Origin of the sequence: Prevotella sp. ne3005 (assembly GCF_900110085.1) — a bacterium.
In the GTDB taxonomy this organism is placed as follows: domain Bacteria; phylum Bacteroidota; class Bacteroidia; order Bacteroidales; family Bacteroidaceae; genus Prevotella.
Genome location: NZ_FOCK01000005.1, coordinates 229,266 through 286,936 on the forward strand (window position 1 = coordinate 229,266; position 57,671 = coordinate 286,936).

At 48.8% G+C, this 57,671-nt stretch carries 41 protein-coding genes and 1 pseudogene (2 of these 42 cut by a window edge); 25 read left to right on the top strand and 17 right to left on the bottom strand.

From position 1 onward, the window contains the following. The 6 genes from uvrA to BMY16_RS09150 all read right to left on the bottom strand — a co-directional run. Nucleotides 1-1,314, bottom strand: partial view of an excinuclease ABC subunit UvrA gene (gene uvrA / locus BMY16_RS09125; protein ID WP_091841830.1) — the 5' end (the start) only. Its footprint begins 1,515 nt before the window's first position; the window shows 1,314 of its 2,829 coding nt (coding positions 1-1,314); the start codon lies at nucleotides 1,312-1,314; the stop codon falls past the left edge of the window. A gap of 112 nt (nucleotides 1,315-1,426) precedes the next feature. Further along, nucleotides 1,427-2,866: a tagaturonate reductase gene (locus BMY16_RS09130; protein WP_091841832.1), complete on the bottom strand. Its 1,440-nt coding sequence runs from the start codon at nucleotides 2,864-2,866 to the stop codon at nucleotides 1,427-1,429. A gap of 130 nt (nucleotides 2,867-2,996) precedes the next feature. Continuing rightward, nucleotides 2,997-5,009, bottom strand: coding sequence for a M13 family metallopeptidase (locus tag BMY16_RS09135; protein ID WP_091841834.1), 2,013 nt, complete (start codon nucleotides 5,007-5,009; stop codon nucleotides 2,997-2,999). A gap of 743 nt (nucleotides 5,010-5,752) precedes the next feature. Further along, on the bottom strand, nucleotides 5,753-7,339 hold the full coding sequence (locus tag BMY16_RS09140) for a mannitol dehydrogenase family protein (protein WP_091841997.1): 1,587 nt from the start codon (nucleotides 7,337-7,339) through the stop codon (nucleotides 5,753-5,755). An 80-nt stretch (nucleotides 7,340-7,419) separates the two neighbouring features. Next, nucleotides 7,420-8,673, bottom strand: coding sequence for a mannonate dehydratase (gene uxuA, locus BMY16_RS09145; protein WP_091841835.1), 1,254 nt, complete (start codon nucleotides 8,671-8,673; stop codon nucleotides 7,420-7,422). 87 nt (nucleotides 8,674-8,760) lie between these two features. After that, nucleotides 8,761-10,179 carry a glycoside hydrolase family 10-like protein gene (locus tag BMY16_RS09150; protein ID WP_091841837.1) on the bottom strand — a complete coding sequence of 473 codons (1,419 nt, stop codon included), beginning with the start codon at nucleotides 10,177-10,179 and terminating at the stop codon, nucleotides 8,761-8,763. A 146-nt stretch (nucleotides 10,180-10,325) separates the two neighbouring features. On the opposite strand from BMY16_RS09150, the gene BMY16_RS09155 reads away from it, so the two are divergent. The 20 genes and pseudogenes from BMY16_RS09155 (at nucleotide 10,326) to BMY16_RS09250 (ending at nucleotide 30,911) form a co-directional block, all read left to right on the top strand. Further along, complete coding sequence (locus tag BMY16_RS09155) at nucleotides 10,326-11,792, top strand: carbon starvation CstA family protein (protein ID WP_091841839.1); 1,467 nt, start codon at nucleotides 10,326-10,328, stop codon at nucleotides 11,790-11,792. Nucleotides 11,793-11,794: 2 nt separating this feature from the next. Further along, on the top strand, nucleotides 11,795-12,295 hold the full coding sequence (locus BMY16_RS09160) for an outer membrane beta-barrel protein (protein WP_091841840.1): 501 nt from the start codon (nucleotides 11,795-11,797) through the stop codon (nucleotides 12,293-12,295). 12 nt (nucleotides 12,296-12,307) lie between these two features. Beyond that, entirely contained in the window at nucleotides 12,308-13,159 is an 852-nt protein-coding gene (nadC, locus tag BMY16_RS09165; protein WP_091841842.1) for a carboxylating nicotinate-nucleotide diphosphorylase, read from the top strand. Nucleotides 13,160-13,198: 39 nt separating this feature from the next. After that, entirely contained in the window at nucleotides 13,199-14,929 is a 1,731-nt protein-coding gene (locus BMY16_RS09170; protein ID WP_091841844.1) for a C69 family dipeptidase, read from the top strand. Between the two features lie 113 nt (nucleotides 14,930-15,042). Continuing rightward, the gene (locus BMY16_RS09175; protein ID WP_091841845.1) at nucleotides 15,043-16,626 is read left to right on the top strand and encodes an ATP-binding protein; all 1,584 of its coding nucleotides are present in this window, start codon (nucleotides 15,043-15,045) and stop codon (nucleotides 16,624-16,626) included. A 9-nt stretch (nucleotides 16,627-16,635) separates the two neighbouring features. Continuing rightward, nucleotides 16,636-18,030, top strand: a complete 1,395-nt coding sequence (locus BMY16_RS09180; RefSeq protein WP_091841847.1) for an SLC13 family permease — start codon at nucleotides 16,636-16,638, stop codon at nucleotides 18,028-18,030. A 16-nt stretch (nucleotides 18,031-18,046) separates the two neighbouring features. Beyond that, entirely contained in the window at nucleotides 18,047-19,024 is a 978-nt protein-coding gene (gene pfkA / locus BMY16_RS09185; RefSeq protein WP_091841849.1) for a 6-phosphofructokinase, read from the top strand. Nucleotides 19,025-19,028: 4 nt separating this feature from the next. Continuing rightward, nucleotides 19,029-20,129, top strand: a complete 1,101-nt coding sequence (locus tag BMY16_RS09190) for an AAA family ATPase (RefSeq protein ID WP_091841850.1) — start codon at nucleotides 19,029-19,031, stop codon at nucleotides 20,127-20,129. A gap of 130 nt (nucleotides 20,130-20,259) precedes the next feature. Beyond that, nucleotides 20,260-21,786, top strand: coding sequence for a F0F1 ATP synthase subunit beta (gene atpD, locus BMY16_RS09195; protein WP_091841852.1), 1,527 nt, complete (start codon nucleotides 20,260-20,262; stop codon nucleotides 21,784-21,786). 31 nt (nucleotides 21,787-21,817) lie between these two features. Next, nucleotides 21,818-22,060, top strand: a complete 243-nt coding sequence (gene atpC, locus BMY16_RS09200) for an ATP synthase F1 subunit epsilon (protein WP_091841854.1) — start codon at nucleotides 21,818-21,820, stop codon at nucleotides 22,058-22,060. Nucleotides 22,061-22,086: 26 nt separating this feature from the next. Beyond that, on the top strand, nucleotides 22,087-22,482 hold the full coding sequence (locus BMY16_RS09205) for a hypothetical protein (protein WP_091841856.1): 396 nt from the start codon (nucleotides 22,087-22,089) through the stop codon (nucleotides 22,480-22,482). Between the two features lie 37 nt (nucleotides 22,483-22,519). After that, nucleotides 22,520-23,572: a F0F1 ATP synthase subunit A gene (gene atpB / locus BMY16_RS09210; protein WP_091841858.1), complete on the top strand. Its 1,053-nt coding sequence runs from the start codon at nucleotides 22,520-22,522 to the stop codon at nucleotides 23,570-23,572. A gap of 70 nt (nucleotides 23,573-23,642) precedes the next feature. Continuing rightward, nucleotides 23,643-23,885 carry an ATP synthase F0 subunit C gene (atpE, locus tag BMY16_RS09215; RefSeq protein WP_091841860.1) on the top strand — a complete coding sequence of 81 codons (243 nt, stop codon included), beginning with the start codon at nucleotides 23,643-23,645 and terminating at the stop codon, nucleotides 23,883-23,885. 42 nt (nucleotides 23,886-23,927) lie between these two features. Then, nucleotides 23,928-24,443: a F0F1 ATP synthase subunit B gene (atpF, locus tag BMY16_RS09220; protein ID WP_091841862.1), complete on the top strand. Its 516-nt coding sequence runs from the start codon at nucleotides 23,928-23,930 to the stop codon at nucleotides 24,441-24,443. 12 nt (nucleotides 24,444-24,455) lie between these two features. After that, nucleotides 24,456-24,992 carry a F0F1 ATP synthase subunit delta gene (locus BMY16_RS09225; protein ID WP_091841864.1) on the top strand — a complete coding sequence of 179 codons (537 nt, stop codon included), beginning with the start codon at nucleotides 24,456-24,458 and terminating at the stop codon, nucleotides 24,990-24,992. 17 nt (nucleotides 24,993-25,009) lie between these two features. Next, complete coding sequence (atpA, locus tag BMY16_RS09230) at nucleotides 25,010-26,596, top strand: F0F1 ATP synthase subunit alpha (RefSeq protein ID WP_091841866.1); 1,587 nt, start codon at nucleotides 25,010-25,012, stop codon at nucleotides 26,594-26,596. 6 nt (nucleotides 26,597-26,602) lie between these two features. After that, nucleotides 26,603-27,574, top strand: a complete 972-nt coding sequence (locus BMY16_RS09235) for a F0F1 ATP synthase subunit gamma (RefSeq protein ID WP_091841868.1) — start codon at nucleotides 26,603-26,605, stop codon at nucleotides 27,572-27,574. A gap of 6 nt (nucleotides 27,575-27,580) precedes the next feature. Next, nucleotides 27,581-28,087: a hypothetical protein gene (locus tag BMY16_RS09240; RefSeq protein ID WP_139207185.1), complete on the top strand. Its 507-nt coding sequence runs from the start codon at nucleotides 27,581-27,583 to the stop codon at nucleotides 28,085-28,087. Between the two features lie 185 nt (nucleotides 28,088-28,272). Continuing rightward, nucleotides 28,273-28,956 (top strand): annotated as a pseudogene (locus BMY16_RS09245) (DUF2027 domain-containing protein); the annotation flags it as partial. Nucleotides 28,957-28,973: 17 nt separating this feature from the next. Next, a complete protein-coding gene (locus BMY16_RS09250) occupies nucleotides 28,974-30,911 on the top strand; it encodes an NAD(+) synthase (protein ID WP_091841873.1) in 1,938 nt (645 codons plus the stop codon). 26 nt (nucleotides 30,912-30,937) lie between these two features. On the opposite strand, the gene BMY16_RS09255 is transcribed toward BMY16_RS09250, so the two are convergent. Then, entirely contained in the window at nucleotides 30,938-33,469 is a 2,532-nt protein-coding gene (locus tag BMY16_RS09255; RefSeq protein ID WP_091841874.1) for an ATP-dependent Clp protease ATP-binding subunit, read from the bottom strand. Nucleotides 33,470-33,698: 229 nt separating this feature from the next. Between BMY16_RS09255 and gyrA the strand changes: the two genes are divergently transcribed. From gyrA to BMY16_RS09275, 4 genes are all read left to right on the top strand, one after another. Further along, on the top strand, nucleotides 33,699-36,248 hold the full coding sequence (gene gyrA, locus BMY16_RS09260) for a DNA gyrase subunit A (RefSeq protein WP_091841876.1): 2,550 nt from the start codon (nucleotides 33,699-33,701) through the stop codon (nucleotides 36,246-36,248). A 72-nt stretch (nucleotides 36,249-36,320) separates the two neighbouring features. Continuing rightward, complete coding sequence (locus BMY16_RS09265) at nucleotides 36,321-37,535, top strand: tetratricopeptide repeat protein (RefSeq protein WP_091841877.1); 1,215 nt, start codon at nucleotides 36,321-36,323, stop codon at nucleotides 37,533-37,535. Between the two features lie 964 nt (nucleotides 37,536-38,499). Then, nucleotides 38,500-39,666 (top strand): tetratricopeptide repeat protein, encoded by a 1,167-nt coding sequence (locus tag BMY16_RS09270; RefSeq protein WP_139207186.1) that lies wholly within the window; start codon nucleotides 38,500-38,502, stop codon nucleotides 39,664-39,666. 99 nt (nucleotides 39,667-39,765) lie between these two features. Beyond that, on the top strand, nucleotides 39,766-41,508 hold the full coding sequence (locus BMY16_RS09275) for a phospho-sugar mutase (protein ID WP_091841880.1): 1,743 nt from the start codon (nucleotides 39,766-39,768) through the stop codon (nucleotides 41,506-41,508). Nucleotides 41,509-41,651: 143 nt separating this feature from the next. Here the strand turns inward: BMY16_RS09275 and BMY16_RS09280 are convergent, their stop codons facing one another. The 3 genes from BMY16_RS09280 to BMY16_RS09290 all read right to left on the bottom strand — a co-directional run bounded on the left by BMY16_RS09280 (nucleotide 41,652) and on the right by BMY16_RS09290 (nucleotide 46,836). Then, a complete protein-coding gene (locus BMY16_RS09280) occupies nucleotides 41,652-41,936 on the bottom strand; it encodes a PaaI family thioesterase (protein ID WP_170836062.1) in 285 nt (94 codons plus the stop codon). A 72-nt stretch (nucleotides 41,937-42,008) separates the two neighbouring features. Beyond that, nucleotides 42,009-45,575 (bottom strand): pyruvate:ferredoxin (flavodoxin) oxidoreductase, encoded by a 3,567-nt coding sequence (nifJ, locus tag BMY16_RS09285; RefSeq protein ID WP_091841883.1) that lies wholly within the window; start codon nucleotides 45,573-45,575, stop codon nucleotides 42,009-42,011. Nucleotides 45,576-45,645: 70 nt separating this feature from the next. Beyond that, nucleotides 45,646-46,836 (bottom strand): ATP-binding protein, encoded by a 1,191-nt coding sequence (locus BMY16_RS09290; RefSeq protein ID WP_091841885.1) that lies wholly within the window; start codon nucleotides 46,834-46,836, stop codon nucleotides 45,646-45,648. A gap of 283 nt (nucleotides 46,837-47,119) precedes the next feature. Between BMY16_RS09290 and BMY16_RS09295 the strand changes: the two genes are divergently transcribed. After that, a complete protein-coding gene (locus BMY16_RS09295; RefSeq protein WP_170836063.1) occupies nucleotides 47,120-48,010 on the top strand; it encodes an ATP-grasp domain-containing protein in 891 nt (296 codons plus the stop codon). A 115-nt stretch (nucleotides 48,011-48,125) separates the two neighbouring features. On the opposite strand, the gene BMY16_RS09300 is transcribed toward BMY16_RS09295, so the two are convergent. The 7 genes from BMY16_RS09300 to BMY16_RS09325 form a co-directional block, all read right to left on the bottom strand. Beyond that, nucleotides 48,126-50,795, bottom strand: a complete 2,670-nt coding sequence (locus tag BMY16_RS09300) for a glycosyl hydrolase (RefSeq protein ID WP_091841888.1) — start codon at nucleotides 50,793-50,795, stop codon at nucleotides 48,126-48,128. An 85-nt stretch (nucleotides 50,796-50,880) separates the two neighbouring features. Continuing rightward, complete coding sequence (locus BMY16_RS09305) at nucleotides 50,881-51,309, bottom strand: biotin/lipoyl-containing protein (protein WP_091841889.1); 429 nt, start codon at nucleotides 51,307-51,309, stop codon at nucleotides 50,881-50,883. Between the two features lie 12 nt (nucleotides 51,310-51,321). Continuing rightward, a complete protein-coding gene (locus BMY16_RS15520) occupies nucleotides 51,322-51,474 on the bottom strand; it encodes a hypothetical protein (protein ID WP_170836064.1) in 153 nt (50 codons plus the stop codon). Between the two features lie 11 nt (nucleotides 51,475-51,485). After that, nucleotides 51,486-53,051 (bottom strand): acyl-CoA carboxylase subunit beta, encoded by a 1,566-nt coding sequence (locus BMY16_RS09310; protein WP_091841891.1) that lies wholly within the window; start codon nucleotides 53,049-53,051, stop codon nucleotides 51,486-51,488. A gap of 48 nt (nucleotides 53,052-53,099) precedes the next feature. Beyond that, a complete protein-coding gene (gene mce, locus BMY16_RS09315; RefSeq protein WP_013064811.1) occupies nucleotides 53,100-53,510 on the bottom strand; it encodes a methylmalonyl-CoA epimerase in 411 nt (136 codons plus the stop codon). 152 nt (nucleotides 53,511-53,662) lie between these two features. Continuing rightward, complete coding sequence (locus tag BMY16_RS09320; protein ID WP_091841892.1) at nucleotides 53,663-56,125, bottom strand: DUF4842 domain-containing protein; 2,463 nt, start codon at nucleotides 56,123-56,125, stop codon at nucleotides 53,663-53,665. 116 nt (nucleotides 56,126-56,241) lie between these two features. After that, nucleotides 56,242-57,671: the 3' portion of a TonB-dependent receptor gene (locus tag BMY16_RS09325; RefSeq protein ID WP_091841894.1), read on the bottom strand. The gene runs 931 nt beyond the window's last position; 1,430 of the gene's 2,361 nt are visible here — the last part of the coding sequence; its start codon lies beyond the right edge, outside the window; it ends in the stop codon at nucleotides 56,242-56,244.

Genomic DNA, 57,671 nt, shown 5'->3' on the forward strand with positions numbered 1-57,671 from the left:
GGCATCGTGGGGCTCCAGCTCCAGACGGTCGAACCACTCCTTCAGTCTCACGACGGGCATCTGTACCAGGTCACTGATGCTTCTGCCTCCAATCTTCACGTAATCGGCTTCAGGCTTCAGGCGCGTACCATGACACTTCGGACATGTGGTCTTGCCCCTGTAGCGGGCCAGCATCACGCGGTATTGTATCTTGTACTGATTCTCCTTCACCATCTCGAAGAACTGGTCGATACAGGGCTTTTCCTTCTTGCCCTTATCCGAGGGCAGTCCGTGCCACAGCCAGTCCTTCTGCCTCTGCGTCAGGTTCATGTAGGGCTCGAAGATGGGGAAGTCATCGTTAGCGGCATTCCTGCAGAACCAGTTTTTCCATTCTCCCATCTTCTCTCCGTGCCAGCACACCACGCAACCGTCATAGACGCTCAGCGTCGTGTTGGGGATCACCAGCTTCTCGTCAATACCCATAATCTTTCCAAAGCCCTGACACTCAGGACAGGCTCCTGCTGGCGAGTTAAACGAGAACATCTGGTCTGAAGGTTCCTCAAAGGTCATGCCGTCGGCCTCGAACTTCATCGAGAAATCGTAGAAGATGGTAGGCGGGAACAGCAGGCGCAGCTCACCGTGCCCCTCAAAGAAGGCTGTCTCTGCAGAGTCCACCAGACGGGCAATCACATCCTTCGAATCATCCACGCTCAAGCGGTCGATAACGAGGAATATCTCCTCATGCTCGTCCACGCCTGCTGCCAGATAATCGTCGATGCGCTGGAAGTCGCCACGAACGTAGATTCTAGCATAGCCCTCCAATTGATAGGTCTTCAATTGTTGCTCCATCGTGCGCCCCTCTTGTGGATGGATGGGCGACATGACGACGAAGCGCGTACCCTTCGAGTACTCCAGCGTCTTTTGAACCACGTCCTCCGTAGAATGTTTCTTCACTTCCTCACCGCTTACGGGCGAGTATGTGCGCCCTATGCGCGCGTAAAGCAAACGGAGATACTCGTATATCTCCGTCGAGGTGCCCACCGTACTGCGTGGATTCCTCGATATCACCTTCTGTTCGATGGCGATGGCTGGCGGTATGCCTCGGATAAAGTCACACTCAGGTTTGTTCATCCTTCCAAGGAATTGTCGGGCATAGCTCGACAACGACTCTACATAACGCCGTTGGCCCTCGGCATACAAAGTGTCGAAGGCCAAAGATGATTTGCCGGAGCCACTGACTCCGGCAATCACTACGAATTGGTTTCGGGGTATCTTGATATCAACATTCTTCAGATTATTGACCCTCGCCCCCTTAATCTCTATTGCGTCGCTCAATCTTCAATTTTGATGTTTCACATCGAGTTCGCTCACGTTCGACATAGCTCAAGCAAGCTTAGCTCTGTTCTCACTTAATCGCGACCTTCAATTTTCAATTTTCAATTTTCAATCAAAGAATAGACTTTACTGCTTCCAGCATACCTACGCTCTGGATGAGGTCGAGATCCTGCTTCACCATAGCGGCCAGTCCAGGAATCTTGTTCAGGTCCTCGCCCCAGATAGCCTCGGCACCCAGCACACCTACAGTTACAATCTGAGTGTCGCCGGTAGCCCACAGCTGCTTCAGCAGATCCATGATCTTCGGATCGTCGTTGGGCACGATCTCCACGCCGTCCTCGCGCTTACCACCCTTATAATAGGTGATGATGGCAGCCAGACCGAATACCAAGCCCTTAGGCAGCTCGCCCTTGCGCTCCAGATAGGTCTTCACGCCAGGCAGGTCGCGCGCCTGGAACTTCGGGAATGAGTTGAGCATGATGCTCGTCACCTGGTGGTCTACGTATGGGTTGTCGAAGCGCTCCAGCACGTCACCTGCAAACTTCTCCAGCTCAGCCATAGGCAGGTCGAGGGTCTGCATCAGCTCGTCGAACTGTACCTTATGGATATACTCCTTGATCACTTCATGATTGCAGGCGTCGCGCACGATATTCACGCCACTCAGGAAAGCCACAGGCGAGAGTACGGTGTGCGGGCCATTCAGCAGTGTCACCTTACGCTTGTGGTAGGGCTCCTCAGAAGGCACGAACAAGACGTGCAATCCAGCCTTGTCAGCAGGGAACTCCTTAGCCACTTCCTTCGGAGCCTCAATCACCCAGAGATGGAAGGTCTCTGCCTGAACCACGAGGTTGTCGCGGTAGGAGATCTTCTCCTGAATCTCGGCAATCTCCTTGCGGGGGAAGCCCGGTACGATACGGTCTACGAGGGTAGCGTAAACGCCACAAGCCTCCTCAAACCACTTCCTGAAGTCGGCACCCAGGTTCCAGAGGTCGATATACTTATAGATGCACTCCTTCAGCACATGGCCGTTGAGGAAGATCAGCTCACAAGGGAAGATGATCAGACCCTTTGTGGGGTCGCCGTTGAATGTCTGATAACGACGATACAGCAACTGCACCAGCTTACCGGGATAGCTGCTGGCAGGGGCATCCTCGAACTTACAGTTGGGATCGAAGGCGATACCGGCCTCCGTGGTGTTGGAGATCACGAAGCGGATCTCGGGCTGGTCAGCCAGAGCCATGAAGGCGGCATTCTGAGTATAGGGGTTCAGCGCACGGCTGATCACGTCGATTCTCTCAAGTGTGTTTACAGGCTTACCGTTCTCACGACCCTGCAGGTTCACGTGGTACAGACAGTCCTGGGCGTTCAGCCAGTCAACCATACCTTTTTCAATAGGCTGCACAACGACTACCGAGCCGTTGAAGTCAGTCTTCTGGTCCATGTTCCAGATAATCCAATCTACAAATGCACGGAGGAAGTTACCTTCACCGAACTGAATCACCTTTTCAGGCATCACGCTCTTAGGAGCAAATTGTTTGTTTAGTGGTTTCATTTTTAAATATGTTTTAAATTAATCAATCTTCAATTGAGTTAAGCGACTGCAAAGATAGCAATAATTCTCGACACTTCCAAATCTTTTTCAACATATAAATGAAAAATCCACGAAAACCTTTGCGCAAGGGCTACCATATCGTCACACGGTCGGCGGGATCCAGGTAAAGCACACCGTTGGTCACATTGAACAGCTCGTACCATTCGTCCATCATGCGGAGAATGCCGTCCACACGGTTGCGGTTTGAAGAGTGAGTGTCGTTAAGCAACAAGTCCTTCAGGTCTTCCACGTTCGCATCTTCCTGCCAGACAAGGGCATAGTGAAGGAAGAATTCACGCAACTGGTAATCGATAACATCTTGCTGGTAACCTGCAGCTTCCATATTCATGCGATACAATTCGAAGGCGATTCTCACACCGCCCAGGTCGGCCATATTCTCGTCGAGTGTTTGCTCTCCATTGGCATGTACGCCATCATACTGCCACAACTCGTTGAAGCGCTCTTTCATAAGATCCTGAAGAGCCTCGAACATGGATTTGTCGTTGGGAGTCCACCAGTTATTAATCGACCCTTGATAATCGTATTGAGATCCGCTGGCATCAAATCCGTGGCTCATCTCATGACCGAAGACGGTTGCTGTAGCATAGCGCATGTACTCATCGTCAGTCGGGAACAGGGTGCTGCTGATGAAGGCAGGCAGGATAAATAGCTGATTCAGACTGGGCATATAGTAGGCATTGAAGACACCGATGGTGGAATCCAGAAGGAAGTAGTCCCAGCCGAGGGTAGTGTTTTCATTTCCTACCAGACTCTTACTTACATCCTCACGCTGCTTATACAACTGCAGCACATCCTGCATAAGCGTCGTTCCTGTAAGCGTCAACGATTCACCGGGCCTTGTGCTAGGTACGCCAATGTTAAAGATCATTCCCGCCAGTTTATTGCGAGCCGCAGTTTTTGTAGCATCGCTCATCCATTCGAGATTGGCTATGCGCATGTCCATCACCTGTCGCATCTGCTCCATCATATATGAACAGCCTTCGACGTCGCCCTTGCCTTTCAACTCATCATAATGAACGCGATTTATAATCTGAGGAGCCGCAGTCGACAGTTTCGTGTAAAGATTGTTCTTTAAGTTGAATTTCGGGTCATTAGGATTGGGTATGATGGGTTCAAGCTCCGCTATGACTTTGTAGCAAATGAAATAAGCCAGTGTCTTCGCATTCTGACTGAGAATTAGGTTGACGATTCCTACTGCTTTCGGGTCTACTGAGGCGGAAGTCACATCGAACGCAACGTAGACATCTGCTGCTGTCGGGGCATCGCTACGTGTGCGTGAGCGTAAATTGGATACCTTCAGCGGAGCTACGGGCATGGCGTGCTGCCTTTCTCGCAAGTCGCTGGAATACTGAGGGCTGTTGGCATTTTGCAATTGTATTTCAATGTTGAATATGGCATTGATGATGTCGTCACTAATAACTTCTGTTGCAGGATTGGGCTGCAACAATTGTAGAATTTCCTTAATCCAGGCTTTAGCTGACGCTTCACCGGATGTTTTGTATTTGTTCATCATATCTTTGCAGGGTTCCGCAGCAGCCAACACTTTGACGAATTTGCCTTCATTGGTACCCACGTTGCGTTTCAGCAATGGACTGAAACCTGCATTCTGAAGTTTGCCAAGAATTGTCAGAATTTGTCCTGTTGTCAGCGCGCCTAAGTCAGTGTCCTTGATTCCAGCCCCATCACTGATGCCATTATCCTTAAGGAAATTCAGCACATCGGCCAACGCCTGCGCCTCGGTATAGCTGTCGTTGACATATTGCGTGAGATGACTTACCACGCCGTCTGTACTGCTGTAGAAAGCATTGAAGAGTTCTTCATTCTGACTGTTGGCTAAGTTATCTGCCAAGCCTTCGTCATTATTATCATGGTTAGCGAGCCAGTTTCCGAGGGCAAAGTCGTAGAACGAGTCGCCAGGATTCACGGAAAAATCCATCAGCATGTAGTTCTTATAGTTGTAGAAGGGCTCGTTATTCGATACAGGAGTAGGTTTCTCCCAATGGCCGAGGATATCTTCACATGATGTTAGAAATAAACTGCTGGAAAGTAAAGCAATACTCCAGGAAATAGATTTGATTTTCATATTTGAATTAATAGCTTGTTATATTATAATCGGTGCAAATGTATACAATATTTCTCAAACAACCAAATCTTTCCTATATAAATTTTAGTAAATCATGTTTGTTTCGAAAAATCATCCCTGGATTCTCCTGATAGGTTCGCTCCTTGCCATCGGAAGTCAACATTATTTACCAACATCTGGGGCACCCGTAAAGTGCCCTGAATTCAAGCCTTTCAGCACGCTCGGACTTTACTCGGAGTAAACCTCCACTTTATGACGGGTAAACCCGGACTTTACTCGGAGTAAACCTCCACTTTATGACGGGTAAACCCGGACTTTACTCGGAGTAAAGTGTGACTTTACCCCGCACCCTAAAATATTCAAATAATCATTTATTCAATTATGACAAGAATATTTCTAACCCTCAGAATATCCTACTATTAAAATTATATATATTATAATATATATAATTTATATATACTTATTATTATTTTTTCCTCTTCTTCCTAAAAAACCTTTATGTGATAAATGAATAAATGAATAATTGAATAAACTTGTCATGGGCGGAGAAGGGGGTATAAAACAAAAAGGAGCTCCGCTGAGCTCCAAACCTTTGTTAACCTTAAATCTAATACTATGAAAAACACGATGCAAAGGTACAACATGTTTTTGAAACCACCAAATATTCCATGCGTTTCTTAACCTTTTTTAATCATCAATAAAAAAAGAACCCCAGCCATGTGACGGCTGGGGATTCTTTTTTGTTAGCGGGCCTGAACGTATTTGTGGAGCGTGGCGCGGACGGCACCAGGGGCTGCGTAGAGCTCCTTGACCATGCCCTCGATCTGCTCTCCGAGACCTGCCTCGTAGAGATCGAGGCCAAACACATCCTTGCGACTGTAGAGCTTCTTCAGACAGCTCCAGTCCTGGTCGGGCTTGCCAATCTCCAGCGGAGCGACGATGGCCTGCAACTCAGCCAGCATGGGGTCGGGCGATGGCTCGAAGGGACGGCAGTTGTCGTCGAGACCCTTCAGGTAACGGGCGTAACCTGCCAGCGTGAGGGGGATGAGGATGAGGTTCGACTTATCGAGTCCGCGGGCGATGTACTTCTTCAGTGTCTCACCGAAACGGATGGGCAGCTTCTGGCTGGTATCCATGGCGATACGCTGAGGTGCATCAGGCATGAACGGGTTGGGCAGACGGCGATTGATAACGGCGCCGATAAACTCGTAGGGGTTCAGCACGCCTGGATCAACGACTACAGGCATGGCCTCGATATAACCCAGCTTCTGAACGAACGGACGCAGGTCCTCATCGGCCATCTCGGCAGAGATGAGCGTGTAGCCCAGCATGCAGCCATAGATCGACATGGCGGTGTGGAGCGGGTTCAGACAGGTGGTAACCTTCATGGTCTCCACCTTATCCACAGTCTCGCGCGTGGTGTAGAAGGCGCCACCTAGATCGAGTGGGGGACGACCGTTGGTATAGTTGTCCTCGATGACGAGATACTGCACCTCCTCTGCATTCACGAACGGAGCGGTGAAGGTGTGCTTCTCTGTTTCGATGTAGTCGTTGTCGTCGAAGCCGTCCTTAGCGAGCATCTCCTTGACTTTCTCATGGGGACGCGGGGTGATCTTGTCAATCATCGACCAAGGGAAGGTAATCTTGGTTTCGTCCTTCAAATAGTCGAGGAAGGCAGCGGGAACGAGTCCGTCCTTCACCCAGCGCTCGGCATAGGCGAAGACACCAGCCTTGACCTTGTCGCCATTGTGGGAGCAGTTGTCCATCGACTGTACGGTGAGGGGCAGCTGGCCGGCGTTGAAACGCTCGAGCAGCAGGGCGCAGACCTTACCCATGGCGAAGACGGGTTTCAGACCACGAGCCAAATCGGCTTCGTTGTAGGTGTAGCCCTTCTCGGTGATGGTGAATGAGATCATCTGCAATGAGGGGTTCTTGAAGATTTCCACCAGACGGTTCCAGTCGGGGAACTGAGGATCGGCCTTGAGGGCCTCGGTAACGCTGGCGATGACCTTCTTCTCGATAGAACCATCAGAGCAGAGGTTCACGCAGAGCGAGAGGTTGTTGTAAGGGGCGTAGGCCTTATCGATGACCTCGAAGTCGAAGGTCTCGGCTACGATCACACCGCGATCGTACTTACCCGTGTTGAGGGCGTCGTTAAGGATGGCGGCAGGGAAGGCGCGGAAGATGTTACCACCACCGAAGTGTACCCATGTGGGCTCTTTGGCGGTCTTTTCGCGCAGGGCCTTGATGTCGAATTTGGGGAGTTGGTAGCCTTTGGCTTCCCACTCTGCGGCGTCGAAATTGCCGCTTATTATATCATTCAGTTTCATCATTTTCAAATCTTCAATTTTCAATTTTCAATTTTCAATCTTCAATTTTCAATCTTCAATTTTCAATCTTCAATTTTCAATTAATCAAAGAATCCTGGTTGTTTGTATTCTATTCCAAGTTCACGATCGACGGTGGCGAGGATGCCCTGTACCTGTCCGAGGGCGAACATTCTGCCCAGAAGGGTGTAGCCTGCATTGTGGCCGTGGCTCGACTCATCCATGATACCACCAGGCTCGTCGGTGAAGGTCATACCATGGTCTACGCGCATCGGCAGAGCGGGATTTTCCTTCTCGAAGATACGGCAGAGTTCGATGAGGTCGGCACGTCCGCCCAGATGGCTGGCCTCGGTGAAGTCGCCGTTGGGGAAGATGTGGCACGAACGCAGGTGAACGAAGTGGGTGCGAGAGGCGAATTTCTTGGCCAGATCGACCACGTTGTTGTAGGCACCAGCAGAAAGCGAGCCTGCACAGAAGGTAAGACCGTTGTGCTTGTTGGGTACAGCATCGAGGAACCACTGGATATCTTCCTCAGTACGGACGATGCGTGGCAGGCCGAGAATCTCGATAGGGGGATCGTCGGGATGGACGCACATGTTCATGCCGTACTCCTCGCAGGTGGGCATGATGGCTTCGAGGAAGTATTTCATGTTGGCACGCAACTGGGCCTTGTCGATGCCTTTATAGAGGTCGAGGAACTCACGGAACTTCTGGACGGGCGCCTCGTCGTTCTCGCTGAAGTTACCCGATACGAAGCCCTGGGTCTTGATGATGATGGTCTCAACCAACTGGTGATCCTTCTCAGGTGTCATGGTCTTGGCCAGTTCGTCGCATTCGGCAATGACACTGCGGCCCTGACCCCAACCCTCTGGGAACTGGAACTTTTCCCACTCCTCGCGAGCACCCGGGCGTTTGAGGATATAGATGTCGAAGTAAGCAAACTCGGCATAGTTGAAGTAGAGGTTGGTGGCTCCGTTGGGATTGTCGTGGAACAGGTCGGTACGGGCCCAGTCGAGCACAGGCATGAAGTTGTAGCAAATGCAGTGGATGCCCTCGGCAGAGAGGTTACGAAGCGACTCCTTATAGACCTCGATCTGATGGTCGCGATCAGGACCGCCGTATTTGATGGTTTCTACTACGGGAAGCGACTCAACGACGCTCCAGCGCATGCCGTAACTCTCGATGTACTCGCGCAGGTCGCGGATTTTCTCACGTGTCCATACCTGACCTAAGGGTACATCGTGGAGGGCTGTTACGATGCCCTCAACACCGATTTGTCTCAGTTGTGCAAGAGTAATCTTGTCTTTCTTGCCAAACCATCTCCAAGTTCTTTCCATATTACTAATTTATTGATTTGTTATAATGATGTGCAAAAGTAGTCATTTTGCTGCAAAGAAGGTTGTATTTTCCGCTCAAAAGTTTGTCTATTTGTACTTTTTTAGCGAATGACCCATGATTAGCTGACGGAAATCGATGGGTTTGGTGCGTTTGACACCCATCCCGGCACTCATGACGGGTGCGCTCTCGTTGCCATAACGATCGGTGGCGGTGACAGCATAATGGAGGCTGCGACCTTTGTTGGGGATGGTGACAGACTGCTGGCGACAACGCGCTATCACGAGGTTACGGGCATCGCTGACATCGACGGGCCACTGTTCGGAGGCATATATATTATATAATAGGTAGTCGGCTCCAGAGCGGTCGCGAGCAGTAGACCATGAGAGCTGGTCGAAGGACATGCCACGATGCACGTTAAGATTGGCTGCAGGCAAGGGCGCAGGCTTTTGGGCCCACGTCATAGGCGGAATGAGGGCGGGGTAGAGGTTAAAGTCTTGCGTGAAGGTATAGATACCTTTCGTGTTGTCTGTAAAGAACTTAGAACGGAAGAAAGTGCATCCAAGTCCGAGCTCTCGCAGGACGCTCATCTCGCGGGTGACAGTCTCCAACGGCCAGTTCTTCTCACGCGGATGAAGCATATAGATGGCGAGACCAGGAGCCACGATACGGCCATAGCTGTGCTGACGCCAGTCGACGGCGAAAGGATAAAAGTGATTGCCTTGGAAATACATCATCGGGAAAAGGGCATCCATGAGTCCGTCGCGCAACCAGCCCTGGGCATCCTGACACACGGTGGTGTAGGCATTCCAGCCGGAGCTCTTGTAGCGGGCGAGGTCGTCGAACTTGCCGATGGGCGAGCAGGAGAGCATCACCCAGGGTTTGACAGCCTTGACGGCACGGTTGATCTTACGCACGATGTCGGTGATGTTGCGGCGACCCTGATCGCGACTGATCTTCAGCTTCCACGTCTCTGGGTAGCGGATATAGTCGAGGTGGATACCATCAACATCATAGCGGCGCGTGACCTCGGCACAGAAACGGGCCAAATAATCGCCCGTCTGCGACATCTCAGGGTTCATATACCCCTCATCGCCAATCTTACGGATGAGATTGGGATACTTCTGACGGATGAGCTTACAGCCATTGGTGTTCCATTTGCCCACAGGGATGGTGACAATCCAGGCATGACACTGCATGCCACGCTTATGGCACTCGTCGATGCAGAACTGCAGGGGATCGTAACCGGGCGACTGACCAGGGTTGCCTGTAAGGCAGATATCCCACGGTTCATCGGCATAGGGGAAGACGACAGAAGCCCTGACACGGGCCTGAAACATGACAGTGTTGATATTGGCCTGACACAGTTGGTCGAGAATGGCCGTGAGCTCCTGACGCTGTTGGTAAGCAGAATGGGAGCGGGGCCAGTCGATGCCTCCGATGGTGGTGAGCCATACGGCTCTGACTTCATGTTTGGGGGTCTGTGCTGAAGCGTTCAGCGACAGCATAAATAAAAGGAAAATGCGTATAATTGTCTTCAAAATGATGGTCTTTTAGAAAATTTTGGTGCAAAGATAATAAAAAATTGGTAATTGAGAATTGAAAATGGAATTAATTATGTAATTTTGCATCAAAAATATTAAAACCTTAAAAGATGATTTCATTTCTGCTGAGTCTTGTGGCTCTTGTATTGGGTTATCTGCTTTATGGACGTTTCGTAGAGAAAGTGTTCGGCCCTGATGACCGTGTGACACCTGCAGTGGCGAAGGCCGATGGTGTCGATTTCATTGTGCTTCCCTCGTGGAAAATTTTTATGATCCAGTTCCTGAATATCGCAGGTACGGGTCCTATCTTCGGTGCCATCATGGGTGCGAAGTTCGGTCCGGTGTCTTATCTGTGGATTGTCTTCGGCTGTATCTTTGCCGGAGCCATGCACGACTATTTCTCGGGTATGCTCTCGATGCGCCATGGCGGTGCTGGATTGCCAGAGATGATAGGTCAGTATCTGGGTAAGTCGACCAAGAGTCTGATGCTGGTATTTACCGTACTGCTGCTGATTATGGTGGGTACGGTGTTTGTATATTCTCCTGCTGTAATCCTGCATGAGCTGGGCGGCGAGACGATGATGTGGGTGGCTATCATCTTCTGTTACTATATCATCGCCACGATGCTGCCTATCGACAAGATTATAGGTAAGATCTATCCGTTGTTCGCTTTCTCGCTGTTGTTTATGGCAGGTGCGCTGATGGTGTGGCTGTTCCTGCACTGGCCGACGGTGCCTGAGATATGGACGAATTTCTATAATATGGGCGCTGCTGCAGAGCCTGAGACGTGGAAGGACAATATCTTCCCGGCACTCTTTATCACGATTGCCTGTGGTGCTATCTCTGGTTTCCACGGCACACAGAGTCCACTGATGTCGCGCTGCGTGGGCAGTGAGAAGATGGGACGCCCTGTATTCTACGGAGCGATGATCACTGAGGGTGTGGTGGCCCTGATCTGGGCAACGGTAGCGGCTTGGTTCTTCTATGGTGAGCCTGCTCCTGGCTATACGCTGATAGAGAAGGCAACGGCTGGATTCCATACCTCGGCACCTGCTGTGGTGAACCTCGTATGCAACGACTGGCTGGGTGTGGCAGGAGCCATACTGGCTATGCTTGGTGTGGTGGCAGCTCCGATTACTTCGGGTGATACCGCCTTCCGCTCTGGTCGTCTGATTGTGGCCGAGTGGCTGAAACTGGACCAGCGTCCTATCCCGAAACGATTGGTGATCTGTGTGCCCATGTTTGCAGCGTCTATCGCCATGTTGGTATGGCAGATAGAGAATCCCGATGGCTTCAACACCATCTGGCAGTATTTCGGCTGGAGCAACCAGACGCTCAGCGTGTTCACGCTGTGGGCTGTGACCGTTTATCTGGTACGTCAGAAGAAGTGCTTCTGGATCTCATTGATCCCTGCGCTCTTTATGACCACCGTTTGTACCACCTACCTCTTTATATCCAAGCAGGCATTCGGCTTGCCTGCCGAGGTGGCTTATCCGATGGGCATCGCCTGTCTTGTCATCGCTTGCATTTGGTTCGCACTTTGGTACAAAAAGGAAACTTCAAATAATACAAAATAATTATGAAAAAACTGATGATGGCAGCCATCGGCCTGATGATGGCAGTAAGTGCTAACGCACAGTATCTTAACGACTCTGATACACCTTTCGAACAGGGGAAGTTCTATGTAGGAGCTTCAGCCTCGAGTGCTTCGCTTTATTATAACAAATCAACAGACTTTTCTTTTGGTGTGAATGGTAAAGTGGGTTATATGATCATCGACAACCTGATGGGACTTGGTGTACTGGAATATAGCAATATTAGTAATGGTAGCTATGTTAACACGAAGCTTGGTGCTGGTGCCCGTTGGTATTTTGATAAGATAGGTATCTATGCTGGTGCTGTGGCAAAATATTACCATGAGAAAGGCTTCGACGATTTCATGCCGGAAGTTCAAGCAGGTTATGCTTTCTTTCTGGGACGTCATGTAACCGTGGAGCCTGAGGTTTACTATGAGCACAGTTTCAAGGATTCTGATAAATCAGGTTTCGGCCTTCGTATTGGATTTGGTATCTACTTTTAAAGGTAAAAGCTTATGCTGAGTGTTGATGAACTTGTTGACAGACTGATAGATCTGTCGTTTGCCGAGGATATCGGCGATGGCGACCATACCACCTTGTGTTGTATTCCCGACGATGCGATGGGAAAGAGTCATCTGCTGATTAAAGAGGATGGCATCTTGGCAGGTGTGGAGATTGCCAAGGAGGTGTTCCGTCGTTTCGACCCCACGATGCAGGTGGAGGTGCTGATGGGCGATGGTACACGAGTGAAGAAGGGCGACATAGCCATGATCGTGACAGGAAAGGTGCGCTCACTGTTGCAGACGGAGCGTCTGATGCTGAATATCATGCAGCGCATGAGCGGCATTGCTACGATGACTGATAAGTATGTGCAGCACCTGAAGGGAACGAAGACCCGCGTGCTCGACACCCGTAAGACCACTCCTGGTATGCGTATGCTCGAGAAGCAGGCCGTGAAGATTGGCGGTGGCTGTAACCACCGTATCGGACTCTTCGATATGATTTTGTTGAAGGATAACCATGTGGACTTCGCAGGAGGTATCGTGAATGCCATAGACCGTTGTCATGCCTATTTGAAGGAGAAGGGCCTCGACCTGAAGATTGAGATTGAGGTGCGTTCGTTTGATGAGTTGCAGCAGGTGCTGGACCACGGCGGTGTAGATCGAATCATGCTCGACAACTTCTCTGTGCCCGATACGAAAAAGGCAGTGGATATCATTGCCCATCGTTACGAGACGGAATCTTCTGGCGGCATCACTTTCGATACCATCCGCGACTATGCCGAGCAGGGTGTGGATTTTGTCAGCGTAGGTGCCTTGACGCACTCTGTGAAAGGTCTGGATATGTCGTTTAAGGCATGTGAGTAAATTGATAATTGATAATTGAAAATTGAAATATTAGAAATTATGAAAAGATTGTTTTTCTTATTGGCCATTGCTCTTCAATGTTCAATATTCAATATTCAATGGAGTCTAGCATGTACTAACTTTATTGTTGGTAAGAAGGCCAGCGTAGATGGTTCGGTGTTCGTGACTTACAATGCCGACTCCTATGGTGCCTTTATGCCCCTCTACCACTATCCTGCCGCCAAGCATCAGGCTGGGGATATGCGTCAGGTGTATGAGTGGGATACGAATAAGTACTTAGGTGAGATAGCCGAGGTTCCTGAGACCTATAATGTGATTGGCAACAGTAATGAATGGCAGGTGACCATCGGCGAGACCACCTTTGGAGGTCGTGAGGAGATGGCCGATTCTACAGGTGTCATCGACTATGGTTCACTGATCTATATTGCCCTGCAGCGAAGCAAGACAGCCCGTGAGGCCCTGCAGGTCATGACCTCGTTGGTGGCAGAATATGGCTACTATTCTGAGGGCGAGACTTTCTCAGTAGCAGATAAGGACGAGGCATGGATGCTGGAGATGATGGGCTGCGGCCCTGACCGCACAAAGGAGGCAGGACGCGCCGTCTGGGTGGCTATCCGTATTCCTGACGATGCCATTGCAGCCCACGCTAATCAGAGCCGTATCACGAAGTTTCTTGATGGACGGTATGTGCAGGTGAAGATGAAGGATCTGCAGAAGAAATATCCTGTCAACGGTAAAAAGCCTGTTCCTAACCTGATGGCGTGTAGCGACAATGTGGTGAGCTATGCCCGAAATATGGGATGGTTTGAGGGCAAGGATGCCGACTTCAGCTATAATGCCGCCTATGCTGAGCCCGACTTCTCTGGACGCCGTTATTGTGAGGCCCGTGTATGGAGTTTCTTCAACCGTTTCAGCGATGATTTCTCTGAGTATGTCCCTTATGCAGCTGGTATCGAGAAGGAAGCGAAGGAGATGCCGCTCTGGATTATCCCGAATAAGAAGCTGGGACTTCAGAATCTGCGTGATGCCATGCGCGACCACTATGAGGGAACACCCTTTGCACTCGACACGAACATCGGTGGTGGTATCTATGCGATGCCTTATCGTCCGTCGCCCCTGTCGTATAAGATTGACGATGTGGAATATTTCAATGAGCGTCCAATCTCGACACAACAGACAGCCTGGAGTTTTATCTCTCAGATGCGTGCAGAACTACCTCGTGAGGTGGGTGCCTGCTTCTGGTTTGGCAATGACGATGGAAACATGGTTGCCTATACGCCGATGTATAGTTGTATGACCCGTCGTCCGAAGTGCTTTACAGAAGAGGGTGTTGACGATGTCACCTTCTCGATGGACAACGCCTTCTGGGTGTGCAACTGGGTGAGCAACATGGTCTATCCCCGTTACTCTATGATGTTCCCCACACTACAGGCTGTTCGTGACTCGCTCGATGCTTCTTACTCCAAACTACAGCCTGAGATTGAGGCCAAGGCTATGGCTCTGCCTACAGCCGAAGAGCGCATTCAATTCCTGACAAACTACAGTTGTCAGAAGGGTGACGAGATGATTGCACGTTGGAAGCAGCTGGCCTTCTTCCTCATCGTGAAATACAATGACATTGCCGTGAAGCCTACGGATGAGAATGGCACATTCGAGCGCACGAAATATGGTCATGGTGCCAAGGTGAAGCGCCCAGGATTCCCAGAGCCTTATGCCAGGGATCTGCAGAAACAGACAGGTGATAAATATAAAGTTCCCGCCAAACAATAAAGACATCAATCCCCAGCCGTTTTGACTGGGGATTGATGTTTTTTAGAAAAAAGTTTGGTGATTTCGGGATTTCTTCGTAACTTTGTCGCCAAAGAGAGTGTCAACCTAAAATAATGAAGTTAAAAATAGTCTATATTGCCCTTTTGCTGTTTGCTTTTGTCATCGGGACAAGAGCTGACAATTTAGGCTATTCGAAAGAAAATCCCCTAATCTTTGGCATTGACATTGATTACGCTCCACTGCAATATCTTGACGAAAACAGTGTGCCCAAAGGTTATGACATAGATTTTACGAAGAAGTTGATGGATCGTCTCAATATTCCGTACACCTATGCCCCCAACAGCTGGCAGGAAATTGCTGGCGATGTGCTGAAGGGAAGGGTTGACCTTGCAATGATGGTATTCTCGCCTTATCGTAAGGACTCCACAAACTATTCGCGGGCGGTGTTCAGACTGTATTACCAGTTGCTGAGTCGTCAGGGAGAGAACAATGATATGGGACTTCGTAATATCAAAGGAAAGGATATTGCCATGATGGCTTCACGACCCATCAAAGACACACTGACCAAATCGGGTGCTAATGTATTTATTGTTACCGACTTGAAGCAGGCTGTGATAGATTTGTCGAAGGGTAAGTACGACGGTGTGATCTGCTTCAGATACCAAGCACGCTATATTTTGCAGCATAACGAGATAGGAAATCTGGAAACAGAGGACCTGACGTTGATGCCTAGGGAGTATTGTTACGTGAGTCATGACACGAAACTCATCGATGCCATTAATGTCGAATTGGGAATTATGGACGACGAAGGTGTCATCGAGGATACCTATGCCTCTGTCAAGACCAACCTCGATGGTTTGAGGATTCCTACGTGGGTCTGGTTCCTGTTGTTATGTGTTATCATCGTCGTGTTATTGTTGTTCCTATTCCTCCAACGTAAGGTTCAGAGTAAGCTAAGAGCAGAGATGCTCAGGGCTCAGAAGAGTGAGGAGAACGCCAAGAAGAGCGAGGAACTGAAAACCATCTTTCTGAGTAACGTGAGTCATGCCCTGCGTACACCGCTCAATGCCATCATTGGCTTCTCCGATGTGATGTTGGATGGTGAAACTGCCATCTCCAAAGAAGAGCAGAAGCACCTGTTGAAATTGATTAATGATAACGGTTTGCAACTGCTTCACCTTATCAACGAACTGCTCTCACTGAGTGATATCGAGGGTAAGAAGATGTTATTCGATCGTCAGGTGACAGATATCGACTATGAGATGAGCCAGTATGCAGCAGAGATTCGTCCACAATTGGCCAAGGGGGTCAGTTTAGTGGTAGAGGAACCAATAGGCGGCATACGTGCCCTGTTGGATCCGAAGCTGTTGCGCATGATAACTATGCACTTCCTGGAGAATGCATTACATCATACCACAGAAGGACGGATCACACTCAGCTACTACGTGAAGGAGGGCGGCTTCTATGTGGAGGTGAAGGATACTGGTAGCGGATTGCCCGAGGATCTTAAAGAAAATATCTTCGGCCTGCTCTCGGAAAAGAATACATATCTGCAAGATGAAACACCAGGACTGGGTCTGACCATCTGCAAGGCAATTGTAGAACGTTCTGGTGGCAAAATCGGTGCAGCGGATAATAAGAAGGACGGACATGGTACCATCATTTGGTTCTGGGTGCCGGTAGAAATAATTTTGTAAAATTTGACTATGACACTGATTATCGTGATATTACTCTTGTTGGGCTATGTGGTGATTGCCACCGGCCACACGACAGGTGTGAACAAGGCTGCCATTGCCGTCTTCATCGGTACGGTGGGGTGGGTGGTCTATATCTGTTATGGCACAGATTTCGTGATGGCGCGCCATGCTGATGAGTATATGGAATATTTAGGTGGGCAGCTGCCTTCGAGTGAGGCTGTCAAATACTATATATATAATAATGTATTCTTATACTATGTAGGACGGGCAGCGAGCATCGTGATGTTCCTCCTGGCCACGATGGGTATTGTAGAGATCTTGTATAACAACGGCTGCTTCGATTTCGTGACAAGATGGATCCGTACGCGTAACTCAAAACGACTATTATGGACCATTACTCTTGCTACGTTTGTACTCTCGGCTAACCTCGATAACCTCACTACGGCCACAATGATGCTCGTGGTGATGCATAGCATCGTACAGAACCGTCGTCAGCGCATGCTCATTGGAAGTGCTATCGTGATTGCTGCCAATGTGGGAGGTTGCTTTACTGTGATTGGCGATCCCATTGGACTGATTTTGTGGGGCGATGGTGCTGTGACGGCTACGAATTTCTCATCCTATCTGGCATTGCCGGCCATTCTGGCGTGGGTGATTCCAACGATCCTCATCAATCGCGAATTGCCGGAACGTTTGGATACCCAGTGGTCGCCTATGCCATATCGCGGTGATGATACCAACCTGAATTACTGGCAGCGTTTTGTGATGTTCGTTGTGGGCATTGGCGGCCTGTGGTTCATACCTACCTTCCATACTATTACGAAGCTGTCGCCTTTTTTGGGTGCACTCTGTGTGCTGAGTGTATTGTGGGTGGTCAATGAAATCTTTAACCGTAAACTGATGTCAGCAGACCAGATGTCGGAGAGACGTTTCATACCCCGTGCCCTGCAGTATGGTTCCATCCAGCAGATTCTGTTTGTGATGGGTATCATGCTAGCGATGGGTGTTGTAACGGAGACAGGTGTATGGGGAGATGTGGCAGAGTGGTTTGATGAGAATATCCACAGCGTTTGGGTCGTAGGCATCATCTCTGGTGTGATGAGTGGACTGGTGGATACCTTTACCATAGCCATCAGTAATCTCTCGCTCTACTCCGTAGTGGATAGTGCGCCAGCAGGAGACTATGCAGCCAATTTTGTGTCGAATGGTGCCTACTGGAAAATCATCGCTTATACGACTGCGGTGGGAGGCTGTCTGTTGAGCGTGAGTTCTGTGAGCGGTCTGGCCCTGATGAAAATGGAGCATATCCGTCTGGGGTGGTATCTGAAGAACCTAACGTTGAAGGTGATGGCAGGTGGACTGGCTGGTTTGGCTGTCTTGTGGCTTGAATTAAATTACATATAATTAAAAAGGAAGTATTATGGCTAAAATCAAGACTATTGGTATTCTTACCTCAGGAGGAGATGCACCAGGAATGAATGCAGCGATCCGTGCGGTGACGCGTGCAGGTATTTACAACGGTTTTAAAATCAAGGGAATCTATCGTGGCTACGAAGGTTTGATCCACGATGAAGTGAAGGAGTTTACCACTGAAAACGTAAGTGGTATTATCACTCGCGGTGGTACTATCCTAAAGACGGCCCGCTCGAAGGACTTTATGACACCAGAGGGTATGCAGAAGGCATACGAGACTATTCAGAAAGAGGAGATCGATGCACTGATAGTCATCGGTGGTAACGGTTCGCTGACGGGTGCGTGGAAGTTTGGCGTAGAGTATGACTTCCCCGTCATCGGTCTGCCTGGTACCATTGACAACGACCTCTATGGCACCGACGCCACCATCGGCTACGACACAACGATGAACACCATCATGGAGTGTGTAGACCGTATTCGTGATACAGCGAACTCTCACGAGCGTATCTTCTTTGTCGAGGTGATGGGACGTGACGCTGGTTTTTTGGCTCAGAACTGCGCTATCGCCTGTGGGGCGGAGGCTGCCATCGTACCTGAAGAGACCACTGATGTAGACCAGTTGGCACAGTTTATGGGTCGTGGTATTCGTAAGTCGAAAAAATCATGTATCGTCATTGTGTCGGAGAGTCCGAAATGTGGTGCCCTTTATTATGCCGACCGTGTAAAGAATGAGTTCCCAGAGTTTGATGTACGTGTATCAATCTTGGGTCACCTTCAGCGAGGTGGTACACCTTCAGCTCGCGACCGTATCCTCGCCTCTACGACTGGCGTGGGTGCCATCGAGGCCATCAAGCAGGGCCAACGTAACGTGATGGTGGGTGTGCGCTTTAACGAAGTAGTATACGTTCCTTTTAGCGAGTGTATCCGTACGGACAAACGTTTCGACAAGCGACTGATTAAAGTTCTCGATGAATTGAGTATCTGATTATATGCCAGACATCAAGAAGATCGTTTTGACGGGTGGACCATGCGCTGGTAAGACAACGGCCCTTGTAAAGATTATCGAATATTTCTCAGGTATGGGGTACAAAGTATTCACTATCCCTGAGGTTCCTACCCTTTATAGTACAGGTGGCTGGAACTATCTTACTCCAAACCGACAGCTCTATTACGAAGGTGAGCGCGCAATTCTGGAGACACAGCTGGCTCTTGAAGATCAGTTCAGTCGTCTTGCAGAGGTTTGTAAGAAACCTGTTCTGATTGTCTGTGATCGTGGAGCAATGGATATCTCTGCCTATATTAGGCCAGAAGAGTGGTTGGAAATTACGCAGATGGCCGGAACAGACTCTGACAGGCTTCGTCAGCGTTATGATGCGGTGCTCCATCTGGTGAGTGCTGCCGATGGTGCAGAACAATATTACACAACGGCGACAAATGCGACCCGCTATGAGAAGGCTGACGAGGAAGGTCTCCGTCTTGCACGTGAATTGGATAAAAAGGTTATCAATGCCTGGGCCGGGCATTCACATTTGCGCGTCATTAACAATCACGACGACTTTAATGCCAAGTTAAATCGTGTAATCAAGGAAATCAGCAATGTACTTGGCTTACCACAACCACTGGAGAAGGAACGTCTTTACAAGGTGGAGGTGATAGGGGAGATTCCTGGTGCTATCGAAAGTGATATCACTCAGACTTATCTGGTGGCAGAACCCGGTTGCGAGATCCGTCTGCGACGTCGGCAATGGAGTGGAGGAAAAATTGTCAATGTACACCGTTCAAAGAAACGTATCTCAGAGACAGAGGAGTTGGAGACTGAGCGTAAGGTTGATAATAATCTTTATGAGCAGATGCTCCAACAGGCTGATCCCTATCGTGCTACTATCAAGAAGAAACGTCAGAGTTTCATCTGGAAAGGGCAGCATTTCGAGATTGATACCTTCCTTGAGCCTGTCAGTGATCTGGTGATACTGCAATCAAAGGGGGTGGCCGAACAGGAGAGTGTGAAGTTTCCACCGTTTATAAAAGTTCTGGAAGATGTCACAGGCAATAGTCGATATTATAACTATAACATCGCATTGCGAAAATAGTTAGGACAGTTTTTTGTATAAAAAATCTAAATTTGTTTTTTTCTTTGGTAAATATTGACTATCTTTGCAATCGGCTCTACTATAAAAGTTGAACTAATAACAAAACAAATAACTTAAATATTCACAGCTTATGTCACAAATTACTGGACACATTTCGCAGATCATCGGTCCTGTTATCGATGTTTATTTCGATACCGAAGGACAGGATGCTGAAAAGGTGTTACCGAAGATTTATGATGCGTTGAAGATTGACCGTGGTGACGGGCGTGACCTGATTGTCGAGGTGCAGCAGCACATCGGCGAGGATACGGTGCGTTGCGTGGCTATGGACAATACCGACGGACTGCACCGTGGACTAGAGGCAATTCCGTTGGGATCACCCATCGTGATGCCTGCCGGTGATCAGATTAAAGGTCGTATGCTGAACGTGATCGGTCAGCCTATCGATGGTATGAAACAGCTCGACATGGAAGGGGCTTATCCCATCCACCGCGACGCACCGACGTTCGAGGAACTCTCGACTAAGAAAGAGATTCTCGCTACTGGTATCAAGGTAATCGACCTGTTGGAGCCCTACATGAAGGGTGGTAAGATCGGACTCTTCGGTGGTGCCGGTGTGGGAAAGACGGTGCTCATCATGGAGCTTATCAACAACATCGCCAAGGGACACAATGGATTCTCAGTGTTCGCAGGTGTGGGAGAACGTACCCGTGAGGGTAACGACCTCATCCGTGAAATGATCGAATCAGGTGTTATCCGCTACGGCGAGAAATTCCGTGAGGCTATGGACGAGGGCAAGTGGGACCTCTCACTCGTTGATCCTGAGGAGTTGAAGAAATCACAGGCCACGCTGGTCTATGGTCAGATGAACGAACCTCCTGGTGCACGTGCTTCTGTAGCCTTGTCTGGTTTGACGGTGGCTGAAGGCTTCCGCGATGGTGGTGGTAAGGATGGTGGTGCTGCCGATATTCTGTTCTTCATCGACAACATCTTCCGTTTCACACAGGCTGGTTCTGAGGTGTCCGCCCTGTTAGGCCGTATGCCATCGGCTGTAGGTTATCAGCCTACGCTGGCCTCTGAAATGGGCGCCATGCAGGAGCGCATCACTTCTACGAAGAAGGGTTCTATCACCTCCGTACAGGCTGTCTATGTGCCTGCTGACGACTTGACCGACCCTGCACCTGCCACAACGTTTACTCACCTCGATGCAACAACGGTGCTTGATCGTAAGATTGCCGAGCTTGGTATCTATCCTGCTGTGGATCCGCTGGGTTCTACCTCTCGTATCCTCGATCCGCTGATTGTGGGTAAGGCTCACTACGACTGTGCACAGCGCGTGAAGCAGATTCTGCAGCGTTATAAGGAGTTGCAGGACATCATCGCCATTCTCGGTATGGACGAGCTCTCTGATGAGGATAAGCAGACGGTGAATCGTGCTCGTCGTGTGCAGCGCTTCCTGTCGCAACCATTCTCTGTGGCTTCTCAGTTCACAGGTCTGCCTGGTGTGATGGTACCTATCGAAGAGACGATCAAGGGCTTTAATGCCATTCTCGACGGTGAGGTGGATGATCTGCCTGAGCAGGCATTCCTCAACGTGGGTACTATCGACGACGCCAAGGAGAAGGCCAAGAAACTACTCGAAGCTGCGAAAGGATAAATCGTAAATTCTTAAAATGTAAATTACGATTATGTTGCAGTTGAGAATAGTTTCGCCTGAGAAAATAGAGTTCGACGGAGTTATCGAGAGCGTCATCGTGCCAGGCACGATGGGACAGTTCGAGATACTCAACGACCATGCGCCCATCATCTCAACCCTGCAGAAGGGAATGGTGGAATATACCACTAAAGAGGGTAAAACTTCGTTGGAGATTCAGGGCGGTTTCGTGGAAGTGCAGAAGAATGTGGTAAGTCTTTGTGTAGAAATGGCATAGGAGAGAAGATTAAAGGAGATGTTGAGATGAAACAGAACGTTGATAGGTTGAGTAAGAGCTACATGCGACAGGGATTGTATCTGACAGTCGCCCTGACGTTGCTGACCCTTCTGGTGATGCGGGTGTGGTTCCTCGATTTATTGACAGCAGCCATCGTCAGCGCGGCTTTTACGCTTGTCGTTTGCCTGACGATTGGACTTGTCTGGCGACGTGTCGCCAAGCGCTCTCCGGAGAGCCTGCCTACGTTCTTTACAGCAGTGTCGGGTTTCCGCCTGCTGTTGGCACTGGCAGTTATGTTTGTTTATTATCTGACAGACACCTCCGACTCTATGATCCGTTTCTTCCTGGTGTTCATGGCGTTCTATCTTTTCTCGCTGGTCCACCATTCCATTTTCTTCGCCAGGGTGTCGAATCGTTCCTGACGTGAATCGTATAAGTTTGCTAATAATATAGTAGATAATGAAAAAGATAAAAACGATAATTCTCCTGATGATGGCAGCGCTGCTGTTGCCCAAGGCTGCAATGGCCTCGGAGGGTGGGGAAGGCGAAGAGCTGGACATCCCAGAGATTGTCCTTGAGCACTTGGCCGACTCCTACGAGTGGCACATTGCTTCCTATCAAGGCAGTCATCTGAGCATTCCGCTGCCCATCATCGTCCGTAGTGAGAATACCGGCGAATGGCATTTCTGTACGGCTCATAGCCTGCCAGCTCCCTTCTTCTTCAGTGAGGAGCATCACGGCAAGATCTATGAGCGTATGGCTGACGGCAGTGAAGTGCGCCCCATCGATCTGAGTATCACCAAGAGTGTGCTCCAGATTTGGATTGTGGTGGTTGTGCTCATCGTCGTTTTCCTCAGTTGTGCCCGCTGGTATAAGAAGCACGACGCTATGCGCGAGGCTCCGAAAGGCTTTGTGGGAGCGATGGAGATGATTGTGATGACCATACACGACGACCTCATCAAGTCGTCTATCGGTGAGAAGCATTACCGTCCTTATGCACCTTATCTGCTGACGGTATTCTTCTTTATCCTTACGTGTAATCTCATCGGCTTGATTCCCATCTTCCCTGGCGGTGCTAACGTGACGGGCAACATTAATATCACCTTCTTCCTGGCGCTGTGTACGATGCTAGCTATCAACATCTTTGCCAACAAGGAGTATTGGAAGGAGATTTTCTGGCCGGAAGTGCCTCTGTTCCTGAAAGCCTATCCCGCCCCGATTATGCCTGTCATAGAGCTCTTCGGTGTCTTCACGAAGCCGTTCGCCCTGATGATCCGTCTCTTTGCCAACATGATGGCAGGCCATGCTGTGATCCTGTCTTTCACTTGCGTGATCTTCCTCGGTTGGTCGATGGGCGTAGGATTCGGCCTTGGACTCAACACCTTCAGCATCATCATGCTGCTCTTCATGAATGCGTTGGAGCTGTTGGTTGCTTTCGTCCAGGCTTACGTTTTCACCATGCTGAGTGCGGTCTTCATTGGGCTTGCCCATCAGGACCATCACGCAGAGTGATAATGTAACAATTTAAAAAAGTAAAAATAAGAAGTAAATTCAATTATTAATAACTTAAAAATTAAAAATTATGATTTCAGCTTTATTATTGGCCGCAGAAGGTCTGGCTCAGCTGGGCTGCGGTATCGGTGCAGGTATTGCAACAATTGGTGCAGGTTTGGGTATTGGTAAGATTGGTGGCAGCGCCATGGACGCTATTGCCCGCCAGCCAGAGGCTACTGGTAAGATCCAGACAAACATGATTCTGACCTCTGCATTCGTTGAGGGATGTGCCCTCTTCGCCATTGCAGCTTGTGCATTCCTTATCAAGTAAGAGAGAGACATTCCGTCAAGTAGTAATTAAAAGTAATTGCGAATGGATTTCAGTAAACTGCCAGCAATCCTCACCCCGGATCTGGGACTCCTGTTCTGGATGCTTCTGGCGTTTGCCGTCGTCTTCTTTGTACTGGCAAAGTACGGTTTCCCAGCTATTGTAGGCATGGTCGATGAGCGTAACAAGTTCATCGAGGACAGCCTGAAGAAGGCCCATGAGGCCTCCGAGCGACTGGAGAACATCAAACAGGAAGGCGAGGCAATCCTCCAGGAAGCTCGCGACCGTCAGGCGCAGATTCTTAAAGAAGCTGCCGAGACGCGCGACGCCATCGTTGAACAGGCACAGCAGAAGGCCCGTGAGGAGGGCGCCCGTCTCCTGGGCGACGCCAAGCTCGCCATCGAGCAGGAGAAGAGGGCAGCTATCGCCGACATCCGTCAGCAAGTCGCAACCCTCAGCGTGGAGATTGCCGAAAAAGTGCTCCGCCAGAACCTGAAGGACGACAAGTCGCAGATGGATTTGATTGAACGTATGCTGGATGAGGTTTCTACTGACAAATAAACGCGATAACGTATGGATATAGGAGTCATATCGGTAAGATACGCCCGTGCACTTCTGAAGAGTGCTACCGACGCAAGAATCGAAGATACTGTCTACACGGAGATGCAGCAGCTTGCCAAGAGCTATGCCGACGTGCAACAGTTGCGGTTTACGATAGACAATCCGATGCTCTCTAAGGACAAGAAGGAGATGCTGCTGCTCACTGCAGTCGGCAAGAATCCTTCCGACCTTACCAAGACCTTCATCCAGCTTGTGCTGAAAGAAGACCGTGAGAGTGTGATGCAGTTCATCGCCAATTCGTACGTCACGCTTTACCGCCAACAGAAGAATGTCATCCGAGGACGCCTCATCACCGCTGCAGCAGTATCTCCTGCCACCGAGCAGAAGATGCGCCAGATGGTGGAGAGTAAGACTAATGGAACAGTAGAGTTCGAGACCGAGGTCAACCCTGATATCATCGGTGGCTTTATCCTCGAATACGATACCTATCGTATGGATGCCAGTGTCAAGGCCCAGCTCAACTCTATTCTCACAGCCTTGAAAAAGTAAAAAATAAAAAGAAGAAAATGTCAGATAAGATTAAACCAAGCGAAGTATCCCAGGTCCTGCTCGACCAGCTCAAGGGTATCTCCAACGCCGAGAAATTCGACGAGGTGGGTACTGTACTGACCGTCAGCGACGGTGTGGCCCGCATCTACGGACTCCGTCATGCCGAGGCCAACGAACTGTTGGAGTTTGAGAACGGGACGATGGCTATCGTGATGAACCTTGAGGAAGACAACGTCGGTTGTGTGCTCCTCGGAGGCACGTCAGGCATCAAGGAGGGAATGGTCGTGAAGCGCACCAAGCGCATCGCCAGCATCCGTGTCAACGACAACATGCTGGGTCGCGTCATTAACCCGCTGGGACAGGCTATCGACGGTAAGGGCGATATTGATCTGAGCGATGCATTCGAAATGCCGCTCGACCGTAAGGCCCCTGGTGTGATCTACCGTCAGCCCGTGAAGGAGCCGCTGCAGACAGGTCTGAAGGCCATCGACTCGATGATTCCCATCGGCCGCGGACAGCGTGAGCTCATCATTGGCGACCGTCAGACCGGTAAGACCGCCATTGCCGTTGATACCATCATCAACCAGAAAAGTTTCTATGAGGCAGGCAAGCCTGTCTATTGTATCTATGTAGCCATTGGCCAAAAGGCCAGTACCGTTGCCGCTCTCGTCAGCACACTGCAGGAACATGGTGCCATGCCTTACACTATTGTGGTTAGTGCCACCGCTGCTGATCCTGCAGCTATGCAATACTATGCACCGTTCGCAGGAGCTGCCATTGGTGAATACTTCCGTGACCGTGGTCTGCCCGCCCTCGTAGTCTATGACGACCTCTCCAAGCAGGCTGTTGCCTATCGTGAGGTATCGCTGATTCTGCGCCGTCCTTCCGGACGTGAGGCTTATCCCGGTGATGTGTTCTATCTCCACAGCCGTCTTCTTGAACGTGCTGCAAAGATGAACGAGCAGCAGGAAGTGGCCGAGCAGATGAACGATCTTCCGGAGTGCATGAAGGGACATGTGAAGGGTGGTGGCTCTTTGACTGCTCTGCCTATCATCGAGACACAGGCAGGTGACGTGTCGGCATACATCCCGACCAACGTTATCTCCATTACCGATGGTCAGATCTTCCTCGAGAGCGACCTCTTCAACCAAGGCTTCCGTCCTGCCATCAACGTAGGTATTTCCGTATCTCGTGTGGGTGGCTCGGCACAGATCAAGTCCATGAAGAAGGTGGCAGGTACGTTGAAGATCGACCAGGCACAGTATCGTGAGCTCGAGGCCTTCTCGAAGTTCTCCAGTGATATGGATGCTGTGACGGCGATGACACTGGATCGTGGACGTAAGAACAACCAGTTGCTGATCCAGCCTCAGTACAGCCCGATGCCTGTAGGTGAGCAGATTGCGATCCTCTATTGTGGTGTACACGGTCTGATGCGTGAGGTGCCCATCGATAAGGTACGTGAGTGTCAGGCACAGTTCCTCGATAAACTGCGCTCAGCCAATCCCGAAGTCATCGCAACGCTCGCCAGCGGTAAGATTGACGACGAGACCACTGCTAAGATCGAGGCTGTTATGGCCGACATTGCGGGAACATATAAAGCCTGATAGCCTATGCCCAGCCTGAAAGAAATTAAAGGCCGCATAGCCTCAGTCAATTCCACGCGAAAGATCACGTCGGCTATGAAGATGGTGGCCTCCAGTAAGTTGCATCACGCACAGGTAGCTATTCAGAATATGCTGCCTTATGAGACCATGCTGGAGCACATCCTCAAGTCGTTCCTTGCGGCCGAGGCCGAGGCACATACCATCTTCGACAAGGTGCGCCCTGTCCGCAGGTGTGCTCTTGTGGTCTTCACTTCCAACTCCTCGCTCTGCGGTGGCTTCAATGGCAATACCATCAAGATGATGACTCATGTCGTTGATGACTATGCCCGCGAGATTGGACGTGAGAACGTGGAGATCTATCCCATTGGCCGCAAGGTCTATGAGAAGGCGCAGAAGATGGGTCTGAACGTTCAGGGAGAGTTTTCCGCTTTGGCAGACAAACCGAACGCCCACGATTGCATCAAGATCGCCATGGAGCTGGGAAAGAAGTTTTATGATGGTGAAATCGACAAGGTAGAACTGATTTACCATCACTTTAAGAGTGCAGGATCACAGATCCTTACCCGTAAGACTTTCCTCCCCATCGATCTCGAGTCTGAGTTGAATGCTGATCATGAGCGTGATCTGACGAGCATCATTGCCACCAAGGAGTCGCAGGAGTACCTCAAGAAGCGTGGCGAGCGTCAGCAGGAGAAGGAGAAGGAAAGTGTGAAACCGCTTAACGATAACTTTCTCGTTGAGCCCGACATGGACACTGTGCTCTCACAGCTTCTTCCGAAGTACGCACACCTGTTGCTCTACACGGCTCTGCTCGACAGTAATGCCTCGGAGCACGCAGCGCGTATGGTCGCTATGCAGACGGCTACGGACAATGCAGATGAACTGTTACGTCAGCTGAATCTGCAGTACAACAAGGGACGTCAGCAGGCCATCACCAACGAGTTGCTCGACATTGTCGGAGGTTCAGTAAACAATTAAGATAGTATGAAAAGACTATTAATATTAGCTGTTGTATTGCTGGCCGCCACAGGTGCCCAGGCTCAGAGCCTTCTTGGAAATTGGTTGACGAATCTTGATGTTGAGGAAGGACAGACTGTCCAACTCTATTTCAACTTCGCCGATGCAACGTTCAATATGAAGGTCGTCACGAAAGTCGAAACCGATGAGATGGGTATGATTGTCGTTTCTGCCGATATGCCAGGTGTCTATAGCCGTGACGGTAAGACGCTCCTGATGAGCATGAACAGTGAACGTGCTGATGCCCGTATCGACAAGATGGTGTTCAAGCCAGAGTTCCAGAAGTTAATTGATGAGAATCCTGAAACAAAGAAGATGGTCACCAATACCTTTATGGATGTTGTCAAGGAGATCCGTGACGAGCTGTGTAAGGAGCTTGGCGAAGGTGTCAACTTGGAGATTGTCGAGCTTACGCGCACGAAGCTTGTCCTTCGTGAGTCGGGCGATGACCTCACCTTTACTCGTGTCAAGTAAGAGATGTTCAACCTGTTCATGGATAACAATCCGATGAGAAGGATACGTTTCTGACTATTAAGTGTGAATCCCCTGCTCGGAGCAGGGGATTCATTTTTATTTTCTAAAAAGCAGATTTTTAACCGAAATTGCATAACTCTCAGCTTTTTTATTTACCTTTGTCCCCGAAAAGAAGATAAAAAGAGATGAAAATAGGCGATAAGGTAAGATTTCTCAGTGAGGTCGGTGGTGGCCGTGTGGCCGGATTCCAAGGTAAGAATATCGTGTTCGTGGAGGATGAGGACGGTTTCCAGATGCCGATGCTGATGACGGAGGTCGTAGTCGTAGGTGAGGAAGACTACGATACGAAACATGTTGTAGAAGTGAAGGCCTCTTCTGCAAAAGACGCCTTACAGGCAGACCAAGAAGAGAAAGAAACTGAGCCAGCTGATAAACCAATAACCTTTAAGGCAAAGCCTGAAGAACGTGCAGGCGGTGACAAGCTGAGTGCCTACATGGCCTTTGTTCCAATGGACGTTAAAGAATTGACGCAGACGCGTTTCGAGTCCTATTTGGTTAACGATTCCAATTATTATCTGCGCTATGTATATATGACCGCCGAGGGCAGTGCCTGGATGGTGAGGGCCGATGGTGAGATCGAACCTAATACGAAGGAGTATATCGAGGAATTCGGCAGGGAGGACCTGAATACCCTTGAGCATTGCTGCATCCAGATAATAGCCTATAAGCGTGACAAACACTATATGCTGAAGCCGACCGTAAATGCACAGGTGAGGATCGACCCTGTGAAGTTCTATAAGTTGCACGCATTCCGTGAAAACATGTTCTTCGAGCAGCCGGCACTGATATATACGATTATCGAAAACGACGTTCAAAAAGTGAAGTTATGAAATACGGTTTTGTGAATGTGGCTGCTGCCGTTCCAGTGGTAAAGGTGGCAGACGTTGACTACAATGTTCAGCAAGTGGAAGGGCTGATTGCCCAAGCTGAAGGTCGTAAAGTGGAGGTAATTGTATTCCCGGAACTTTGTATTACGGGGTATTCCTGTCAGGACCTCTTCAAAGAACAGTTGTTGCTTGACCGTGCCGAGCAGGGTATCATGATGTTACTCGACTTTACACGTAAGCTGGATGTGATTTCCATCATCGGCGCGCCAGTGATAATCAATGGGTTACTCTATAATTGTGCAGTAGTACTTCAGGGTGGAACCATCCTTGGTATCGTGCCAAAGACTTATCTGCCGAACTATGCAGAGTTTTATGAGAAACGTTGGTTTGCCTCGGCACAGGATCTGAATCCTACGGATATCTATTTTGCTGGCAGCAGTATTCACGTGAGTGCTGAACCGCAAGTATTCGTCACCAGCGATGGTATGAAGTTCGGCGTGGAGATTTGTGAGGATGTATGGGCGCCTATTCCCCCCAGCAATAATCTTGCTGTGGCTGGTGCGGATATCATCTTTAATCTCTCGGCCAGTAATGAGTTGATTGGCAAGCACCATTATCTGAAGTCGCTGTTGGCCCAACAGAGTGCCCGTACCATGAGTGGCTATGTGTATGCTAGCAGCGGTTTTGGCGAGTCTACACAGGATGTGGTTTATGGTGGCAATGCCATGATCTTTGAGAACGGTAAGTTGCTTGTGGAGGGTAGTCGTTTCTCGTTCCAGCCCCAGATCCAAATGACACAGATTGATGTAGAAAAACTGCGTGTAGAGAGACGTCAGAACACCACGTTTATCAATGCCCAGCGTGGAGCGCAGTCGTGTGAGATACAGGCAAGGCTGATTTCTCCTCAAGACTTTGTGCTTTTGCGTGACATCGATCCCCATCCTTTCATTCCAAAGGAAGAGAACATGCAGGCTTCCTGCGAGGAGATTCTGAATATACAGGTGGCAGGACTGGCTAAGCGCCTCTATCATATCAATGGCACGAAGGCTGTGATTGGCATCAGTGGCGGACTGGATTCGACGCTGGCCTTGCTGGTGACAGTGAAAGCATTCGACAAACTCGACCTCGACCGTAAGGGTATTATCGGAATCACGATGCCTGGCTTTGGCACCACTGACCGCACGCACAACAATGCCGTGAAGCTGATGGAAACGCTGGGTGTGACCATTCGTGAGATCAATATCGCCAAAGCCGTGACCCAGCATTTTGAGGATATTGGTCAGAATCCAAACGTACACGATGTGACCTATGAGAACTCACAGGCACGTGAGCGTACTCAAATTTTGATGGATGTAGCCAATAAGGAGAATGCTATTGTGGTTGGTACCGGAGACCTGTCAGAGCTGGCGTTGGGTTGGGCGACGTATAACGGCGATCACATGTCAATGTATGGTGTGAATGCAGGTGTGCCCAAGACGCTGATCCGATACTTGGTGAGCTATGTGGCAGGTGAGATGGCGACGGACACGCTGCTTGACATTATCGACACCCCTATATCGCCGGAACTGATTCCTGCCGATGAACAAGGAAACATCAAGCAGAAGACAGAAGACCTGGTGGGTCCTTACGAACTACATGATTTCTTCATCTACTATTTCCTGCGTTATGGTTTTAGCCCGAAGAAGATTTTCTTCTTGGCCCAGCGTGCCTTCTGTACCCCTTCGCCGGCAAAGGATAAAGTAGAGTTCTACGACGAAGAGACTGTGAAAAAGTGGTTGAAGACCTTCTGTCGCCGGTTCTTCACCCAGCAGTTCAAACGCTCATGTCTGCCTGACGGTCCGAAAGTGGGTAGTGTGAGTCTGTCGCCTCGCGGCGACTGGCGCATGCCGAGTGACGCCTCGTATGCCCTCTGGATGAAGGAATGTGAAGAGCTGTAGAATTGAATAGTGAATATGAAAATGAGTTAGCTGAACGCTAACTCATTTTCTTTTAGTGTGATATGAATCGTGGCACCTGGTTCGAGGCTGCCATTGACTATCAGATCGCTGATGCCATCCTCAATATAGTTCTGGATGGCACGTTTCAACGGACGAGCACCAAACTGTACGTCGTATCCCTTTGTAGCCACAAATTCCTTAGCTTCATTGCTCAGGTCGATATGGTAGCCCACCTGTTCGATGCGATTATAGAGTGCTTTCAGCTCGATGTCTATGATACGCTTGATGGCCTCCAAATCGAGCTGGTCGAAGGTGATAATCTCGTCCAGACGGTTCAGAAACTCTGGCGAGAACTGCTTCGACAAAGCTTTCTGAACGATATCGCGGGCATACTGTTTGTCCTTCTCATTGAGTGCCAGTCCGGTGCTACCCGAGGCACTGAAGCCTACGCCTCGACCAAAGTCTTTCAACTGTCGCGTACCTGCATTCGAGGTCATGATGATTACCGTATTGCGGAAGTCTACGAATCGTCCGTTGCCGTCGGTGAGTCGTCCCTCGTCGAGCACCTGTAGCAGGAGGTTGAACACATTGCCATGAGCTTTCTCTATCTCGTCGAGCAGGACGATGGAGTAGGGATGGCGGCGCACGCGTTCGGTCAATTGTCCACCCTCTTCATAGCCCACGTAGCCCGGAGGCGCACCAATCAGGCGGGAGGTGTTGAAACTCTCGGTATATTCGCTCATGTCAATGCGGATCAGGGCATCGGCACTGCCAAACATGAATTCTGCCAGTTTCTTGGCGAGATAGGTCTTACCCACACCGGTAGGTCCCAGGAACATAAAAGTGCCAATAGGATGGTTGGGGTCTTTCAGTCCCACGCGGTTACGCTGGATAGCCTTCACCATCTTATCGATGGCTGCATCTTGGGCAATCACGGCAGCCTTCAGCTCTTGGGCCATGCCTTTCAGACGGACGCCTTCTTCTTCAGCCATGCGCTGGGCAGGCACACCTGTCATCATCGAGATGACCTCCGCTACCTGTTCCGCATCGACCACCTGACGCTCTTCACCCTCGCCCTTGCTCCAACGCTCATTGAGGACTTTCAACGTACCTTCCAACTGGGTCTGACGATCGCGATATCCGGCAGCCAGTTCAAAGTTTTGGTTCTTTACGGCCATCTGTTTCTTCTCCTTCACGTGAGCAATCTCTTTTTCGGTCTCGATAATCTCAGGTGGAATCTGAGTATTTCCAAGATGTACGCGTGAACCGGTCTCATCCAGTGCGTCGATAGCTTTGTCAGGCATGAAACGGTCTGTCACATAGCGGTCTGACAATTTGACACATGCCAGAAGTGCCTCGTCAGTATAGGTGACGTGGTGATGCTGTTCGTAGCGGTCCTTAATGTTATGGAGAATTTGCAGCGTCTCTTCATTGGTAGTGGGCTCCACCTGCACCTTCTGGAAACGGCGTTCGAGTGCTCCGTCTTTTTCGATGGAGTTACGATACTCATCGAGCGTTGTGGCTCCGATACATTGGATCGTGCCTCGGGCCAGGGCAGGCTTCATAATGTTGGCTGCATCCATGCTGCCAGGTGTAGAACCGGCTCCTATGATAGTATGTATCTCGTCGATAAAGACAATCACATCGGGGTTGGCCTCGAGTTCCTTCATCAAAGCCTTCAGGCGCTCCTCAAACTGTCCGCGATACTTTGTACCAGCCACTACACCCGTCATGTCGAGCGTATAGATACGTTTGCCAAAGAGCATAGGACTAGTGTGATGGTCAGCGATGAGTTGTGCCAGACCCTCCACGATGGCACTCTTGCCCACACCGGGCTCGCCGATCAGGATGGGGTTGTTCTTCTTTCTTCTTCCCAGAATCTCGATGATGCGCTGAATCTCCTTCTCACGTCCTACACAGGGGTCTAGCGTGCCGTCGATGGCAGCCTGCGTCAGGTCGGTGCCGAAGGTGTCGAGCACGGGTGTCTTCGAGTTCTCTTTCTTTTGGGCAGTGGTCGTGGTCGACGAGCCGGAACGGGCCGAAGCGTTTTGTTTACCAGTCTCCTCGTATTCCTCCTCGTCTTCATCGGGCAGGCCGATGCCGTTGGTTATTTCTTTATTCTTTGAGGCAAAGAGTATTGCCATCGCGTCGTCGTAATTCATGTTGTTTAATTCCAATACTTGTTTAGCACCGTTGTTCACTGCATCATGTAGGATGGCGAGCAAGAGGTGCTGTTCGTCCACTTTAGTTGTTCTCTGGATACGAGCCTCCAGTACGGCCAGTTTCAAAATGTTGCTTGCCTTCTCGTTGAGCACGAGGTCGGTGGTATGGATGGGGCTGTCGATCTCGTCTTCCCTGACACGCTGTTCCAGTTCGGTCTTCACGCTCTGCATGTTCAGGTTCATCCGATTGAACAGGTCGATGACGGGACCGTCCTTGCTGCGAAGCATACCCAACAGCAGATGCTCAGGACCTACGCTCCGGCTGGCAAGACGGGCAGCCTCCTCGCGGGAGAAAGCTAATATCTCTGATACTTTTGGCGAAAATTGACTCGTCATGTATATGTTCGTTTTACCTTATTAATACATTTTTGTGCAAAGTTACGAATAATTCTGCAAACATCGTGCCATAAAAACAGAAAACTTTCCGCTAAAATAGCTTAAAAGGTTTGGCTGGTCGCAAAAAAATAAGTACCTTTGCACGGTTAAAAACGCGTCAGCGGGCTTAAAAAGTGCCTTAAACGCGAAAATGGTCAAATTGCATATAGTCAAATAGTAAAATAAAAAGATGGATCAAACATTCGACAACGACAGAATTATTAAGATTAACATCGAGGAGGAAATGAAGTCCAGCTACATCGACTACTCCATGTCAGTCATTGTGGCACGTGCCCTTCCCGATGTTCGCGACGGCTTTAAGCCCGTCCACCGCCGTATCCTTTACGGTATGATGAACATCAACAATGTCAGCACACAACCTTATAAAAAATGTGCGCGCGTAGTAGGTGAGGTGCTTGGTAAGTACCACCCTCATGGCGACAGCTCCGTCTATGGTGCCCTCGTTCGTATGGCCCAGGATTGGAACATGCGCTACACGCTCGTAGATGGTCAGGGTAACTTCGGTTCCGTTGACGGTGACTCTCCTGCTGCCATGCGATACACTGAGTGCCGCCTCTCAAAGATGGGTGAGCACATCATGGACGACCTCGACAAAGAGACCGTTGATATGGCACCAAACTTCGACGATTCACTCGTGGAGCCCACTGTAATGCCTACCAAGATACCTAACCTGCTGGTGAATGGCGGTAACGGTATTGCCGTAGGTATGGCCACTAACATGCCGACCCACAATCTCGCTGAGGTTATTGACGGCTGCTGTGCCTATATCGACAATCCAGAAATCGATACCGACGGGCTGATGCAGTATATCCCAGGTCCCGACTTCCCCACAGGTGCTTATATCTATGGCTTGCAGGGTGTGCGTGATGCCTACGAGACTGGTCGTGGCCGTATCGTGATGCGTGCCAAGGCAGAAATCGAGAGTGGTGAGACCCACGACAAGATTGTGGTAACAGAAATCCCCTATGGTGTCAACAAGGCCGACCTCGTGGCTTATATCGCAGATCTCGCCAACCAGCATAAGATTGAAGGTGTAGCCAATGTAAACGATGAGTCTGGTCGTCAGGGTATGCGTATTGTTGTCGACGTGAAGCGTGACGCCAATGCCAACGTACTGCTGAACAAACTGTTTAAGATGACAGCCTTGCAGAGTTCGTTCTCTGTCAATAATATCGCCTTGGTGAAGGGCCGTCCCCGTCTGCTCTCTCTGAAGGAATGTGTGAAGTACTTCGTGGAGCACCGTCATGACGTGACCATCCGTCGCACCAAGTACGACCTGAAGAAAGCTCAGGAGCGTGCCCACATCCTCGAAGGATTGATCATCGCTGTGAACAATATCGACGAGGTCGTCAGGATTATCCGCAACAGTGAGACTCCTTCTGATGCCCAGCGCAACCTCGAGAAGCGCTTCGAACTCGATGAGCTTCAGTCGAAGGCTATTGTGGATATGCGTCTGTCACAGCTTACAGGCCTGCGCGTCGATCAGCTTCACCAGGAGTACGACGATCTGCAGAAACTGATTGCCGACTTACAGGAAATCCTCGACAACCCAGAGCGTTGTAAGGAAGTGATGAAGAACGACCTGCTCGAGGTGAAGGAGAAGTATGGTGACGAGCGCCGTACAGAGATTATCCCCTTCGATCATGAGTTCAATGCCGAAGACTTCTATCCCGATGATCCTGTTGTCATCACCATCTCTCACATGGGTTACATCAAGCGCACTCCGCTGAGCGACTTCCATGAGCAGGGTCGTGGTGGTATGGGCTCTAAGGCAGCCCGTCATCGCGACAACGACTTCACAGAATACATCTACCCTGCCACGATGCACAACACGCTGCTCTTCTTCACTCAGAAGGGTCGCTGCTACTGGCAGAAGTGTTACGAGATTCCTGAGGGTGACAAGAACTCGAAGGGCCGTGCCATTCAGAACATGCTCAACATTGAGCCCGACGATTCTATCAACGCCGTTCTGCGCATCAAGAACTTCAATGATGAGGAGTTCCTGAAGACCCATTACGTTGTATTCGCCACCAAGCAGGGTATCATCAAGAAGACACGCCTCGATGCCTATAAGAATGTTCGCGCTGCCGGTGTGATTGCCATCAATGTGAATGAAGGCGATGAGGTGGTTGGCGTTCGCCTTACCAACGGCCACAATGAGTTGCTGCTCGCTAACCGCAATGGTCGTGCCGTACGCTTCGATGAGAACGATGTCCGCACGATGGGCCGCGTCTCTACAGGTGTCATCGGTATGCGCCTCGACGGTGGTGACGATGAGGTGGTAGGCATGGTATGCGTCAACGATCCTAACGAGGAGACCATCATGGTGGTTTCAGAGAATGGCTACGGTAAGCGTTCTGAGGTGGAAGACTACCGCAAGACAGCCCGTGGTGCCAAGGGTGTGAAGACACTCGCCATCACTGAGAAGACAGGTCGTCTGGTAGCCATCAAGGTGGTGACGGATGAGAACGACCTTATGATCATCAACAAGAGCGGTGTGCTGATTCGTCTGAAAGTGGCCGACGTTCGTGTGATGGGTCGTGCTACCCAGGGTGTACGTCTGATCAATCTCACGAAGAAGAACGATTCCATCGCCAGTGTCTGCAAGGTGATGCACTCGCAAGCCGAGGATGATGATATCGAAACCGCACAGATTGTCGATGAGGAGTCAGCCGAGACTATCGATACCCCGACAGATAATAATCCCGAGAACAATTAAACGATTCTGACATAATTACGTCAATATAGTAAAATCAGTAATAATAACATTTTCAACCAAATTAGAAGGCTTATGAAAAAATTAATGATGATGGCAGTGATGTTCGTAGCAAGCGCTACAGCATTTGCCGGTGACAGTGACGCTTTGAAGGCTATCCTCAAGGCAAAGACCTATGCAGAGGCTGAGACCCTGCTCAACAGCAGTCTCGCTTCACTCGCTAACGATGCCGAGAAGGCTAAAGCTTACAACAAGCTTGTCGACCTCGCTTACGAGGCTTTCAACGATCAGAACGCTATCATAACCGAGAATCAGGTCAACAAGCAGATGGGTAAGGAAGAGAAGCCCGTCGACGAGAAGCTGATGGCAGAGATGGCTTACAATGCGTTGATGGCTGCACAGCAGTGTGACAACTACGACCAGAAGCCCAACGAGAAGGGAAAGGTTTCTCCGAAGTTTGACAAGAAGAACGCCCAGCGTCTTTGGACGGGTCCTCGTAATGCATTGGTAAATGCAGGTCAGGATGCCCTCACTGCTCACGATAACGCATTAGCCCGTAAGTACTGGCAGCTCTTCGCTGAGTCGGATGCATTCCCCATGTTCAAGGAGTGCGACCGTGAGGCCCAGAAGCCTTTCTTCGGACAGGTAGCCCGCTTTGCTGCTATCTTCGCTTATCAGGACAAGGATATGGATAAGGCTCTCCAGCTCGCAGACATCGCTATGAAGGATCCCGAGGAGTATGAGAATGCCCTCAACCTGAAGCTCGAGGTTCTTGGCAATGAACTCAAGAGCAAAGAGGATTCTGTGAACTACTGCGGCAAACTGAAGGAAATCTATGCTGAGCACAAGACCGACGGTGTGATGGAGAAACTCTACAACGTATTGCTCGGTCTGGGTCAGACAGCTGATGCTGATAAGATCCTGGACGATGCACTCGCTGTTAATCCTAACAACTTCGTAGCTCTTGCTGACAAGGGTCTTGCCCTGCTGCAGGCTCAGAAGGCTGCCGAGGCAGTGACCTATCTGCAGAAGGCATTCGATGTAAAGTCTGACAACGCCGTTATTGCCACTTATGCTGGTACAGCTTACAGCGTACAGGCTCAGGAGATTGAAGATCCTGCCCAGAAGAAGGCCCTCTACAAGAAGGCTATCGAATTCTTCGACAAGGCTAAGGAGCTCGATCCCGATCGTCTGCAGGCTAACTGGGGCTACAACCGCTACAACGCCTACTACAACTACTATGGCGAGGATGCTCCTGAGACCAAGCAGGCCGAGGCTGACAGCAAATAAATATTTATTATATACATCTGAGAATCCCCACATCATTTGTGGGGATTTTTTTTTGGGTGTCTATCAGCTATCAGCTATCAATTAAAAAAATGTATGGAGAGCCTATGGAGGGTAAAATGAAATAATTAATTATAATCTTCGATTTAATCTCTAAAGGTAAGCGAAAAATATTAACTGATAGATGATAGATGATAGAAAATGCCCGTGAGGTGTGGCGTAAAGTCACACTTTGCTCCGAGTAAAGTCCGGGTTTACACGTCACAAAGTGGAGGTTTACTCCGAGTAAACTCCGAGCACGCTGAAAGGCCTGAAAATGTGGCACTTTACGGGTGCCCCAGGTGTAGGTAAATTATGTTGATTTCCTACGGCAGGAACGTGCGCCTGCGGAGGCCGATGAGATGACGCGTGGCAGGATAGTCTTAACAACCATAAGACGCTAAATCTTATAATTATTAACTGACACTTCTTACACTTCTGACATATTTTATTGGATATCAAAGAATTGCGGACTTATGGAACTTACACCTAACTGACTCCAGAACTGACACCTAAACAAAGATAATAGGCTTATTCCAGAACTTCTTAAACAAAGAGCGAGGCTTGCATCCCTGCAGGCCTCGCTTTAATTCTAACAAACAAACGAATCAACAATGGAAAAAATCACTAACTTAAAACAGAACTAACTTATGTATGAATCAAAAATCTGATGCAAAGATACGGCGATTTGGGGCTGAATACAAATATATGGATGATTTCTTCTCTCGTTTGTTGCGACAGGGAGGCTGATTCGCGACAAAAGGCAGGAATGAATTTCATTATTGTCGCAAAAGACGGCAAAGGGTGTTTATACATCTTATATTAGTTAAATTCCGTCAAATAGTTTGCGGGTGCAAAGGGAAATCAGTACCTTTGCACCCGTAATTATAAATAAGGTGTAAACTGGACGATGAATTTAAGGACGATAATGACTACATGTCTCATGGTTCTGGCAGTTGCTGGATATGCCCAGCGCAGACAGATCGGTGATGCCCGTACCATTCTGCTCCGAGGAAAGGAATTCGACAAGGCCGAGAAGATGATGACCGACCTGCTCAAGGATACCACCAATCAGAATAATAAACGCATCTATGACATCTGGCTCCAGGCTGTGGAGAAGCAGTATGCACAGCTGAATGAGAAGATGTATATCAAAGAAAAGGTGGATACTGCCAAGCTGTTCACCCTGACACAACGTATATTCATGGTTGCCGAGCGACTCGACTCCATCGATATGCAGCCAGACAAGAAGGGCAAGGTGAGTCCTGAATACAGAAAGGATAACGCCAAGAGACTGTCGGGCTACAGACCGAACCTTTTCTATGGCGGGGCCTACTATGTGCGCAAGCAGAATTTCAGCAAGGCCTATGATTTCTTCGAGATGTATATCGACTGCGACCGTCAGCCACTCTTTGAGGGCTATGAATTCGAGAATACCGACAGTAGGATGGGGGAGGCAGCCTATTGGGCCACTTATTGCGGATACCGTATGGACGACCCGATGTTGTGTCTGCGCTATGCCGACTTGGCACGTCGTGATACTTCCAAGCTTGAGTACACACTCCAGTATATGACGGAATCCTGGCGTAAGCTCAGCAATGACTCACTCTATCGCCAAACGCTTTGGGAGGGATTCAGACTCAATCCTAAGTCGCCTTATTTCTTCCCGAGATTGATGGACAGCTATACGTCGAACGGAGATTTCGTGGAGGCAGACAAGGTGGTGGACGAAGCCTTGCAGACAGACTCTCTGCACGAGTTGTTTCTCTATGCCAAGTCGAACATCATGCTCAATCTGCAACGTTTTGCCGACTGTCTGAGATACAGTGAGCGACTGTTGGAGCGTAATGCCGAGCTGTCTGATGCCTATTATAACGCTGGCATCGCCTGCCTGAACATTGCCCAGCGCATCGACTCGCGAAAGTATAAGAAGCAGATCAAACGAATGTATCAGCGGGCGTTGCCTTACATGGAGGCATACCGAAGACTAGAGCCATCGCAGAAGGACAAATGGGGACCTGCGCTCTACCGTATCTATTTTAATCTGAACATGGGAAAACAGTTTGATGAGATAGACAAAATCTTAAAGAAATAAAAAAGTTTAGGCATTATATTGGTAGTTTCCAAAATAATGCCTATCTTTGTCTTTTGGAACATATTTACAATCTAAAACAAAATAAAAAAAGAAAGAATTATGGCAGATGCACAGTTAATTGCTCAGTGCGAGGCACGGGCTAAAGAATGGCTTTCTCCCGCCTTTGACGAGGAGACACGTAAGGATGTACAGGCAATGCTCGACGCCGAGGATAAGACGGCGCTGATCGATGCCTTCTATCAGAATCTGGAGTTTGGTACTGGTGGCCTGCGTGGTATCATGGGTGCTGGTACGAACCGTATGAACAAGTATATCGTGGGTATGGCCACACAGGGCTTTGCCAACTATATCCTGAAGGCTTTCCCTGGCAAGCAGTGCTCAGTGGTGGTAGGTCATGACTGCCGCAACAACGGACGTATGTTTGCTGAGACAGTTGCAGACATTTTCTCTGCTAATGGTATCAAGGTGTATCTCTTTGAGAGTCTCCGACCGACGCCAGAGATTTCGTTTGCCATCCGTCAGCTCGGCTGTCAGGCCGGTGTAAACGTGACGGCTTCGCACAACCCGAAGGAGTATAATGGCTACAAGGCTTATTGGGATGATGGTGCCCAGGTGCTGGCTCCGCATGATGTAGGTATCATCAACGAGGTGAACAAGGTGACCATCGACCAGGTGAAGTTTGAGGGCAATAAAGAACTCATCGACATTATCGGTGGTGAGATGGACTGGGACTACATCCAGGCTGTGAAGGAGGCTATGGTGGATCAGGATGTCATCCTGCGTCAGAAGGACCTGAACATCGTTTATTCTGCTATGCATGGTACTGGTCGTGTGATTATCCCGATGGCCTTGCGCTCTTGGGGATTCCAGAATATCCACGTAGTGCCCGAGCAGATGGTGATCGACGGTAACTTCCCAACGGTTGTTTCTCCAAATCCTGAGAATGCAGAGGCAATGACCTTAGGTATGAAGTTGGGCACTCGACTCAATGCAGACCTTGTGATCGCTTCGGATCCTGATGCAGACCGTTTGGCTATCGTATGTCGTAACGCCAAGGGTGAGTGGGAGATTCTGAATGGAAACCAGACCTGTATGATGTTCTGCTGGTATATCATCGCCAACAAGAAGAAGTTGGGCCAGCTAAAGGGTAACGAGTTCCTCGTGAAGACGATTGTTACTACCGAGGAGATTGCTGAGATTGCCAAGAAGAATGGCGTTGAGCTGCGCGACTGCTACACAGGCTTCAAGTGGATTGCCAACGAGATCCGCATCTCTGAAGGCAAGCAGAAGTATATCGGCGGTGGTGAGGAGAGTTTCGGATTCCTGCCATTCGATAAGGTTCGTGATAAGGACTCCCCAGCATCTATCTGTCTGATCTGTGAGATTGCAGCCTGGGCTCGTGACAATGGCATGACCCTTTACGACCTGCTCATGAACATCTATGCAGAGTATGGTTTCTCTAAGGAAGTAACCATCAACGTGGTTCGTCCTGGTAAGACAGGTGCTGACGAGATCAAGCAGATGATGACTGATTTCCGCGCTAATCCTCCGAAGGAACTTGGTGGTTCGAAAGTGGTGCTGTGGAAGGACTATAAGACACTGGAAGCCAAGAAGGCTGACGGTAGTGTTGAGAAACTGAATATGCCTGACACTTCTAACGTGCTGCAGTGGTTCTGCGAGGATGGTACTAAGGTTTCTGTACGTCCTTCAGGAACAGAGCCCAAGATTAAGTTCTATACGGAAGTGAAGAACCCAACCTTCAAGGGCGCTGCTGACTATGAGTCATGCACGAAGAAAGCAGAGGAAAAGATTGAGGCTATCAAGAAGAGCCTGAACCTCTAAATACAAAAATAATCCCTCGCTCGATGAGCGGGGGATTATTGTGTTATCCGGGTAGGGAAGTGCCTTTGCGGTAACCCATGCCTGTCACGTGACAGATGGTGCGATGCTCTTGGTTCGTCACCACTACCTCTACGGCAGGAATCTTATGATGATCGGCCACCATTGTCATCGCCCAGACGTGCACTCGACACGAACATCAGTGAGTTTGAGATGCCAAATGTCAATTGTCCCTTGCAGTTCATCAGGGCTGCGATGGCCAGATCGGCTAAAGTGAAGAGTGCGCCACCTTGACAGACGTTGCCACCGTTGAGGTGTCCTTCCGTTACCGTCATGACCGCCACAGCGTGCTGTTCGTCGACCTCTGTAATCTGACATCCTGCATTAGCTGCAAAGCGGTCTGTGCGATTCAGTAATTCCTTGATATCCATAGTTCTTGTCTTGTTATAATAAAGGAGCAACCAAATGGGTTGCTCCTTCATGATTATAGAGTTTGGAAAATATTAGTCTTCCCAGTTCTCCTGAGACTTGCGGATGTAAGTCTTGTAGCGGATCTGAGCCATCTTCTGAGCCTCGGCAAAGAGCTCCTCGGCCTCGTTGGGATAAGCCTTTTTCACTGACAGATAGCGAACCTCACCGAGCAGGAAGTCGTGGAAGTTAGCCCAGTTCGGCTCCTTAGAGTCGAGGCTGAACGGATTCTTGCCTTCCTCAGCAAGAGCGGGGTTGTAACGCCACAGGTGCCAGTAACCGCACTCAACAGCCTTCTTCTCCTCAGCCTGGCTCTTACCCATACCGCCCTTGGCCTTCAGACCGTGGTTGATACATGGAGCGTAAGCGATGATAATTGAAGGTCCGTGCCATGCCTCAGCCTCGCGGATAGCCTTGAGGGTCTGAGCGTGGTCAGCGCCCATAGCAATCTGAGCTACATATACATAACCGTAAGTGGTAGCGATCATACCCAGATCCTTCTTGCGGATGCGCTTACCCTGAGCAGCGAACTGAGCGATAGCACCGAGAGGAGTAGCCTTAGAAGCCTGACCACCAGTGTTAGAGTAAACCTCAGTATCGAGCACGAGGATGTTAACGTCCTCACCAGAAGCAATCACGTGGTCGAGACCACCGTAACCAATATCGTAAGAAGCACCGTCACCACCGATGATCCACTGGCTGCGCTTTACGAGGTAGTGATCCAGCGTCTGGAGCTCCTTGCAAACGGGACAACCCTTGGCAGCGCTCTCGGCGATGCAAGCACGAAGCTTCGGAGCAATCTCCTTAGTCTTCTCTGCGTCGTCCTTGTTCTCAATCCACTCCTTAGCAAGAGCCTTGTACTCATCGCTGGCGTTGCCGTCGATCATCTCCTGCAGCAACTTAGCTACGCGCTCCTTCATCTTCTTGTTACCCAGAGCCATACCGAGACCGAACTCGCAGAAGTCCTCGAACAGAGAGTTGTTGAATACAGGACCCTGACCCTTCTCGTTCTTAGTATAAGGAGTAGAAGGAATAGAAGCAGAATAGATTGAAGAACATCCGGTAGCGTTAGCAATCATCTGACGATCACCGAACAGCTGAGAGATGAGCTTCACGTATGGAGTCTCACCGCAACCAGAGCATGCGCCAGAGAATTCGAACAGAGGCTGAGCGAACTGAGAGTTCTTAACGTTGCTCTTGATGTCAACGAGGTGCTGCTTAGAAGGAACCTTAACCAACTTGTCCCAATCGGCAGCCATCTTCTTCATGTCTGCAGCATCGGGGTTAAACGGAACCATCGTGAGGGCCTTGCCAGTCTTCGGGTTACCCGGGCAGATGTCGGCACAGTTACCGCAACCCAGACAGTCGAGTACTGAAGGCTCGATGATGAAGTGCATGCCCTTCATAGCGGCAGGAGCCTTCATCTCGAGAGTATCGAGCTCGAAGTCCTTCAGCTCTTCGTCGGTCAGAACGAACGGACGGATAGCAGCGTGAGGACAGATGTAAGCACACTGGTTACACTGGATACAGTTGTCCTTGTTCCAAGCAGGAACGAAGGCCTCTACACCGCGCTTCTCGTAAGCGGCTGTACCAACCTGCCAAGAACCGTCGGCAGTGCCGTGCTTCACGAAGTCAGAAACCTTCAGCAGGTCACCGGCCTGAGCGTTGATAGGACGAACGAGCTCCTTAACGAATGCGGGAGCATTGTCAGCCTTAGGCTCATCATCGGGCAGGTTAGCCCACTCGGGCTTCACAGTAAACTGCTTGTACTCACCACCACGATCGATAGCGGCGTAGTTCTTATCAACCACATCCTGACCCTTAGCACCGTAAGACTTCAGGGCTGCAGCCTTCATCTTCTCAACGGCGAGCTCAACAGGAATCACCTCGGTGATGCGGAAGAATGCACTCTGCAGGATGGTGTTGGTGCGGTTGCCCAGACCAATCTCCTGTGCAATCTTGGTAGCGTTGATGGTATAAACAGTAATATTGTTCTCTGCGAAATACTTCTTTACCTTGTTAGGCATGAACTTCTCCAGCTCTGCATCGTCGAAGATGGTGTTCAGCAGGAACTGACCGTTCTTCTGCAAGCCACGGGTTACATCATACATGTGGAGGTAAGCCTGAACGTGGCAAGCCACGAAGTTAGGTGTGGTTACCAAGTATGTAGAACGGATAGGTGTATCACCGAAACGCAGGTGAGAGCAGGTGAAACCTCCAGACTTCTTAGAGTCGTAAGAGAAGTATGCCTGGCAGTACTTGTCGGTGTTGTCACCAATAATCTTAACTGAGTTCTTATTAGCACCTACGGTACCATCAGCACCCAGACCGAAGAACTTAGCCTGGAACATGCCAGCACCACCAAGTGCAATCTCGGGAACCTCGGGCAGAGAGGTGAAGGTTACATCGTCAACGATACCGATGGTGAAGTGGTTCTTGGGCTCAGGCATAGCGAGGTTGTTGAACACGCTGATAATCTGAGCGGGAGTGGTATCGTGAGAACCCAGACCGTAGCGACCGCCAACGATCAGAGGACGATCCTCTACATCGTAGTAAGCATCCTTAACGTCGAGGTACAGAGGCTCACCGTTAGCACCGGGCTCCTTTGTACGATCCAGAACGGCAATCTTCTTCACGCTCTTGGGAACGCTAGCCAGCAGATGCTTCACAGAGAACGGACGATAGAGGTGAACGCTGATCATACCAACCTTCTGGCCCTGGCCATTCAGGTAGTCGATAGCCTCGCGGGCTGCATCGGTAGCAGAACCCATCAGGATAATCATGCGGTCAGCATCCTCTGCGCCGTAGTATGAGAACAGGTGATACTCACGACCAGTGATCTTTGAGATCTCACCCAGGTACTTCTCAACTACCTCGGGAACTGAATCGTAGTAGGGGTTACAAGCCTCACGGTGTGTGAAGAAGGTCTCAGGGTTCTCGGCTGTACCACGAGTGATAGGACGCTCAGGTGACATAGCACGATCGCGGAAACGCTTGATGTACTCTTCCTTCACGAGAGGACGGATATCCTCCTGATCCATGAGCTCAATCTTGTGGTACTCGTGAGAGGTGCGGAAACCGTCGAAGAAGTTAACGAACGGTACGCAGGTCTCAAGAGTAGACAGGTGAGCAACGGCGGTCATATCCATAACCTCCTGTACAGAACCTTCGCAGAGCATAGCGAAACCAGTCTGACGGCAGGCCATCACATCCTGGTGGTCACCGAAGATACAGAGAGAGTGAGAAGCCAGCGTACGGGCTGAAACATCGAATACGCAAGGAATCAACTCACCGGCAATCTTGTACATGTTGGGGATCATCAGCAGAAGACCCTGAGAAGCTGTGAATGTAGTGGTGAGGGCACCTGCCTGCAGCGAACCATGAACGGCACCGGCAGCACCAGCCTCTGACTGCATTTCCTGAACACTGACGTTCTGGCCCCACAGGTTCTTACGACCACGGGCTGCCCATTCGTCAACATGCTCCGCCATAGGCGAAGACGGGGTGATGGGGTAGATAGCAGCTACCTCCGAGAACATATAGCTCACATGAGCTGCTGCCTCGTTACCATCACAAGTGATAAATTTCTTTTCTTTTGCCATTTTGTAAATGATAAAAATGAATTACTAACTTGTATTTGTTTAATTATAACTTAATAGACACATTTCTTTTTTAATAGAGGAAACCTAACAGCCATAGAGGAATCTGATTGGCTTTGCCGATTTCTGTGTTATATCGAGCGTAGATGACATCAGGCGAGATGCGCATCTTGCCTGGCGCCTTGGCGTCGACAATACGAAACTTGAGTTTCTCGTCAACGATGAAGTTGCAATCGCGGAGACCTGTATTAATCTTGTGGTCTTTCCACATAGAATTAACGAAGAATGTCTCCATGGCCTCTTGCTTATCTACCTGAATAGGATAGATGGCATACATGAGGTTGGAGTTGTGAAGCATGATCTTTGCCGGCTTCTTGGGGAAGTCCTGACCGATGGGATAGATGAGATTCAACAGACGGGCATCTGTGAGGTACTTGATGTAGTTCATCACGGTAGCACGACTCGTCTCTATATCTTGTGCCAGTTTACTGACGTTAGGCGTCTTGGCTGGACCTTCTTCTGCTATCTGATAGAATAGCTTCTTAATCTTAGTGAGGTATTTCAGTTCAATCTGTTTGATGAGCAGGATGTCTACCTCAGTCATCATGTTCATGGTCTTCAGCAGGTTCTCGCTATAGTTACGATGTTCCTGGAAGAAAGGATAGAAACCATGATGGATATAGTCCTGGAAAAAGCGGTTGGGTGACACCTTCGGGAGAATCTGGCGTGCAATCTGCTCATGGTGATTGATGATATCCTCGAGGGCATAGGGTTGGAAAGTGTTGCCCGTAAGCAGATTGATAAATTCGCGGAAAGAGAAGCCACGGAGGTTGTAGCTCTTCACAATACCATTAAGCTCCGGATTCTCATCCTTCAGGCGCATCACACTGCTTCCCGTAAATACAATCTTCAGGTTGGGGTAGAGGTCGTGACATTTACGGAGTTCAGAACTCCAGTCTGGCTGCTTAAATACCTGGTCGATCAGCAACACACGGCCACCATGCTTATAGAACTCATCAGCAAACTCCGCAATACCGTGACCCTGGAAATAGAAATTGTTCATGTTGATATACAGACACTGGCGGTCGTTGATATCAAACTTTTCTTTAGCGTATTGAAGGAGGAAGGTGGTCTTTCCGATGCCACGCGTGCCCTTAATGCCGATCATGCGGTCGCTCCAGTCAATCTCATCCATGAGGGTGCGGCGAACTGGTGCATTAACATGCTCCACAAGGTATCTGTGCGTCCTGAAAAAAGCTTCCATTCCTGATGATTTGTTCTATTTCCTCTAAAAAGTGGTGCAAAGATAATACTTTTCCAGCAAATTGCAAAGTCTAAATAGCAAAATCTCAAAAAAATTATGTAATTTTGCACCAAAATTGACAAAAATGGCAACATTATACATATTTAATCCAGAACATGACATCGCATTGGCCTCAAACCTGAGTAACTTCACGGCACCACATGCGGGAAGGAAGCTGAGGGCGGATCTCGGCTTTTTGCCTGCTCTTTGGGCTGGCAAAGACGATTATGTACTAGTGGAGAATGTGGAACAGGCGGTTAAGGCCTATGGTAGGTTGAGGGCGAGAACGGGGAGTGGCCCCAGGCATTTTATAGATAAGAACCAACTTGCTCATATTATTATTAATAAGGTGGAACCATGGGGATGGGATTTGGCACTTCGATCGTTCCTGCTCCGTTATGGCGTAAAGAGTGTTCCGTCGGACGAGGCAATTGCCGTCATTCGCAACTTATCTCATCGCAAGCAGGCCGTTAGTTTGTTAAGGGAACTCCAAAGACCTGGCACAACAGGCTATTCCACATGTGTTAATAGCATGGACGATGTCTGTCAAATGCTTCGTGATAATGGCCGAATAGTGGTGAAAGCGCCCTGGAGTAGCAGCGGACGAGGAGTGAGGTTTATCGACGGAGAACTGAATGACTCTCAGCAGCGATGGATTCAGAACATTATTGAAAAGCAGGGTGATGTGATATTGGAACCATATTACCACAAGGTCAGAGATTTCGGTATGGAATTCGAAAGCGATGGCAAGGGGCTTATTAAGTATCTGGGGCTTTCGCTCTTTCACACAAACAACGGTGCGTATACTGGCAATCTGATTGCATCGGAAGATGAGAAAGAGAAGGTTTTAAGTTCCTATATATCAGCAGATTTGCTTAGAACTGTTAGAGAGACTGTTTGCGATAGACTTGGCGCCATATATGCAGGCCACTATCAGGGGCCTTTCGGCATTGACATGATGGTGGTGGCTACCGATGAGAAGGAGGGTTTCTTGCTTCATCCTTGTGTGGAGATTAACCTGCGCCGAACGATGGGACATGTGGCACTGTCCATTCCGCCATTTGCTGATGGATATGCCCGTGTGATGCAGATCGTACTGACAGACAAGTATAGGATAAGGGTTCGTAAACCTTAAGATGATTCCATTGAAAGTAAAACAACTTGTTTTACTTTCAAAGAAACTATCTGAACGCATTGAAGAGATAGTCTTAACGAAGGTAAAACAAGTTGTTTTACTTTTAGAGAAGATATCATTGATAATGTAATAGACGTACCTCGGAGTTAAGACCGCTGGGAACAAGCTCCCATGAATCATAGGTGGTACGCTTATAGTTGATGTCTACCACATTGATTTCCTCCATCTTGCGCCATTTAATACCTCTGCGGTCATAGTCGGCAATGCGGTTGGCTGGGAGGTTGGTAACCTCGATACGGATCTCATTGTTGCCAGCCTTTAAGGTATTCTTGCAATCTAAGACGAAAGGAACGCTCCATGCACAACCGATAAGTTGACCGTTAATATAGACGCGTGCCGATTCTCTCACATCACCGAGGTCAATCTGCCAGCGTCCTGCAAGTTCTTTCTTCGTCAGTTTAATGTGGGTGGTGTATATGCCGGTACCCATGGTAACCTTTACACTGTCGTCGTCGAGCGTTTCCCAAGTCTGTGGACTTGAGAGATTAAACGTCTTGGAAACCTTGGGGGCTTCTTCGGTGAAAGAGAGCGTCCAAGGACCATTGAGAGGTATAGAATTGTTGGCAGTCTCTGTCGTTTGCTGACAACAAGCCTTTTCTATATGGCTTAATGGTTCGTCATACGTTTGAAGAATCATGGACTCACCGCTTCGGAGACTAATTGCAATGCTGTCGCCAGAGATACAGGCAGGAATGATCTCTCCATTTAGGGGATTAAACCATGCGGCATCTTTGAAGTCTATGGCCAGAGGAAGACGGTCGTGAACATCGTTGGGTGAGAGGTTCGCCATGAAGTAGTGATAACCTGTAGCATTCTTCCGTCGGATGGCTTTCAGTCCGCACGCAGTCTTGATGGCCTCAGGTTTGGCAGCTGCCATCAAGTCGGCTGCTCGCGTACCATATATAATATGTGCCCCTTGAGCTTTCAAGGCTTCAATGTGAACTTTGACATTCTCGGGCATATTACCACTTCCGGGAATGACGAGGCCTTTGTAGCGTGTACCTGCTGCTGTCTCCAGCATACCATCCTTATAGGTTACGTCCATAAGCAGACGCTCAGAGATATAGTCGCAATCGAAGCCTGCACGGTCGATTTCGAGGATGCTCTGAATGAATTCCGGGGCCAGCTTGCCCATGGCATGGATAGAGAACTGCATCAGCAACTTCTGTGGATTCTTCTGCCACATATCGCGGACGGGCAGATAGACGAGGAAATCGTTGTCGGGCTGTCCCATCTGCAGGAAACTCTGACAGCGCTCTACATATTGCATGAAGTAGGGGGCGTCGCGCCAAATGGAGTTGGTGGGTGACATGTCAATGCTGGCGTAGAACTTCCAGCCTGGCCACGGATCATTCTTTGGCGAGTAACAGGTGCCATGGAAGAACATGTGGTTTACGCCTGCACAGAACATGAGGTCGATGTCGGGCTTCAGTTGTGACAGAGATGTGCGGAAATGCTCCGTCAGCCATGTGAATGTCTCACTGGAGGTGTATGGCTTGCCACATATATGAGCCGCTGAAGGTGCATATTTCAGCATCGAGAAGTCGGAGTCGTTCTTGCGGGTCTTGCCTGGATCCTGACGGAGTCCTTTGATACCGAATTCCGATAGGCCAAAGCCTTCTATCTCAGGAATATCTACTGCTGCGTAGCAGTCGATGAGGTTGGCAGGAGAGCCGTGGGCCTGATTACGGGTGATGGCACCATGCTTATGGGCCCAGGCCGTCCATTGGTTTGTGAAGTTCTCCAGAAGCAGATCACCGAGTGTCTCACGATAGTCTGACAGAATCTTCGTGTCGCCATTTAGCAATTGCCGTAGATAATGCTCGAGTTTGTATCCTCTCCGTTTCTCGAACTCTTCAAAGAGTGTGGGCGTCCATGTGGCAGCTTCCACCTCGTATGAATCATTGAAGAAGGTGTGAGGGTAGGGCGTCTGGGTGCGCTCAAAGGCATCTTCAATATGCTGCAGGTAATTGCCGACGGCCTTCTTGTCGAAATGGTCGATGACAAGTCCCATGCCCCCAGGGGCTGCACGCTTTACTTTCATCACACCATATCGGCAGTATACAGCGACGATTTGCCAGTGAGCCGACTCCATCTCTTTTAACTTGAGCTTCAGCGCCTTCTTATTTGTCTTGTTGGTAGTAGCACTTATTTGTGCCTTGAGTTGTTCTGCAGGTGACCACGTCAGTTGACTGTCATGTACGTATGCCGTTATATCATAGGGCTCACCGCGCCAATACGCCATCACTTTGTTGAGCTTACAGTAGGGAGCCTCTTTCTCTGCGACCGACAAGTTAAGGTCATGTACAGCATTGCCAATGAACGTTGTGTCAACAAATACTGCCTTACAGGCACTTTCCTCCAGTGGTACCCACGGGCCGCCAAAAGGCCACCCTGTACCTGTTGCCATATCTACTTCTATACCAAATTCCTGCCCGTTCTTCTGTACTTCGCGCAACATCTCCATCCATCGGTCGGACAGATAAGGGATGTTGTTGGCATCATTACCCTGTACACCATAGATGGGGGTAATCTCCAATGCGCCGATACCATGCTTTGCATATTCTTGCATGGTCCATCTAAGGTTTTTCTTGTCGACGGCAGAACCTAACCACCACCATCGCGCACCAGCTTTTGCTTCTTGTTTGATTTCTGGCCATTGCTGGGCATTTGCTGCTAAAGAGATGCAAGCGAGTATAAGGGTTGAAAGTAGATATTTGTTCATCTGATTAGTGTTTAGTAGCTTTGTTTTTGAAAAAGAGAGAATGATACTGTGCTCATTCTCTCTTTCTTATTATTAATAAGGTGGATTACTCGATAACGACCAGTGCATCATCTTCCATCACACTCTCACCGATCTTCACACAGACGGCAGTCACCTTACCATCCTTCTCGGCTGTCAGGTTGTTGGCCATCTTCATGGCTTCAAGCACAACCACCGTATCACCGGCTTTCACCTCATCGCCTTCAGCTACCAGAATGTCAGTGATTACACCAGGCAGCGGAGCCTTAACGGCATTAGCCTTGTTAACGGCAGCCTTGTTGGCTGTAGGAGCATCGTCGCTGGCAGCAGCTGTAGCAGCCTTGATTACCGGCTTCTTCTTCTCAGGCTCAGCCTGCTTCTCCATTTCAACCGTGTACTCTTCTCCGTTGACGGTCAGCGTGGCAATGTTATCAGTGATATCGCCGACAACCACCTCATATTTGTTACCGTTGATAGTATACTTGTATTCTTTCATTACCGATAGTTTTTAGGGACGTTGTGTGAATGTCTGTGCATAGCCGTTCCACTGTGTAGGATGGGCATTTATAGTGATAATGCCCGGCTCTACATCGTGAACGTTATTGCCCAGGTGCTCATGGAGCGCCATGGCAATGGCTGCATATACTTCGTTATTCTTCATATACAAATCAATTACATAGGAATATTACCATGCTTCTTGGCGGGCAGGGCGTCACGCTTGGTGGCGAGCTGGGCCAGACCACGGCAGATGCGGAAACGAGTGTTACGAGGCTCAATCACATCATCGATGTAGCCATACTTGGCTGCCTGATAAGGATTGGCAAAGAGCTCATTGTACTCATCCTCCTTCTCAGCGATGAAGGCCTTAACATCCTCACCAGCTTCCTTCTTAGCCTTAGCCTCCTTAGCGTAAAGCACAGCAGCAGCACCAGAAGCACCCATAACGGCGATCTCGGCTGAAGGCCATGCGTAGTTCAGGTCGGTATGGAGCTGCTTAGAACCCATCACGATGTGAGAACCACCGTATGACTTACGCAAGGTAACGGTGATCTTGGGTACAGTAGCCTCGCCGTAAGCATAGAGCAGCTGGGCTCCGTGCAGGATAACGGCGTTGTACTCCTGACCAGTACCGGGCAGGAATCCAGGAACGTCAACGAGCGATACAATAGGAATATTGAAGGCGTCGCAGAAACGAACGAAGCGAGCTCCCTTACGAGAAGCGTTAACATCGAGCACACCAGCATAGCAGTTGGGCTGGTTGGCTACGATACCTACACTCTGACCATTGAAACGTGCGAAACCAACGATAATGTTCTTGGCGAACTTAGGCTGCACCTCGAAGAATTCACCATCGTCTACTACAGCACCAATCACCTTGTACATGTCGTAAGCCTCGTTGGGGTTCTCGGGGATAATCTCATTCAGGCTGTCCTCCATACGGTTGATGGGGTCGTTAGTGGGCTTGAAAGGAGCAGTCTCCATGTTGTTGGATGGGATATAGCTCAGCAGGGTCTTCAGCATCTGAATGCCTTCCTCCTCAGTAGCTGCAGTGAAGTGTGTAACACCCGACTTTGTAGCGTGAACGCTGGCACCACCCAGATGCTCCTGATCGATATCCTCACCAGTAACGGTCTTTACAACCTTCGGACCGGTCAAGAACATGTATGAGGTGTTCTCCATCATCAGGGTGAAGTCGGTGAGGGCAGGAGAGTAAACGGCACCACCTGCGCAAGGACCGAAGATACCAGAAATCTGTGGGATCACACCTGATGCGAGGATGTTACGCTCGAAGATCTCGGCATAACCTGCCAGAGCATTGATACCTTCCTGGATACGAGCACCACCTGAGTCGTTGATACCGATACAGGGCGCACCCATCTTCATGGCCATATCCATCACCTTGCAGATCTTCTGGCTCATGGTCTCTGAAAGAGAACCAGCATGAACGGTGAAGTCCTGTGCGAAGATGAATACCAGACGACCGTCGATCGTACCGCTACCGGCTACAACACCATCGCCAAGGAACTGCTTCTTCTCCATGCCGAAGTTGTGGCAGCGGTGCTCCTTGAACATGTCATACTCCTCGAACGAACCTTCGTCGAGCAGCATGTCAATGCGCTCACGAGCTGTGTATTTGCCGCGTTCGTGCTGCTTCTGAATTGCTTTCTCACCTCCACCGAGACGGGCCTGTTCACGCTTCTCGATGAGTTGCTTGATTTTTTCTAATTGCTTGCTCATTACTTTATTTAATTATCAATTGTCAATTTTCAATTATCAATTTTCAATTTACTCCGGGTGCTCGCAAAGCTCTGTCAGGATACCGCATGTTGACTTCGGATGCAGGAAGGCAATGTTCAATCCCTCAGCACCCTTACGAGGCTTCTCATCAATAAGGCGTACGCCCTTCTCTGACACCTCGGCAAGACCTTTAGCCACACCGTCTTCTACACAGAATGCCACATGGTGTACACCCTTGTTGCCCTTGTCGAGCCACTTCTGGATAGTGCTCTCAGGAGATGTCGGCTCCAACAGTTCCAACTTTACCTCACCGCAACGCAGGAAGGCGGTCTTCACCTTCTGGTCCTCTACTACCTCTGTTGCATAACACTCCAAACCCAGCACGTCAGTGAAATACGGCAGGCTTTCCTCAATGCTCTGAACAGCAATGCCCAGATGCTCAATGTGTGAAATCTTCATATTACTTATAGTTTTGAAATGAATATTTATAAAAATGTTGTGCAAAGGTACAAAAGATAAATGATATCCCCGCTTAATTTTGCTTTTTTTATATAAAAAAAGAGATTGTTGCCATATCCGACAACAATCTCTTAAATATTTAGTGTAATCTTTTATTTATGACCTTTGAAGATTTTCTTTTCTTCATAATTCTTATACCAGTCTCTGTTTTCAGTTGCATTGTTTACCCATGACTTAAAATCTGGATAAGCAGTTGTGATTCTGACCTTCTCCAATGGATAGCCAATATTCCCCGGAACGATAATTGCACATGGGCTTTCACCTTGCTCAGAGAGTTTGACTACTATTCCTGTGGTTTTATCGGAAATCCAGACATTTTTCATGAACTGCCAAATGGGCAATTCTTTATCGATTGTAAATGTTTCAGTAATAGGACTGATTAAATCACCAGATTCAGTATTGACATACATCTCTGGGGTTACCCCAAATAAACTGTGAACCTCAGCTTCTTTATTAATCTTTTGACCTTGAAGCCCTTGCAAATACAGTTCGTCATGTGCACCACACGCCAACAATGTTACCTCAACATGTGTATCATCTGTTCTCTGGAATTTTAGTACTACATCGTTAAGATCGTAATCGGCTAATGGACTATCCTCGAAGCACATCATGTAAGACATGTACTCCACTTCCACATCGTCCTCTTCTATTTTTTCGACACCGTTTTTGATCTCAATGATGATATCGCCAAAGTTAGTATCACATCCGTCCTCAAAGGTGAGATAACTCTTGTTGTTGGCTTGGCAAAGTGCAATACGTGGACTGTTCAGCTGCATAGAGTATTCAGTTACAGCTCTATTAAAGTCTCCAAACGAGTTGATTTCTTTGTTCAATTCACCATAAGAGTACAAACAACCATTCTTCGAATTGCTTATGTTATCATTGTTATTAGTCTTTCTCAGCATGATGCCAATATTGTACCCTTGGTCAAATACTTCTTTTGGATCAGGGAACGTTGTAGGCCAAATATCAAGGATCACATCCTCTACTTTGGCAATTGATTTTGTTGGAGTGTATTCGTGGAAAGTCCATCTAATGGTTGTTCGATCTTTCACATCTGTACGTTGGCCCAAATTGATTTGAGCGTTTCCATTTATACAAAATTTCTTTTTGTTGTATTCTTTGATGATATGAACATCTTCCATGCCCGTTGTAGGATTATTGTTCTTGTCGCAGAGAATAAACCAGAAATTGTCAAAATCAGTGTCGCTCCGAGTAAGAAGAGGGGCACTAGTGCTATTAGGTACGTATTTCAGGAATACCTTTGTACCAACATTATAAAACATGCATTTTCCTTCCGAGTTTTTAAACACCTGCCATAATTGGTTGGCGATATTTTCATCGTTGTCAGAATATAATTCTACCAAATTTTTGTTTGTATCAGAGGTTGGGGTCATATATAATGTTCTACCATCCTCTGCTATATAACTAATTCTATATAATTTCCCATCAGTCTCATATCCTTGCTCTTTCACTGACATGTTGTTTGGCATATAGGCAGCGGGATCACCATAAAATGGAAGCAGATAATCGTGAATTTTTAAAAAATTGGGGTCGTTTTTTGTCCGTTCTATATTAGTGTTTGCTTTAAAAGCTTCTCTCTCTGTTTTCAGATCAGCAGCCTTGAACTTTGGAAGCAACTTGATATATTCAGTCTTTGACATACCTGAAGGAATGTCTTCGTCTTTATAATAATAGTAATACAAATCACACATGTATGCTTCTGTCGATATAAGATTGACAGGTGTGATGATGATAGGACTTTTACCATCACTGATCAAATGGTTATCGAAGAACTGTACGGCTTTAGAATTATTGATATATTTCATATTGTCTTTTACCCTCGATCCATTGGCTGCGCGTTGGAGAGAGACACTGAAGATATCCTTTAGTTCTGCGACTTCTTCCGCAGTGATGGGCTCTGCAGCTTTGTAAATACCATCTGTCTTACCCCAGAGTCGCTCACTTTCCCATCCTTTGCCTTTCCATGCGGAATAATCTGTAACCCCACTATTTGCAGCTTGGGTACGGCCAGCATTATAAGAAACATATGAGTCGGCAGAAGTCAATTTTGAGATATTGGGGAAGCCATACGCACCTCTGGTCATCGCTCTAGTTGATGCTGTGGAACTCGTAAAGCTCACTTTCTGCGTTCCAATATCAAATCCCTTGATGTAATAATGACCATTAGCATCAACGCAGGCGGCTATCAATCGGGTCAAATCATAGGGAGCATCAAAAGTCAGAGTAACTTCGTCGCCATAATTAGCTTTAGTCTCATTAAGAACCATAGCATTATCATTAAAAAAGGGAGACTCTGTAAGTACCTGAATCTTAACAATATTGTCTAGAGGTGCATCTGCTAAAATAGTAATGCTACCACTACTAAACATATTCCAATCCTGATTCGGATCAATGGTACCAAAAATACTCTCATTATTCTTTCGAATCTCCTCTTTACTTGGAAGATTCGGATTAAACTCACTGAAGTCAGGCTTATTAACACATCCAATGAGGGCTAAAACAGTAATTGTTAATAGATATCTTTTCTTCATAACGGTAAAATTGACTTAAATAACTAAATTATGGGACAAAGATACGATATTTCCATATATAACGGTAATAAATGCACGACAAAACGTGTGAAATTATATATTTTTAACAGTCTGTCCTAAAAATCAGCGGTCATACTGATGTTAATTTGGCGACCAGTGAGGTAGTTGGGTACTGCCCACTGGCGGTTGGTAACATCGGTAACCCAATAATAACTGCTCACGTTTGAGATGCCGAAAAGGTTTAGGCAATCTACACCAAACCAAAGGTTTTTGAGACTTTTACCATCTTTTACAATTCGATAACTCATACCGATGTCGGCACGTTTATACGCTGGTGCACGGAAGGTCTGTTCTTCCAATCCTTGATGGGGAGCTCCAAAGGGCAGCCCATCAGCATAAGCCAACTTCAGAGTCATTTTCCAGCGCTCGGTACCTGGGAAATAATCGGTAAAATGGAAATTGACAGCCCATCTCTGATCTGTTGGTAAGGAAACCCATGTGTCGCCAAATTTCTGTCTTGTGCTCATTAGCGAGAAAGTAAGCCAAGAATCGGTGCCAGGAACGAATTCACCATAAAGTTTCAAATCAAGCCCCGTAGCATAACCACTAGTAAGATTCTCGCCAACGTAAGTAATTTTCAGGTTTTGAACATTATAGGGAATCAGATTCGAGAGTGCTTTGTAATATCCTTCGGCAGAGAATTTGAAAGGCCGGTTGAGCATTTTAAATCTGTAGTCAATGGCGCCAATGACTTGTATTGAGCGCTGACTTTTAATCTTTTCGTTCAAAAGAGCCGTTGTCAAACCATTCCGTGTGACAGTATCACGCATCTCTTTATAAAATGGTGCCTGATAGTAGATTCCCGTAGCCAGACGGAAGGTTATATCCTGATTAAAGGCAGGTACAATTGCCAATGAGGCTCTTGGCGAAACAATGGTTTCTTTATTAAATGACCAGTTGGCCAGTCTGACACCATAGTTTAAAGTATAATAAGTATCGCCCGAAGAGAAACGGTAGGTATCCTGCAGATATGCTTCAATGCGCTGACTCCTGATGTCATTTTGGGCTCTGAGCGTATAAATCATATCTAGGCGATCAGCAGAGTGGGGAATAGAATAGCCGCTGGAATCACGCATCTCATACTCACTAGATTGTTCTTTGATGTGTTCCCATTTAATAGTTACCCCTGCCTCGAAGTTGTGATGTAATGTACGATGATTACCTGTTAGCTTCAGGCTCATGACATCGGCAGTCAGATAATCACGAGCATGTTCCATATAAGTCCCCACGCCAAGATTTTCGCTAGACTGACTATCATCGAGCCAATATTGCCCCATGATGTCATAACGCTCACTCTCTCTTGTATGGAATGCTGACGTCTGCAATTTAATATTGGTCTTGTTGCCAAAGTTCCGGGTGATACCAAGTGTACCGAAAAACGTGCGGAATACATCCTTTTCATGACCATCGAAATAGACCTTAAACGATTTGGCATCGGCTAACGTACCAAAACTAGTCTCTCGGTCTTCTGGTGTAAATTCATAAT

Bases quoted from the DNA above. Each gene is read 5' to 3' on its own strand.
- BMY16_RS09320 (WP_091841892.1), bottom strand. From the start codon at position 56,125: ATGAAGAAAAGATATCTATTAACAATTACTGTTTTAGCCCTCATTGGA.
- BMY16_RS09140 (WP_091841997.1), bottom strand. From the start codon at position 7,339: ATGAAACTGAATGATATAATAAGCGGCAATTTCGACGCCGCAGAGTGG.
- BMY16_RS09170 (WP_091841844.1), top strand. From the start codon at position 13,199: ATGAAAAGATTGTTTTTCTTATTGGCCATTGCTCTTCAATGTTCAATA.
- atpE (WP_091841860.1), top strand. From the start codon at position 23,643: ATGATTTCAGCTTTATTATTGGCCGCAGAAGGTCTGGCTCAGCTGGGC.
- BMY16_RS09225 (WP_091841864.1), top strand. From the start codon at position 24,456: ATGGATATAGGAGTCATATCGGTAAGATACGCCCGTGCACTTCTGAAG.
- BMY16_RS09300 (WP_091841888.1), bottom strand. From the start codon at position 50,795: ATGAACAAATATCTACTTTCAACCCTTATACTCGCTTGCATCTCTTTA.
- BMY16_RS09265 (WP_091841877.1), top strand. From the start codon at position 36,321: ATGAAAAAATTAATGATGATGGCAGTGATGTTCGTAGCAAGCGCTACA.
- BMY16_RS09305 (WP_091841889.1), bottom strand. From the start codon at position 51,309: ATGAAAGAATACAAGTATACTATCAACGGTAACAAATATGAGGTGGTT.
- BMY16_RS09155 (WP_091841839.1), top strand. From the start codon at position 10,326: ATGATTTCATTTCTGCTGAGTCTTGTGGCTCTTGTATTGGGTTATCTG.
- BMY16_RS09310 (WP_091841891.1), bottom strand. From the start codon at position 53,051: ATGAGCAAGCAATTAGAAAAAATCAAGCAACTCATCGAGAAGCGTGAA.
- atpB (WP_091841858.1), top strand. From the start codon at position 22,520: ATGAAAAAGATAAAAACGATAATTCTCCTGATGATGGCAGCGCTGCTG.
- BMY16_RS09130 (WP_091841832.1), bottom strand. From the start codon at position 2,866: ATGAAACCACTAAACAAACAATTTGCTCCTAAGAGCGTGATGCCTGAA.
- mce (WP_013064811.1), bottom strand. From the start codon at position 53,510: ATGAAGATTTCACACATTGAGCATCTGGGCATTGCTGTTCAGAGCATT.
- BMY16_RS09135 (WP_091841834.1), bottom strand. From the start codon at position 5,009: ATGAAAATCAAATCTATTTCCTGGAGTATTGCTTTACTTTCCAGCAGT.
- BMY16_RS09235 (WP_091841868.1), top strand. From the start codon at position 26,603: ATGCCCAGCCTGAAAGAAATTAAAGGCCGCATAGCCTCAGTCAATTCC.
- BMY16_RS09180 (WP_091841847.1), top strand. From the start codon at position 16,636: ATGACACTGATTATCGTGATATTACTCTTGTTGGGCTATGTGGTGATT.
- BMY16_RS09175 (WP_091841845.1), top strand. From the start codon at position 15,043: ATGAAGTTAAAAATAGTCTATATTGCCCTTTTGCTGTTTGCTTTTGTC.
- BMY16_RS09280 (WP_170836062.1), bottom strand. From the start codon at position 41,936: ATGGATATCAAGGAATTACTGAATCGCACAGACCGCTTTGCAGCTAAT.
- BMY16_RS09205 (WP_091841856.1), top strand. From the start codon at position 22,087: ATGAAACAGAACGTTGATAGGTTGAGTAAGAGCTACATGCGACAGGGA.
- uxuA (WP_091841835.1), bottom strand. From the start codon at position 8,673: ATGGAAAGAACTTGGAGATGGTTTGGCAAGAAAGACAAGATTACTCTT.
- BMY16_RS15520 (WP_170836064.1), bottom strand. From the start codon at position 51,474: ATGAAGAATAACGAAGTATATGCAGCCATTGCCATGGCGCTCCATGAG.
- nadC (WP_091841842.1), top strand. From the start codon at position 12,308: ATGCTGAGTGTTGATGAACTTGTTGACAGACTGATAGATCTGTCGTTT.
- atpF (WP_091841862.1), top strand. From the start codon at position 23,928: ATGGATTTCAGTAAACTGCCAGCAATCCTCACCCCGGATCTGGGACTC.
- BMY16_RS09160 (WP_091841840.1), top strand. From the start codon at position 11,795: ATGAAAAAACTGATGATGGCAGCCATCGGCCTGATGATGGCAGTAAGT.
- BMY16_RS09150 (WP_091841837.1), bottom strand. From the start codon at position 10,179: ATGCTGTCGCTGAACGCTTCAGCACAGACCCCCAAACATGAAGTCAGA.
- atpC (WP_091841854.1), top strand. From the start codon at position 21,818: ATGTTGCAGTTGAGAATAGTTTCGCCTGAGAAAATAGAGTTCGACGGA.
- BMY16_RS09255 (WP_091841874.1), bottom strand. From the start codon at position 33,469: ATGACGAGTCAATTTTCGCCAAAAGTATCAGAGATATTAGCTTTCTCC.
- BMY16_RS09250 (WP_091841873.1), top strand. From the start codon at position 28,974: ATGAAATACGGTTTTGTGAATGTGGCTGCTGCCGTTCCAGTGGTAAAG.
- gyrA (WP_091841876.1), top strand. From the start codon at position 33,699: ATGGATCAAACATTCGACAACGACAGAATTATTAAGATTAACATCGAG.
- atpA (WP_091841866.1), top strand. From the start codon at position 25,010: ATGTCAGATAAGATTAAACCAAGCGAAGTATCCCAGGTCCTGCTCGAC.
- pfkA (WP_091841849.1), top strand. From the start codon at position 18,047: ATGGCTAAAATCAAGACTATTGGTATTCTTACCTCAGGAGGAGATGCA.
- nifJ (WP_091841883.1), bottom strand. From the start codon at position 45,575: ATGGCAAAAGAAAAGAAATTTATCACTTGTGATGGTAACGAGGCAGCA.
- BMY16_RS09270 (WP_139207186.1), top strand. From the start codon at position 38,500: ATGACTACATGTCTCATGGTTCTGGCAGTTGCTGGATATGCCCAGCGC.
- BMY16_RS09275 (WP_091841880.1), top strand. From the start codon at position 39,766: ATGGCAGATGCACAGTTAATTGCTCAGTGCGAGGCACGGGCTAAAGAA.
- BMY16_RS09190 (WP_091841850.1), top strand. From the start codon at position 19,029: ATGCCAGACATCAAGAAGATCGTTTTGACGGGTGGACCATGCGCTGGT.
- BMY16_RS09290 (WP_091841885.1), bottom strand. From the start codon at position 46,836: ATGGAAGCTTTTTTCAGGACGCACAGATACCTTGTGGAGCATGTTAAT.
- BMY16_RS09240 (WP_139207185.1), top strand. From the start codon at position 27,581: ATGAAAAGACTATTAATATTAGCTGTTGTATTGCTGGCCGCCACAGGT.
- atpD (WP_091841852.1), top strand. From the start codon at position 20,260: ATGTCACAAATTACTGGACACATTTCGCAGATCATCGGTCCTGTTATC.